A 55718-nucleotide genomic window follows, 5' to 3' on the forward strand; every position below is an offset into this window, starting at 1 on the left:
ACGGGTCCCGAGGCGGTCGAGAAGGTTGGCGAGATCGTCAGTCGGTGCTTCATAGCCCGGCAGTGCCGCTTGCTGCGCCGGTAGGGCCTCCACGGCGGTAGCGGCCAGAACCAACGTTTCGATGCCGACGCCGGGGTCGAGCTCGTCCGCCCGGGCGGTAAGCAGCGGGGCCAGGTGATCCCGGTCCCGGCTGGCTCTGTGGGTGCCGATCTCCAGCCGTGTCCAGGTGCCGTCCATGCGATACCCAGCCAATTCGATCCGACGCACCCCGCGCTGTTCCGCTTCCAGGCGCTGGACCAGCTTGGCCAGCAGACTTGCGCTGGCCCGTGCGAGATCGTCGGGGATGGTAAGCGGCTCGGCGAAGTTTCGTCGGACCCTCAGCGCCGGGACGGGAAGGCACGGATTGATCGGTTCAGCGATCCGGCCCAGGGCCTGGTCCAGACGCCGGGCGACCCCGCGGCCAACGCGAGGGCTGAGGGCGGCGGGCGCGATCGCCAGCAGATCGCCAACGCACCGCAAACCCAGACGGTGCAGCAGCTCGCGTTCGGCGGCGCTCAACCGGAGTGCGGCCGGCGGCAAAGGCGCGAGGGCGTCGTTTTCGGCTCCCGGGGATACGATCCGGGTCGGCGTACTGGCTTGGGTCCCGAAGCGCGCGAGGGCCCACGCGGCTCCGGGCGTCCCGGCCATTGCGGCCCGCGCGGAAAGGCCCAGAGCGGTGATCCGACGGTAAATGTCGGCCAGCATCGCCGCTTCGCCGCCGAAGAGATGCGCGCAGCCTGTAGCATCGATCAGGATCCCTGCGCCGCCGCCGGCATCATGACCGCCATCGGGCGCGGTCCAGGGACTGTACTTTCCACACCAGGCAGCCAGACGCGTCAGTGCCTGGGTGTCCGCCACCGGATCGGCCCGGTCCACAACAAGATCCGGCACCTGCGCCCGGGCCGCGGTCAGCGCCTGTCCCGGCGCGAGCCCGGCTGAGGCCGCAGTTGCATCCACCGCTGTTAAGGCCTGACAGCCATGGCGCTCGTCGACAAGGGCATGCGGTCTAACCGACGTCCTGGAATCGCTCGTCCGATCCGTCCAACGCCGCCGCTCCGTCGTAAAGCGGGGTAACCAAAGCGAAATCAGCCGTCGCATCGTTCCACTCCACGAGAAAGTCGGCGGGACGCCCGCCGCGGCAACGCCGCAGTTCGACCCGCCAGCGCGGATGGCCCGGCGTTTCCGGTGGCGTGCCCCCCGAACCCGGCATGGCGCCGATGTGCCAGCGCGTGGTCGCCGCCGAGGGCTCAACCCGGCCGGACTGCGCGCGGTCCCGCCGCAGCAGGAGCAGCCCGGTGGTCCGGCCAGTTTCGGCAGCGAGATGTAGACGGCGGCTGGCGGTACGGTCGATCTGCCGGATCTCGCTCACCACGGCCGCCACGGCTGGCGAGCGCAGTGCCGTTTCCATGGCCCAGAGGGTGTCGCTGGCATGATGGGCCCGAGCCAACAGGAGACGTGCGGGATCCACGCCGAACGCCGGCAGCCCCGGCGGATGAAGGTCTGGCTGGCTGGCGATCCAGAGAGCCGGCCGTGCGTCCTGAGCTAACACCCGACCCAGCAATACCAGCATGAATCCGGTGGCCGGGCCGTCGTCCCAGGAGAGACGTACCGGTGCGATTTCGTGCACGGCCGCCCGGGCCAGGCCACCGCCAGGCAGCGCGTCGTCCAGAACGGGGGCGCCGAGCGGGGTTGCCGACATCTCAACGCCGCCTCGCTCGAGCGCGCGGATACGCTGGCGCAGCGCAGCCAGGTCGGTTTCAGAGGTCGAATCAGGCGGCATCGTCGATTCCCACTGCCACAAACGTTCTCTTTATGTTCTGACCTCCGGGCCGAGAGAGTCAACGACGCAAGAGCAGCGTGCGCATGATATTTCGGTGTCGAAAGCCCGGTAGGCATCGACGATCGCGTCCATGATCCGGTCCCGAGCCGCCGACCGCAGCGTCCAGAAGATGGCGTTCAGGATGCGGTGATCGTCGATCCGTGGTGCGCCACGTGTGGATCGGTGCGGGGTCACGGCGCCGATCGGCCGGACAAGGACCTGCATAAGAACAATAGCTATCAACTGACCCCTGTGCCGATATGCAAAATCGGCAAATACAGCGGGTACCTCATTTTGTATGCTGACCCGCTTTGTATGCTGACCCGCTATGACATACGCCACCCTGGCGGCGTAGCGACCGGTGCATCGGTATCTGCGGGGACGCTCCAACCGAACGCATCGTTCAGGTTTCGAATACCGGCTCCGACGAGATTACGGATCCTGCGACCCCTGTGTTCCAAATTCTCTTCTTCGAGTAAGGTGTCCAATTCGGGTAGGACGCCCTCAACCAACGGCTTTATCGTACGATTCAAAACACGCTTTTGAGCGCCGTTGGTTCGGATACCGCTCTCATTAAGAAACGCGCCCCATTCATTGCCACCGATCTCATCATAGTCCTGCTTTCCGCCAATGGAGAGCGCGAACGATTTTGATGTGTCAGGGTAAACGCCGGTGCTGACGATGTCGTAGAAAGGTGCCAAGTGCGGGCGCCGGCCCTGGTAGAGCAAGGCGAAGTTCTTCGCATGTGCGTCGAAGTTAGCGATGAGGTAGTTGAAGACCGTGATCGAGATCATGGCCTGACGTGCTTCGATGGGGCTCACAGTCTCGCCAAGCAGGTCGAAAATACCATCGAGAGTCGCGCGACGGTCACCATGGCCGTGTTCTTCGTACTTCAGGGTTCCTGGCAACCCGAGCGCTTGACAGGTGTCCTCCTGGTGGCGTCGATGTATATATCCATTTGAATCCCGGTAGCGATCAAAACGCTCGACCAGGAGATAAGGAACGTCGTCTGCGTAACCGATCGTGGCGTGGGCCGCGTCCAATCCAAGACGCCGCGCCAGTTTCAGACAAATGTATTCGTTCTCGACCAGTGCGTGGTAATCGGGGTCACCAACCTTGAGTACGTGCGTTGTCGGCGCGCCGACCCCCTCGGCAGTCTCGTAAAGACGTCCGTCTTCCCCAACCGTGACCGCCAATTTGCCTTGGACGCCGGCCAACGAAATGCGTCGGTTCCGCCGGGGCGGTTTACCTTCATGCATCGCGCGCACCTCGGCAGCAAGCTCGTTTGCTTCGATCTCACGGTAGTCGTCCGGGATTATCCCCGGCTGTTTCCCCGGCGGATTGCCCTCGGGAACGATTGAGATAGCACCGGGGCATTCCTGACCAAGATGGCTCAAGAGGCCGGCGACGTTGTCGCGATCAAGGCCTTCCCTATCAGCAACCTGGTCGAGACGGCGCCCTTCCAGAAGCAGGTTCTGAAAGAAAGCCCGGCAAGCGAGATCCGTGTATTCGGATTGAGAAAGCGGCATTCTCAGAGAAAGCGGCAAAGCGTCTTCAAGCTCGCCATAGGCGCGCTCGTAGCTGAAATGTAGGGTGTAGTCCTCATACCCAACGAGCGTACCAACCGGCCGTTGAAACTGCTCAAGATAAACAGTCAGCCTGTATTCGCTCATCGCCGGTGGCCGTATAAATCGTATCCACAGACCTGCAAAACTGAAAGAACACGATCGATTTGCAAGGTAGGCTTGCCCTTTTCGAGTTCGATCAGAAAACGGCGTCCCACGTTAGCGAGGCCGGCGAATTCATCTTGCGTCATACCGAGTTCGCAACGACGCGCCCTGACGAGCTTTCCGATGTCTCCGGCTGTCTTCAGGTAAACTGGCGAAGCCGTTGGCATAGCAGGCATCCCGTGTTCCCGATCGGGAATATACATCACGGTTCCGGCTTAAACAAATCGAAATGTTCCCGACCGGGTACATTTCATGTCGACAACGCGCCCAAGGTCACCGCTGTTCCCGAGCGGGCACATCAACCGGACCAAGGAAGAGTGGCTCAGAGCCTTTCTGACTGACCTCGCAGCGCGGCTGGCGCAACCTTCCTCGCCGCCGTCCAGATCGCGGCCATCGTCAGCTACTGGTTATGAGTCCCGGCCCTAAATCGGTAAGGTACAGCCGATCCCGCACCGCACGAATGAAGGCGATATGTCCGAGACCGAGCAACCGCCAGCCATCACCCGCGAACTCTTGGAACAGGACGGCCTGCGCGCCTATTTCGCCCGACATCACCCAGACGTCGAGGTACTGGATGACGCCACCCTAAGGGCGTCACGAGACCGGATGCTGGCCGACGCCCCTGATGGTGTGAACCCGGATGGCGGCGTGTTTGTGTTCGCCTACGGCTCACTAATCTGGAACCGCTCCCCAGGACCTATGCAAACCTGATCATGCCGTTGCATGAGCCGGTTTGCCGCCTGGTTCCCGCTTCGTCGAGGCGAGGTTCACCGGGGCGCGTGCGCCCCGGCCATGGCTCTCCTCTCCACGGGCTGTCACGGCCGAGCTGGCCGCGATATGCTGCAAATTCGCCGCGGCGTTGGCATCCCGCTCGTGCGACGTGCCGCACGAGCAGCACGTCCATGCCCGGTCACCGAGCCGTAGCATCTCGTTCTTCGACCCACACGCCGAGCAGGTCTTGGACGAGGCGTAGAACCGGTCGGCCACGACGATCCGCGTGCCGTACAGCTCGGCCTTGTATTCCAACTGCCTCCGGAACTCGTGGAGTCCAACGTCCGCGATGTGACGTGCCAAACGTTTGTTCTGGCTCATGCCCGACACGTTCAGATCCTCGATCCCGATCACGTCGTAGCGCCCGACAAGCTCAGATGTGAGCTTATGCAACGCATCGGCCCGGATGTTGGCGATGCGCCGGTGCAGCCGGGCCAGCTTCGCCGCGGATTTACGCTTGTTCTTCGACCCATTCTTCTTCCGGCTGTGGGCTTTGCTCAAGCGTCGGAGCTTCTTCAGATTCCGCTCCAGCGCCTTCGGGCTCTCGAACGTCGTCCCGTCCGGCAGGGTGGCCAGCGCCTTGACGCCCAGATCGACACCGCCGATCGCTTGGTTCTCACGATCGGGCGTTTCGGTGTCCATCTCGACGAGCACGCTGGCGTACCACCGGTCGGCGGTTCGAGAGACGACGACCCGCTTCAGCCTGCCGCTGAATCGCAAGGGTTCACGGGTTTTGATCCACCCGATCCTGGGCAGGCGGATCCGCTTGCCCTGAACGTCGAACGTGCCAGGGCCGTTGTCAGCCCGAAAGCTGTCGTCGACGAACTTCTTCTTGAACCGTGGATAGGCGTTCTTCCCCTGGAAGAAACGCTTGAACGCCTCCCCGAGGTCCTTTACCGCCTGTTGTGGAACAGACTTCGAGACCTCGAACATCCACGGATAATCCGTGCCTTTGACCGCGTTCAGCTGGCGGCGGAGCGCAGCTTCGGTCGGCTTTTCGCCGTTCCGATACTGCCTTTTCCATTCATCCAGCACCCAGTTGTAGGCGAACCGCGCCGTCCCGGCCGACCTGGCCAGCAACGTGTGCTGCTTGTTGGTCGGATCCAGCGCGATTTTATGGGTCAACTGGAAGGTTGGCATGTCTACATTTTATCATGCCAATTGACTCTTCCTCAACATCTTGCCGCGTTTCGGTTCTGGTGAGACCGGCGTCCGTAAAGCCGGGCAGAGAATACCGTGCCAGGATAAGCGTGCCTTTTGCCGTAACTTTCCAGTCGCTCGGCCTGTCGCTGCAGATCATCTTTCTGGTCATGGGACGAAACACGCGCATAGCCAACTGTTCTGCGTTCTGTCGCTGCGCGGCCCGTAAAGTTGCTCAGATCATCGATGGTGTAGCGCCGGTGACCACCCGGTGTTCGCCAGGCCGGCACAAGCCGGCCGGCTCTCTCCCACCGGCGTAGTATCACAACAGCCACACCCAGAAAAGCGGCGCTCTGACGCTTCAAATGGATTTCGAGATATCGCCGATCGGGGCTGCGAGCAGGTAGATCATGGCGATGAAGGTGGCCGGGCTGCTGTAGCCGCGGGCCCGGTGTCGGGCGGCCTGGAAGATCGAGTTCAGGCCTCCAGGCGGGCGTTTGAGTGGGTCGAGTACCAGCGCTGGATGATCCGGTCGATCTGCTGCCGAACGGGCTCCAGCGCGTCGTCGCTGGCGGCCATCTCGTCGGCATGGTTTAGGAAGCGCGTTAGGCGCCAGCGGGCGGCCTGTGGGGTCGCGGCCTTGCGCACCCAACGCAGCTTCTCCTTGATCTTGTACGCCGCCCCGGTGGCCATGCCGAGGCGCTCAAGTTCGTCCAGCGCATCGCGATCACGATCCTTCAGCGGGCCGTCGCCGCCGTGGGCATGCAGGAAGCGCCGGAACTGGCGAATGCAATCCTTGCCCTTGCCGACCATGGTGCGCAGCCCGGTTCTGCTTGTGTCTAGGGCGTCGGCGCGCCTTCGGTTCCGGGAAACTCGTCAAGAGCCTCCCCGATGGACTCCAATCCCTCTCGGAGCGTCTCGACGCTCGCCTCCCGTGCCTTTTCCGGCATCAGGTCGAGGCCCTTCCTGATCGCGCTCCTCCAGGACAGGCCTCTGTTCCACGCCTCGGTCAGGACTTCGGCGAGCTCGTCCTGACAACGAGTGGTCGCCAGCGCCTCAATCAGCAGGCTGGCCTGGAGGAGGTCCTTTTCACGTTTCGCCTGGCCATCCGAATTGGATTGCCGTTGCGAGGCCACGATCAGTTTGTGAACGGCATATCGCTCCGGCGCGGGGACCGTGACCGGAACGCCCGCCCGATGCAGCATGACTGTCCGAATGGGTTCGTGGATCAGGAAGTCCAGGTAACGCAAGGGTTGCGCGGAGGCCCCGCCCAGCGCCGGCATTTGGCTGGCCCGATCGCTGTATTCGTCAGATCCCCGGTTCGGCGTCAGGAACTCGACCTTGTAACGGGAGGCGTTCTGAAACTGCGTCACGCGCATCGGATCCGATTTATGCGGGATAGCCCGGAAAGTCGGATCAACGTCGTGCAGGACGTCGACGACGTTTGGAATGCTGTCCTCAACGGCGGAGGAGATCGAATAATGTTGCGCGAAATCCGTGTCGCCCGTCTGTAGTGACGACCCCGGCAATTTGACGCCAAGGTGCCCCGAGTATGTCTGGAACGCCACCGTGCCGATCAGGATACCGCGAAGACGAAAGATGCCGGCTTTCCCCATGGCATCCACGACGTCGCCCGTGAAGCGGTCCGGCGCAGTCAATCTGCCTTCGCGGGTGAGCGTCGACACGAGCTTGCGCCGGCTCCGGATATCGTCCTTGATTTCCCTGAATTTTTCGACCCGCTCGGCGATATCGGGGTCGTCGGCGGGGCCGACGTATTTGCGCGTCTTCTCAGGCATGGTCCTTTCGAAGTACCAGTAGTCTCTTCCCTTTACGGGAACCCGGACAAAGTTCCCTTCTGGCGTGAATTCGCTTTCGAATGATGCGTCCAGGCATCGTTGCGCCAATTCGGCGAACATCGTTCGGTATGCGAGGTCGATGGTCTTCATGTGAGGCACTCCGTTATAAGCGTTTCTCAACGTTCTTATAACGGCTCCGCGGGCATACGGCAAGTCGAAGTTATAAGCAAAATGCGAGAGTCATATAACTGCGCTGATGGTCCGGGGTTGGCCGCGAGGCCATAGCGCCTGATACACGGCAGGTTCTGCGTAATGCCGCAATTTCTCAACGAGCTCTGAAGCGGGGTGACCCCGACACCTGTCCATGCGCGCGACCGCCCGGTGGACGTAGAACAGCACCACCCGCCAAAGACGCTTGTCGGTGACGGTCATCTGCCGCGCGGCCGCTGCGACCGGCATCTCGCGCACGATCGCAAGGGCGGCTTGCTCGAACAGCAGCGTGAAGCTGCTGCCCTCCCGCGCCCAGGGGACCTGGATCCGTTTGACGCCGTGCTCGGGGCAATCCACCCGCGGCACCGGGGCGGTGAGATAGCAGTGATGCTGGAAAAAGTTCAGATGCCGCCAGGTCATCTCCTTGAAGTCGTGCGCCTTGCACGACCGCCCGCAGGTCGGACACGGGAGCTGCGCCCCGCGGCGCGTGCCCACGCGCAGGTGCAGCTCGTGCGGCTGCTTGCTGGTGTCGAGGTGCTGATCGAGGAGCGTCCAGGGCTCATCCAGACCAAGACCGAGCGCGAAGATGTCCTGACTGCTGCTCACTGGAACCCCCAGACCGCTGCCGCCGTTGGCCGCCGCGGCTGGCGGGCTCCGCCTTATGGAGGGGCTCCGCCCGCCAGCCGCGGCTCCACCCGTTCAACTCGGAAACCAACCTGCCGTGCAGCCGGGGCGAAGCGCCACCCGAAATCCATTCGCAGCGTCGGGGAGCCAGAAAAGCCGCAGCTTGACCGATACGCATTCCCATCCCGACCATCCTCCATCACCGGATGATCAGGTTTTATCATCTATCTCGCCTGCTGCTGCGTGCCCATGCGTGCCCGTGGCCGAGCACCGACCGGCCCGGCTACACGGCTATCACCGCGACTTCCGCCTGCGCATGACCCACGGCCGCGGCTCGCCCGAGGCGCCCGGGCTGATGCTCGCTCTCACGGGTGGTGGGAGTTGCCGGGGTGTGGCGCTGCGTTTGCCGCCCCAGAACTTGCGCGCGGAACTCCTACTGATTTGGCGGCGCGAGATGCTCACGGGCGTGTACGTCCCGCGTTGGGTCGCCCTCGCCACGCCCGGCGAGCGCGTGTGGGCGCTCGCGTTCGTCGCCAACAAGCGCAGCGAGCGCTACATTCCGCGCCCAGACGAGGCGACCGCGGCCGAGTACCTGCGTACAGGCCGGGGCGCGCTGGGTACCTGCGCGGTCTATCTGGACAAAACGGTTCAGGACCTGCGCGCCTGGGGCCTGCATGACCGTCGGCTCGAACGCCTCCACCGACGTGTTTTCGCGCAAGCTGAACCGGGCGAATGACCGTCCAGCTGTCGATCGGCAGCAAGATAGACGATGGCCGATGTCACAGGCTCTTGGATACGAAAGATTTTGAGGGGGCAGGTGCTGACGCCCAGCGGCCACCTTCGACGGTAGACGAGCGAAGCCCTGCGTAACCGGGACCCAACGACGTAATCGTCGGTATCAGCCTCTGGCCCAAACCAGAACATTATGCGAACCTGCGCTCGGTCTCCAGGGGAAGCAGCAGGTCATGTCCAAGCCGGCCGAACGCGATCAAGAGCTCTTCACCGACCTCAACGATCAGCAGCGCGCGGCGGTCTTTCACGGCCTCGATGCCGTCGCTGTCGGAGAGGTCCCCTCCCCGCTCCTGATCGTCGCCGGTGCTGGAACCGGCAAGACGAAGACGCTGACCGCCCGGGTGGCCAACCTGATCCTCAACGGCGCCGATCCGGGACGGATCCTGTTGTGCACCTTCACGCGCCGGGCCGCCGCCGACATGACCCGTCGGGCCCAGGCGATTTGTGCGGAGGCGCTCGGCCCGCGTGCCGTGCTGGCCGACGGGCTGGACTGGGCCGGCACCTTCCATGCCACGGCCAACCGCTTGCTGCGGGCCTACGCCCACGTCATCGGGCTGGCGCCGAATTTCACGGTCCTCGACCGGGGCGACGCCGAGGATCTGATGAACCTCGTGCGGGAGGACCTGGGTTTCTCCGGTCAGCACAAGCGCTTCCCCAAAAAGGGTGCCTGCCTCGCCATCTATTCCAGAACCGTCAACAAAGACGAAGACCTGGAGACGGTCCTGCACCACGCCTTCCCGCAGTATGCGGATTGGGTGGACGAGCTCCGCGGCCTATTCCGGGCCTACGCGGACACGAAGGAACGCCGCGATCTGCTCGACTATGACGACCTCCTTCAGCTGTGGGCGGCGATGATGGCCGAGCCCGACATCGCCGAGGAGCTTCGGGGCGCCTTCGATCACGTCCTTGTTGACGAGTATCAGGACACCAACCCGCTTCAAGCGCGGATCCTCCAGGGCCTTTGCCCGAATGGTCGCGGTCTTACCGTGGTGGGCGACGACGCACAAAGCATCTTCGCCTTTCGCGGCGCCGAGGTTCGCAACATCCTGGACTTCGCCCATCAGTTCGATCCGCCGGCACAGGTCGTGACGCTTGAGGAGAACTACCGCTCAAGCCAGCCGATCCTGACGGCCACCAACGCGATCATCGCTCAGGCCGCCGAGGGACATCGCAAGGAGCTACGGTCCACGAAGTGCGGCGGCGACCGACCCAAGCTGGTCACCGCTCGGGACGAGCGGGCGCAAGTGGACTACGTCTGCGGCCAGATCCTGGCCGCCTTCGAAGCCGGCACGCGGCTGCAGGACCAAGCCGTCCTGGTTCGCACCGGCTGGCATAGCGGCCCCCTCGAGATCGAGCTCGCCCGGCGCAACATCCCATTCGTGAAGTATGGCGGTCTCAAGTTCCTGGAAGCGGCGCACGTGAAGGACCTCGTCGCCCTGCTTCGGTGGGCTGAGAACCCGCGGGACGAAGTCGCGGGTTTCCGGACGCTCCAGCTGCTGCCAGGGATCGGTCCGACAACCGCCCGCAAGGCGCTTGCCGGCATCCAGCAACACGCGACGGCACCGATCGCAGACACGCTCGATGCCTTCACGCCCCCGCCCGCGGCCCGCGATGCCTGGCCGGATCTTCTGGCGACCATCCACACTCTCGAGAGCGGCGCCACGCCGTGGCCGTCGCAACCCGGGATCGCCCGCGACTGGTACGCCACGCATCTGGAGCGCCTTCACGAGAATCCCGCCGCCCGCATGCGGGACCTCGAACAGCTCGAACAGATTGCCGCCGGCTACCCGTCACGCGGTCAGTTCCTGAGCGAGGTCGCGCTCGACCCGCCGGAGGCGACCGGTGACGACGCGGGCGCGCCCAACATCGACGACGACTACCTGATCCTCTCCACGATCCACTCGGCGAAGGGCCAGGAATGGTCGTGCGTTTATGTCCTCAACTGCACGGACGGCTGTATCCCCTCGGACATGAGCACGGGCACCGTCGCGGACATCGAGGAAGAACGCCGGCTCCTCTACGTCGCGGCGACGCGGGCGAAGAACGATCTCCACCTGATTCACCCGCAGCGCTTTTACCGCACGCAGCAGGCCAAGCATGGTGACGGCTACGTCACCGCGCCCGTGAGCCGCTTTTTGCCGGCCAGCGTTCAGGACCATTTCAGCCGGAAGGCCGTCGGCACGCCATCGGCCACAGCAAAGGCGTCGGAAGTAAGTTCGGCCCGATCCCGTAACCTGCGTGCCGTCGTGAAGAGCCGGTGGTCGTGAACCTTTTCTCGGCGGGTTCAGACGTAAACCAGTCTTTCAATACGGGACCTTTCCAACGTTGCAGGGCGGGTGTGAAATTGCGCAGGATCATGGTGTCGATCAGCCGGGGAAAACGATGGTACGTCTTGAACGCGCTGGCGTCGCCACGGCTGCATAGCAGCCACCGCAGTTCGCGCTCCTGGCGTAGCTGGCTGAGTTTGCTACAAAGCTTTAGGCGATCGCCTAAGGGGATGAAGAACGGAGGCGACGATCGACGAGGTTCTTCCGAACGCAAGATTCGTGGAGCTTCTGGGGCGACGCATCGAGTCCAAGTACCGCAAACGCGGCGACGCGCGGAAATGGGCGTTGCTGTATAGCCCGGCGTACACTCTCGATGGATCCCCCGTGGCCTTCATCAGCCTCAATCCGGGCGGTGACAAGGCGCCGGAGGGCCCGTCCGACGTGGCGCGCGAAAAGGGCAGCGCCTACTGCGATACGAACTGGCGCGAGGACGGAAAGCTAGCCCCGCTTCAAATACAGGTGTGTCTACTCTTCGAGCAGCTGGGCATCAAACCGGAGAATGTGCTGGCCGGTAATCTCGTGCCCTTCCGATCCGCGAACTGGAAAACACTCCAGAAACGGCGAGATGCTCTGGAGTTTGGCAAGGCCTTATGGCTAGAGCTCCTAGATCGCGCAGAGCCTAGGCACGTCATCGTCAACGGCGTCATCGAACCGGCATCCACCCTCGCCCGTGCCCTCGAGGTTAAGGAGCGGGTCGATGTGCCGATCAACTGGGGTCGCGTCCATGGCTGGCGGGGCCGTTGCCGCTACGGAACTTTCACCGCTCTTCCGCACCTATCCCACTACAAGATCATGGCGCGCCCGAAAAGCAGGGACGCTCTTAATCAGCTCCTCGTGCCCTGAAAGCGGCCCTTCCAAGGCTAACGGGAATCACGCCCCTCCTGCCCCTGCGCTGGTCCCAGCGAGGACCGTATCAACGCATCCCGAGCGCGTTGGAAAGTCGTTGGAAATCTTGGTCCCGTTGTCCCTGGTTCTGGTAGCCGATCGTCTTCACCGGGGTGGTGCCGGACGTCAGGGAGACACGGATTTTTGCTAAGTTTCGCGCGTTCTCGGTGTGCATCGACGATACCTCGTCGAAGCCACAGATGGTGCCGCTGACAAAGAGCATGCGGCGATCCGCGTCGACTATGCCGATGCCGTTGCCGGTGAAATCGCCCAACACGAGCGACGGCGTGAAACCCTTCTCCACAGTCTCGACGGCGGGACGGTACTGGGAGCGCGCGTTCACCATGGAGGCGATCAGCAGGCCGCCGTAAAAGGCAGCCAGGAAGAAGCCGATCAGAGTTGCGATCATGAAAGCGATCATGAGCACCATCCACTGGGTCGCCACCGCTGCGGCGCCCAGCGCGACGTAGATCACCAACAGGACCATCCCGGAACCGAAGACCACCAGAACCGGGTGTCCGCCGATCCCGGCTGACTTGCCACGCGCATGCAGGCGCGTCGACCGGCTGGCGAAGCGAACCGCGATGGCGATGGCGGTAAGGGTAATCGCGGTCGCGAGTTGAGAGGGCCAACCGGCCATGAAGATGTTGCCATTTAGAAGCGCATACGGAATGTAGATCGGATTCTAACCCGCGATCGCGAAATGCAGCCCCACGGCCGGGCCGACCAGCACGATGCTGGCGATCAGCAAGAAGGTCCCGAATGCGAGGCTGCGATTGGCGAGGGTCATGAAAACTCCGAGAAGCTTTGTGTTTCCATCAAAAGTGGTATCTTCTGCTTCGCCCGTAGCAGATCGGGCGTCAAGCGCGGAATCCTGAAACCGACTGTGCATCGGCGTGGGGTCTCGACGCCGATCGACGCGACAAATCATTGATTGAGAAATGGTTTGTTAGCATGACCCCGGCGCCGATCTACACGCTCCAGCTCTTTCAGCCGCCGCGCTTGGTCGACCTTGAGGCCGCCATACTCGTTGCGCCAACGGTAGTAGGTTTGCTCCGTGACGCCGATGGATCGGCAGACCTCGCCGACTTTCTTGCCCTGCGCCAGCAGCACCTCGGCCTCGCGCAGCTTGCCGATGATCTCCTCCCGGGAACGCTTCCGTCGTGCCATCTCCGATCTCCTCGAAAACCAGACGCCCTATGATAGCGCCTGGAGCGGTCTGAGGGGATCAGGCCACGGCTGGCAGAACGGCAATATGTTCACCTGGCCGACGATCTCATCCAGATCGCCCGAAAACGCCACCTCCATAAGCGCTTTGTCCGACATTCAGGCCCCCATGGTTCGGAGCCGAGATAGGGATATCGGATGACTTCAAAAGCACTGGCCGCCTTTCCCGCTTCTTGGGCTGCGGATCATGCACGGACGGGCCGGCGCCCCCTCCGCCCCGGCGATCCGCTCCGGGCGATCGCCGGGGCGGAGGATCGCGGCGACGTCATTCCGGTCGGGATCTGCCGGTGTCGGGTTTTCTTACAGATGATGGGGATCGCAGCGCGGAGATGTAAAAAACGGTGAAAACGCTGAACCACGCCTGAACGCCAAGATTGAGCTTCGCGCTTGGAATCAACCCACTACCAAGGTTGGCACATAACTTGCGCTTGGTGGTCACCTGCTTCATGGCTGCACAACGGAGACGTCGATGCACCGCACCTTTTCCGCTTTGGCGATGGCGACAGTGATGCTTGCGCCCTTCGGGGCGGCGCATGCCGCGGCAATCACCCTCTACGACCAGGACTTCGAGAACCCGGCGAGCTACAATAACGACGGCGGCGACGTAAACATCTTCGACACAGTCAACGACAACTACGGCAACCAGCCCGCCGGCTTTGCCTTCGCGCAGACCAACACGGTGGAGACCCTCAACGTCTCGGGGTCGCACAGGGGCGCCGGGTCGGCAGCGTTCGGGACCGGCTGGTCCGATCCCGCCGGTGTGGCCGGAGACTTCGCGATCGGCATGCTGTCGGATGCCGAGGACGACCGTCTCGGGCTGTCGTTCGATGTCGGCGCCTTTCCGTTCTTCAACGTCTTCATCGACATCTCGAGCATTGACCTCACGACCTTCGGCGGGCCGTTTGTCCCGAGCGGCGTGGAACCGATCTTCCGCTTCACCCTGTTCGACAACCCGACGGGGACCGTTGGCATCGGCGGCGGCATGATCCTCGACAGCTTCGATCTCGCCGGGACGCCGTCAGCCCCCGATACATTCGACTTCACGTCCGGCGCCTTCGGCTTGTCGACGACCGGCAACAGCAACGGCAACGTGACCCTGCAGATCGATCTGCTGCAGGGCGGTTATGCGGCGTTCGACAATCTCACGCTGCAGGCGTCCAGTGCGCCGCCGCCGCAGAACATTCCCCTGCCTCCCAGTCTCTTGCTGCTTCTCAGCGGCCTGGCCGCGGTCGGGATCGCCCGCGTGCGCACCCGCAGGCCCGATGCGCAACGGGTGAGCGCGCACTAGCAGGCTACTGAAGAAATCTCGCGTTGGGCGGTAAGGGTGGGCTCGTCGCCGTCGACGAAGTGGATTTCGATCTCCAACGTGCCGTCGTCCGCGATCTCGGCGCTCCTGTCGCCGCGGCCGGCATCGTCGAGGGTCCAGTGCGCCGGATCGCTCATGCCGCGCCTCCGATCAGTTTGGGCAAGCGGATCAGGTTGTAGGTTGTCGCGGCGAGCGTGACCTGCGCTCCGACGCGGTTCAACCCGCGATGGTGAACCTGATGCAGACCGCCGGCGCTCTTGGCCCAGCCGAAGACCTCCTCGATGCGTTTGCGCACGCGCTGGCTGACCGTATAGCCGGGATGGCGGGTGGTTCGTCGATCGATCGCGGAGCGTCGTCGGGCCTTGTCGGTGACGTAGCTGTTCTGGGCGACGTGCGGGGTGATGCCCATCTCCCGCAGTTCCATGACGAAGTCGCCCGTGTCGAAGCCCTTGTCGGCGGCCAGCGTCTGGCCGGCGCGTGTCGGTAAGTCGGCGACCATCTCCAGGGCCGCCATCCGCTCGGCCGATCCGTGAGCCCGGGTCGTCCGCGTGCTGACGACCAGGCCATTGCAGTTCTCCATGAGCACGTGCCCCATGTAGGCGAGCCGCGCCTCCTTGCCCGGTCCCTTGCGGAACAACCGGGCGTCCGGGTCCGTGGTCGATGCGTGGGTCTGGTTGGACCGCCGTTCGCCCCGGAAGTTGCGCGACGGGTTCCGGCCCTGGTCCCGGTTGGAACCTCCAGAGCTTTGGTCGTCGTCATCGCCGCTGCCGCCACCCTGACCCTCGCGCGGGTGGAAGCTTTTCATTGAGGCCCAGGCGTCGATTAGGCTGCCGTCCACCGAGAAGTGCTCCCCGCTCAACAGCGGCTTGACCTTGGGATGGTCGAGCACGGCGTTAAGCAGGCGCTCGGCAACGTCACTCTCGAACAGGCGGTCCCGGTTCTTGGCGTAAACCGTCGAATGCCAGACCGGATCGTCGATCCCGAGCCCGACGAACCAGCGGAACAGCAGGTCAAACTCCAGCCGCTCCATCATCTGCCGCTCAGAGCGCAGACCGTGCAGGATCTGCAGCAGCAGCGCGCGCAAGAGCCGCTCCGGTGGAATGCTCGGGCGGCCGCGCTTGCTGTAGATCTCGGAAAAGGTCGGCGACAGCTCTTGGAGCGCGTCGTCGACGACCGTCCGGATCACCCGCAGCGGATGATCCGACGGGACGCGCTGCTCCAGGTCGACGTAGCTGAACAAGCTTCCGGAACGTCGGTCGTCCCCGCGCAACTCGGCACCTCCGTGATCGTGCTGAAAGCAGGGAATCACGGCCGGAGGGGCCGCGTCAGCCGGGATTTTTCGGCAGCCTGTTGAAACGAGGCTCACGAAATCCCCTTGGTGTGAACAGACCCAGTTCAGCGGCGCTGCCGACGACTCCCCCCGTTACTACGTGACTGTGGAATCGCCAACGACAGGTGCCGGAATCGGCAACGCGTGCCAGTTTTCATAATTCATATTCTTATAATGATAAGTTTTGGTTGGCGATTCCACACTTGTTCGTACTTGATTCCATGAACCGTGGTTGCCGATTCCACCGGTTCCGTCGGCGATTCCACGAGCACCCGTTCGCGATTCCAGCTTCCCAATTGTCCGGCCATTTCCGGAAGTTAAATTGTACGGTGCGGCGCCGTCATTCCGACCGCTTCTGACGGTCGGGCGACCGTTCAATCTTTAAGCTGGCAGCTGAGTGTAAACCTGGAGAGCTCCGTCACTCCAGCGCTCAAGAGCCCGGTCAGTTTCGCGAACCGGTGCCGAGCACGCTGCAGTCTGACAAGACCCCCGAATGTCCTGGAAATAACGGGTACCAAGACGACTACGACGACCCCGATGAACCGGACATCAACGGCCCGAAAATGTAAACAAAATATCAGACCCGACTTGCGCTTGTGCTCCGTTTCTTGAACCCAGCCAAGCTTTCGTTCACCATGGTTCAGACAACGAAAGAGCCCGCACCGCGCCAACGGTACGGGCTCTTCAAGTAAGTTAGACATAGCCGCCGGGCGGTTGGGGCCACCACGGCAGCGAATCGCAATATTTGCATGGCTACATTAGGAGTCTGCGGACTCTAGATCAAGGCCAAATCTCTAGATTCCTGCCGGTTCACTCATCCGCTCGGCTCTGAAGGAGGAGTCGAGTCATGGGTGCCGTAACAGAATATGAGATTAATTTGAAAATTCAGGCCGCGTGCTTTGAACACGAAGACGCGGTGGGTCCGTTACAAACTCCGATCAGTCTGTCGTGGCGTCACAAGAATGCATGGCCTGCGATCAGACAGGAGTGGGGTCTAAGCGAGACTGGTGCTGCGATCGCGATCTACTCACAGATTGCTTACCGACATGGTTTGTCGATTTCTTACAGTCGCCGGAAACAGCACTACGCGAACATTCCAGATCGCTATAAAAACCCATTGTATACCTACCGCAGCGTAACCCGCGCGGTTGATCACTTGGCCGAACTCGGCTTGATAATCCACGACAAACGTAATCCTGGCGACCTTGGTTGGCGCTCCGCGTTCCAGCCAACTCACGAGTTCGTTCAGCGAACTGAGGAGCTCTGCGCAGGTGAGAAGCCACATCCCGTAGCACCATCTGACCCCATCATTCTGCGCGACGGTGACGGCAACGCTGTCGACTACCGCGATAATCGCGACTTGGACCGCGCCCGCTCCCAGATCGATGGCCTGAATCAAGAGCTAAAGCGGCACGACGTCTGCGATGAAAACGGCAGCGTCGTGGCAGCGCCGATAGCCCGCATTTTCAACCAATCGTTTGCACGCGGCGGCCGTGCATACGCACTCGGGGCGAGCTGGCAATCGATGCCAGGCGAAGATCGGCGTGAGATGCGCATTGATGGCGAACCGGTAATCGAGGTCGATTACAAAGCTCTACATCCGACGCTTCTTTATGCGAAAGCCGGCCTCGAGCCGCCGGCGGATCCGTACGATATTCCCGGATGGACCGATGAAGATCGTGACTTGATCCCGCGAAGTTATCGCGGTCTGGTTAAGCTCGGTATGTTGATTGTGATCAACGCTAAGAACAAACAATCTGCACTCTCAGCGATCGCGAAAAACGAAGAAATGGCTTCATTGACCAGTCGGCAGCTCATGAAGAAGATCGGTGCTTTGATAGCGTCGTCTGGTGTGGACGCCGATACGTTGATAGCGAAAACAGCACACGAGCTTAACTGCCGCGAAGAACCGGTTTGGGCCGTATTGAATGGTGGCAACCACTGCCCACCGAACGAATTGCTGCACGAGATTGCGCGGCAACTCGGTGTCGCAGCAGCGGATCTAATCGAGTGCTCGAAGGCTGATGTTCGAGAAGCTTTCTCGATCGCGAACGAGCTCATTGAAGCGATCAAAAAGACTCACGACCGCATCCGCGGCTATTTTCACAGCGACGCCGGGTCGTGGTTGATGAATGTAGATTCCAGGATGGCCATGCACGTGATGCGCCGGTTCGCGAAATCGAATGACCTCGCGCTGCCCGTACACGATTCATTTATTGTCCGCGCGAGCAAGGTGGGTCAGCTCGAAGAGGCGATGTTCGAAGCCGCTCACAAAGCCGGCATCGAACGCGTCGGTTTAGAAGAGAAGCGCGGCCGCGCGGCGACGCGCGTCGACCCGGACACCCGGCCGCCACACTCATATAAATCCGCGATTAACTGATTGGTTTCTCAGGAAGTTAACCCGGTTCGCGACCCACATATGAGAGACATGGGTCTGGGGTGGGTTGGTTTCCCCGGTGCTTGGTGGATTGAATGGGTGTGTCGGGGGAGCATCCGGGGGTGCGGGGGCTTTGGCCCCCGCTTCGTTCCTCTTGATAAATAATCCTCTTGGATGTGTCGGGTGATTAAAGGGCGTGTTGGGCGTGATTGGTGCAACTGGGAGAGGGGGGTTATAAAGGGGGGAGAGGACCACTCAAAATCGGTCTATTGAGCTGTTTTTTTGGGTCACTGGCGACTGCTCCGGTTCTTTATCCGGCCCCCTCACGCACGTGCACGTGCGCGCGTACGAGAACCCTTAATCTGAACGTTTTACTGTGTCCGTCACAACGGGGCGATTTTAAGGGTTTTTTTGGTCTTTCCGTGGGGGCGGCCTTCTTCGTAGATTTTTTTTCGGCATATACGGCGACGCATTGGTGTCTCAGATCGATTGTTAATCTGTGGTCGCGTTGGTCGTGTTCCGCGAGCCGGAAAGCTGTCTCGACAGCTCGACGTCCGTTGAAAAAATCGGTATCAGAGTTATCGTTTGATAAACCTCCTACTGTGTGCTTCAGAATCGGCCGCTTTGAGCGTTTGGATCTTCAGATGATCCGCGGGACGTCAGGCCTTCGAAAACGCTACTGTGTAGATCTGCAGGAAGGTCTCAGACCGAACGACACATGAGATGCGGTGATTGAATTTTTTAACGGTCTCTACCCCGACGGGCCGGATGGCCTCGCCGGACCTTTCGGCGCCCCGCCGCCGACGACCAGCGAAATCTGAGCGGTCGAAATTCAGATTTACCCCATATCCGGCGTGAACCGTAACGAACCGATCGTGACGAACGGAGAACGCCGATGTGTAACACCCAGACATACTCGGACCCCCGCCCGCCTTTTCTCGACGTCGACGGCGCAACCGAAAAGCTCGGTGAACTCGGGTTGGCTATGTCACCACGCCAGGTGCGGAGATATTTCGACGAGCGCTCGATTCCGTGGTTCCGGGGACCTGACGGAAAACGCTACGTCGCCGCGAACACGCTGGAAGAATGGTTGGTCAATCGTCAGCGGGAAGCGATCCATGGGGGCCGGAAATACAAGTGAATGGCCCGGCTGGGTCTAACCACGGCGCGCACCTGCAGAGTATGCTCTAGCTCTCCAGGCTATTGAGACCCATCGAAGAGATTCCACGTAGTCGACTGTGAAGGCTCTAGTTTCGCAATTAATTTATGCCCTTCCAAAGCCCCGAAAGAATAACCATTTGGGTGTACCCTTTTGGGTGTTGCGAGGAGACGCATCACAAGGGTCCCAAAACGCTATTCTGGTGCACCTGCACCACCGGGTCATGACCCTGGCGAGGCAGTTACAAGGTTTGCGCGCATGAAAGTCGGCTATGCACGCACAAGCACAATCGACCAAAAAGGCTCGCTCGAGAGCCAGAAAGAGCGTCTGAAGAGCGAAGCTGGTTGCGAGAAGGTTTTCGCCGAGCAGATTTCCGGCGCGGCTGAAGACCGCCCCCAGCTGAACGCGGCTTTAGATTACATCCGTGACGGCGACGAACTCATCGTCACCAAGCTCGACCGCGCCGCCCGGTCGACCGGGCACCTCCACCGGATCATCGAGTACGTCCATCAGAAGGGCGCGACGTTGCGGGTCCTGGACATGGGTCTGGATACGTCGACGAGCCACGGCCGACTCGTTGTTGGGATCCTGGGCGAGATCGCACAGTTCGAACGCGACCTTCTTCGCGAACGTCAGCAGGAAGGCATTGAGCGCACGAAGCGCGAGGAGCCCCACAAGTACCCCGGCCGGAAGGCGACGGCGCGTCAGAAGGCGCCGGACGTGATCCGGCTCCACGAAGCGCGCTGGAAGAACACGGACATCGCCCGGCATCTGGGGATCTCGCGGAACTCCGTGCAGCGGATCCTGGTGGATTACCGGGTCGGTCGACAGCCACAAGACGTCTAGGAGGCCTCGACTATGGCAAACACCGAAGACCTCCCCGTGAAAGTCCCCGTCGACGCCGCATTCGAAGACGTTGTTCAGGCTTACGAACGGCTCTGGGCGATCGCGAACCCAGGGTCGACCGATAACGTGACCCTTGCCGTGGCAAATATGCGGCCCGACGTGGCGCTGCGCTTGATCGATCGGTTCGGCGACAACGGCTCGGACGTGCTTTTCACGTCCTCGCTCAGCGGCCGCCGTGTGAAGCAAGAGCCGCGTGACACCGCCGAGCGCCAGGCGCGGCATTTGGTCCAGATGCTCGAGTATATGGGTTGGCGTGAGCCCGGGTCGGTTCCAACGCCGCCGCTCGAACCCGGGCGTTTGGAAGCCGCCCGGCGCATCGCCGACACGGCGCGGCATACAGACCCAGCCGAGTGGCCGGGCTGGTCGACAAGCGAGCAAATTGTCGCCGCCCTGGCGGCTAACAGGTCGGACCGACTGCCGGCGTCCTATCAGGATGCCGGCGAGGCTTGGGCCCGGCTCGATAACAATCAACGCGCGGCCGTGCGCGAAGCCGATCCGTGGATGGCGCGCTTCTGCAAAGAAAAAGTGGATGAGGCGACCTGAAGCTCCGGGGATGGAGTCATCGACCGATGAGTGATGGCAACTTCGACGATGGTCCGGGTTCGATCGGGCTCGAAAATCTCTTCGACGACCCGGGAAACCCGGATTACGTGCTGCCGGGTTTGATGGCCGGAACGAACGGCCTCGTGACCGTCGACACCGAAGTTCACGGCCGTTGGTTCGGCGGACAAGCCGGGATCAGCCTTGCGATGGGCCACGATTACACCGGGATCCTAGGCAGCGATCCGGTGAAGCGGGGCTCAACACTCGTTGTAACCGCCAGCGACGACCTGACCACCTTCCTGGACTATGACGTCCTGTCCTCTCTGACCCTGGATTGGGACCACGACACCGAGAGCCGGGACCGCCTGGCGGCCGGATTCTTCGTCGTGCGTCTTCACGATCAGCTGTCTGTGCAGAACCGCCACGACGTCAGGTCCGTCGCCGCGTTCATTGCCGATGAGCTTCTGCCGGTCGTCCAGCGGCGCGGCGACCGTCTTGTCTGGTTCGAGGGTCTCGAGCGGATGATGCCCGATCTGAGCCAGCGGAATCACCTGCCCTGGTTCCTGGACGCCCTGGACAAGCTCGGCAGGGCAACCGGCGCCGCGACCATGTCGACGACGACCGATCCGCTTCTCATGGACGCCGGGCACTGGGCCTATCGGGCTCATATCCACGATCGGCCCGATCCCTCCGATGCCGAGAAGGTGGGCGTGATGGAAGGACCCGATAGTACCGTCACCGGTCCGGTGGCCCACGAACGCGTTCTGCATCGGACCGACCACGGGTCGCTGTATGTAACCGGGTAGGCAAGCCCCTACCATACAGCCCACATGAGCGCCGATATGCCGGTTATGGCAGTCCACACATTGCCCGGAAGCTGCTGATCTGGTGCCATTTTCTGGCAGCCGTCTATGGGGGGGGATCGCTGATGAAGGGCGCGATGCCCGCAAAACTTGTTCTCACCGTCTCTCTTTTGGCGTTCGGGCTCACCAGTTGCGCAGGCGTCGGTCAGGTCGATCAGCGGATCCCGCGCGAGGTCGCCGGCCAGACCTACGGCGACGCCCCGGACGCCCTGCCCGTTCGCACCTGGGGCTTCCCGGATCAACCGGCCGATGGCGCTGGCGAGAAGCGACCCGCGGCGATCCTGCTCCACGGCTGCAGCGGCTGGTACGGCGACCGGATCCCGGACTGGGGCGAGCGGCTCTCCGAGGCCGGCTGGGTCGCCGTTGCGGTCGACAGTCATGCCGTTCGCGGCGCACCGGACTGCGACTTCGATCATCCGGCCTATCCGAGCAACCTCGAGCGGCGCATCGACGCCTACGCGGCCCTGAGTTGGTTGAGCCAGAAACCCTTCGTCGATGCAAGCCGTGTCGCCGCGATCGGGTTTTCCGACGGCGGCCGCACGGCGCTGGACGTGGTCTCCGGCGATACCCGGCAGTATTTCTTCGGCGACCGGCCGGATGCGCCGCGGTTCGCCGCGAGCGTGGCCTACTACCCGGGTTGCGACAGCTGGACCCGGCCGCAGCTGGCCGCGCCGACGCAGATCATCGTGGGCGCCGAAGACGACTGGACGCCAGCGCCGCCTTGCCGTCACTGGCGAGATATTCCGGCTGGCGACACGACGGTCGAGGTGCACATCATCGAGAACGCCACGCACGGCTTCAACCTGCATACCTGGGAGGGTCACCGGCTGGGCCCGCGGACGTACGACGGCCATCGCCTGATCCCGAACGGCCAGGCGGAGGCCAAGGCGGAAACCTACGCGACGGATTTCCTGACCGAGCATGTGGCGCCGGTTGAGCCGTGACGGTCAGATGTGATCGGGCACCTCCTGGTCGCTGTCTAAGCCTTACCGCGCTTTCGAACGTCGTCGGCCGCTTCGCTCTTTCCCTTCAACAGGAGTCTTTTTCACCGTGATGATGCGCCTGAGGCGTAGCATCTCGGTAGACGGCACTCCCTGCGTGCGTATTCTGCCCGCATAGCCGTTCCGATTCTGTCATCAAGGAGGATCAGCATCATGGCGGCGCAAGACACGCTTGAAGCCTTCGAGAGCGATGAAACCGACCCTATCAAATTGGCCCTATTAACTCGGTTTCGCGAAATGTTGAAGGACTCTGATATACCGACTGACACGTATTCGCAGCGCCTTCGCGAAACACTTGAACAATACATTGAAGAGAATTCACATGCGCCTGATACGCCTGAAAGCCCGTAATTTCCGGGGTATCGGAGATACCGGCTTCGATATAAACGTGGCTGACGAACTCGTCCTATTTTACGGCCCGAACGGCTACGGTAAGACAAGCATTACTGAGGCAATTGAATGGTTGTTCTACGGGGAAACCAAGCGACGTAAGCACGGCGAGCAGTATTGGGCGACTGAATATCAAAACACATACCGCAATGCTCACGACGGCTTCCCGGTACACGTCGAGGCCGATGTACGTTTCGAAAATGGGGAGACGTTCCGTCTCGCCCGAACGATGGATGGCAACGCCAGCAGTGAGGCCGGTCAGACCTTCGTTAACGATCAAGAAGCCCTTTTCAGCAGCATCGGATTAACGCCGAACGAAGCATCGTATCCGGTCGTAGCCCAACACGGCTTACAAACGTTCATCCATACACGCCCCAAGGACCGCCGCGATGCGATCGCAGCCGCTCTAGGCCTGGATGATCTGATCGCTTTTCGGACGGCCCTGGAAGGTGCACGTCGCTCCTACGCGAATTCGCCGCCGCGCGAACTCGTTCAAGCGCGTCAAAAGGTTACCGAACTCGGCAACGAGCTGGAGCAAACTGATATTGCCATCGACGTCGCGAAAAAATGGCAAAAAGGGAAGGCGGACGAACGTGATATCGATGCAATCAGGGCCGTTGCGCAGCGACTTACGGGCTGCGGTGCTGAGGATCTGAACACACTCCTTGATGCCCTTCGCGAACGTAGACGTGATGTTGGCAAGTCGGTTTTTGACCCGACGCGGCTCTCGCTTCGGGAACACCCAGGGCGCGGAATCGAGGAAATAGAGAAGGCCCAGCAAAAGGTCACCGAACAGCTGGACGCCCTTGCTCGGACGCTCGATGGCCTCATCACGAAAGCGGCGTCGGCCTACTCAACCGCGTACCTCAAGTTCTGGACAGAAGGTTTACGGCTGGCCGATGGGTCGACGACGTGCCCGATGTGCGAACACGATACCCTTCAGCCAGATCGTCAGGATGAACTGCGGCGCCGAATTGCGGAAAGCCAGAAAGCGCTCGAGCTTGACGCAGGCCTCCGTCAGGCAGTGCAAGAACTGAGCGAAGCCCTCCAGACACTGGAGCAAGCTGCGACGGAGATCGGTCCCGCGCCTCCGGACCCCGAGGAAAAACCGCTTCTTCGTTCGCTTTTCGATCCGGGCTCGCAGGAGGTCGAGGCGTTCTTGCATGCCTACGATCAACTCCATGACGCCAGGCGTGAGATGAACCAAGCTGGCCGAGCCGTCCAAGAGATGGTGGATAGCCTCCCTGCCAGACTTGGGACCACGGGCGCGGACTTTGCCGCAATAAAAGAGGCATACCGGGGCGCCCACGCGGCCCTGAAGCAGCATCTGACAACCTACCTCGGTGCGCTAAAGTCATACTACGAGGTGTGGGCCGACTTCTCACAAGCTCTCGATAAGCGGATCGCAACTGGTCTGGAGATCCGACGCGTCGACGCTGTCGGGAGAGCGTTAAGGTCTTCAGATGAAGTGCGGCGTATACGCGTCTCCGACCAAGCCCTGAACTCGGCCGGCGAGTTGCTGCAACGTGTCGAGAAAACGTTGCAAACCAGCCAACGCGAAAGGTTGGATTCAAGAGGAGCTGAGGTCCGGAATCTCTACGATATGCTGAACCCCGGCGCCGATGTTGGATTTGAGACAATGGAGCCGGGCACCAATAAGCTCAACCTCCACGCCCGGTCCTTCGGAAAACGAATGCCAGCGGCGCCCAATCTAAGCCAGTGTCAATTGAACTGCTTGGGCTTGGCCGTCTGGTTAATGCGGGCAACGACGCCGACATCACCATTCGGGTTTATCGTTCTCGACGATCCCGTCCAATCCATGGACGACGAGCACTACGAGGCATTGTTATCTGAACTTATCCCATGCCTTTTGGATCAGTATGGGAAGCAGGTTATTATCTTGTCTCACTTTCAGAACCTCGTTGAACGGACACGAAGTCTTAACCCCGCTCGTGAAAGCCGAGTCTATAATATCGAGCAATATGGCATCCACGGACCCGAAATCGTGGAACAGGCAGCCATCAAGCAAAGGCTTTCAAGCATTAAACACCTGGTCAAAGGTAACCAACATAACCGTGACATGGCGGTGGATCGTCTTCGCGTTCTCGTCGAGACGTTCATTCGCGAGCTTTACGTACAGAAATGTGGCGGCCCCACCCCGGCAGAATACGACCGGGCAACAGCACGTCAGCTTCTTCAACTTTTTCAGAACATACCTGGCACCACACCGAAAGAACATAACCTTCTGAGTGACACGGTCGGTTTTGCCGACCCGGCGCATCACACGGACCAAAAATACACGACCCCGAGCAAAGAACGCATTCAGCCGCACATCAGCCGGCTAGAACAACTCATGCGAACCCACGGCTTGCTGTAAAAGGTAATGTCCAACGATGTTTGTCGTGCCCTCACCATGCTGACCGATTAAGCCGCCATCTGGAGCTATTCGAGGCATGGCGAACACAGGAGCTCCGTCCCCCGTGATTTATCGATAAATCAAATTCGCCCTGATCTATACGTAACGCCAAGCCTGATAGGCACCCCGATGCTTTTTGTGATAGTGCGCCATGGGATAAGCTGGAAGCTATCACACGTAATATCTTTGACGATTTGTTGGTGAATATCGAGGACATCCTGAGCCATCAGAACTAGACGCGACGAGTCACCACTTGTCGCCACCCCCATGCCCGGCGGCACAAAGGCATCACCATTGATGATAACGTAACTTGAAATACCTTTCTTTCATAGCTTTAGCTAATCAGCGTCCGACTTCGGCATTCCGGGTTGAGCGCCCTTCATTCTATTTGGCTGTAGTTCGGCCGGCTTTTCCCGGTATAGGATCGAGAGGAGGTTTTGATTTGCCCATGGGGACCGGCCATGCCCGTGAGGCAACACATCTAGCAGGCTGCTGAAGAAATCTCGCGTTGGGCGGTAAGGGTGGGCTCGTCGCCGTCGACGAAGTGGATTTCGATCTCCAACGTGCCATCGTCGGTGATCTCTGCGTTCCCGTCGCCCCAGACCTCGTCACCCTCGTCGAAGCCTGCGAACCGGAAGAACACGATCTGGCGGCCGTACTCGACGTCCAGGTCGAGGTGCACGGCCCCGAATTCCATCTCGCCGTGGCCGGCATCGTCGAGGGTGAAGTGCGCCGGGTTGGCGAGGTCCAGGAAGTCCCGGTTCCACATGTCGGAGCCGGTGATCCGCCAGCGGCCGACCACCTCGCAATGCACCGGATCGGTCATGCCGCGCCCCCGATCAGCTTGGGCAAGCGCACCAGGTTGTAGGCGGTCGCAGCGAGCGTGACCTGCGCCCCGACACGGTTCAGGCCGCGATGGCGGACCTGATGCAGACCGCCGGCGCTCTTGGCCCAGCCGAAGACCTCCTCGATGCGTTTGCGCACGCGCTGGCTGACCGTATAGCCGGGATGGCGGGTGGTTCGTCGATCGATCGCGGAGCGTCGTCGGGCCTTGTCGGTGACGTAGCTGTTCTGGGCGACGTGCGGGGTGATGCCCATCTCCCGCAGTTCCATGACGAAGTCGCCCGTGTCGAAGCCCTTGTCGGCGGCCAGCGTCTGGCCGGCGCGTGTCGGTAAGTCGGCGACCATCTCCAGGGCCGCCATCCGCTCGGCCGATCCGTGAGCCCGGGTCGTCCGCGTGCTGACGACCAGGCCATTGCAGTTCTCCATGAGCACGTGCCCCATGTAGGCGAGCCGCGCCTCCTTGCCCGGTCCCTTGCGGAACAACCGGGCGTCCGGGTCCGTGGTCGATGCGTGGGTCTGGTTGGACCGCCGTTCGCCCCGGAAGTTGCGCGACGGGTTCCGGCCCTGGTCCCGGTTGGAACCTCCAGAGCTTTGGTCGTCGTCATCGCCGCTGCCGCCACCCTGACCCTCGCGCGGGTGGAAGCTTTTCATTGAGGCCCAGGCGTCGATTAGGCTGCCGTCCACCGAGAAGTGCTCCCCGCTCAACAGCGGCTTGACCTTGGGATGGTCGAGCACGGCGTTAAGCAGGCGCTCGGCAACGTCACTCTCGAACAGGCGGTCCCGGTTCTTGGCGTAAACCGTCGAATGCCAGACCGGATCGTCGATCCCGAGCCCGACGAACCAGCGGAACAGCAGGTCAAACTCCAGCCGCTCCATCATCTGCCGCTCAGAGCGCAGACCGTGCAGGATCTGCAGCAGCAGCGCGCGCAAGAGCCGCTCCGGTGGAATGCTCGGGCGGCCGCGCTTGCTGTAGATCTCGGAAAAGGTCGGCGACAGCTCTTGGAGCGCGTCATCGACGACCGTTCGGATCACCCGCAGCGGATGATCCGGCGGGACACGCTGCTCCAGGTCCACGTAGCTGAACAGGCTTCCGGAACGGCGGTCATCCCCGCGCAACTCGCTACCTCCATGACCGTGATGCCAGCACAGAATCATGGCCGGAGGAGCCGCGTCAGCCCGGATTTTTCAGCAGCCTGCTAGAGCGTTTCAGTGATTGATTGAATCGAGAGGGATTGAACGAACCCGCTATCGCTGGGGTTAGCGGATAACATGTGCGAGCGGGTCTCCTGCCTGAGACGATGGGGTTGCCTACCACCACCTCTCAGGACAGGAGTCCCCAGATGGCTGAACTCAGCCCTCTGCGCCGGCGCATGATCGAGGACATGACGGTCCGCAATCTCGCGCCAACCACGCAGCGATCCTACATCTCCGCGGTCGCTCGGTTCAGCCGATTTTTTGGCCGATCGCCGGATCGTCTGGATCTCGACGATGTCCGGAGCTTCCAGGTTCATCTGGTCAGCCAGGGTGTGTCTTGGGGCAATCTCAATCAGACCGTTGCGGCGCTGCGCTTTTTCTACGGCGTCACGCTCGGACACGCTGAGGTTCCTGAGCGCATCCCTTACGCGCGGGCGCCGCGGAGTTTGCCCGAGATCCTCAGCCCGGAGGAGGTCATCCGGTTCCTCGAGGCCGTAGCCGGTTTCAAGTGCCGGATTGCGCTGGCCACAGCCTACGGTGCCGGCCTGCGCGCCTCGGAGGTCGCCACGCTCCAGATCAGCGACATCGACAGCACGCGCAAGCTGATCCGTGTCCGTCAAGGTAAAGGCGGCCGCGATCGGCACGCCATGCTGTCCGACCAGTTACTCGGTATTCTGCGGGCATACTGGCGGCTGACCCGGCCGGACCCCTGGCTGTTTCCAGGACGCGACCGCGCGACGCCGATCCATCCGACGGCATTGAACGCGGCCTGCCGCTCTGCGCGCGCCGCGGCCGGCTTGAGCAAGCGCGTCACCGTGCACACGCTGCGCCACAGCTTCGCGACGCATCTGCTGGAGGCCGGCACCGACATCCGGATCATCCAGGTGCTGCTCGGCCACAGTCATCTCAGCACGACCGCCCCTATACCCAGGTCGCCCGCACCACGATCCAGCAGACGCAGAGCCCGCTGGACCGGCTTGAGCTGATGATCGCGCCGTCGGGCTGATGCCCGTGACGACCTCGGTCGAGGTCGCTGACGTCTTTCGAGCGGCGGCGGACTGGCGCGTGGCCAACGACCAGCACCTCAGCCGCGATCAGCGCCGGGTCTACGGTGCCGTACGCGCTTGCCGGACCGCGGCCCTCGGCGGCCACAGCGAGCGCTGCGGCAGCTGCGGCTACAGCCGGATCGCCTACAACTCCTGCCGCAACCGGCACTGCCCCAAGTGTCAGGGCGCCGCGCGTCGGCAATGGCTGGCCGACCGCCAGGCCGAACTCCTGCCGGTCGCGTACTTCCACGTCGTATTCACCCTGCCGCCCGCGCTCGCCGCGATCGCCCTGCAGAACAAGGCGGCCGTCTACGGCGCCCTGTTCCAGGCCGCGACCGAGACGTTGCGCACCATCGCCGCCGACCCCCGTCACCTCGGCGCCGAGATCGGCGGCGTCGCGGTCCTGCACACCTGGGGCCAGAACCTGCAGCATCATCCGCATCTGCATTGTATTGTGCCCGGCGGCGGGCCGAGCCCGTGCGGGACCCGCTGGATCGCCTGCCGTCCCGGCTTCTTCCTGCCGGTGCGCGTCCTGGGCGCGGTCTTCCGGCGCCTGTTCCTGGCGCGGCTTCGGGCTCTGCATGCCGCCGATGAACTCGCGTTCTTCGGCAACCTCGCGCCGCTCGCCGCTGCCGCCGCCTTCCGCGACCATCTGGCCCCGCTCCGCCAGCAGGCCTGGGTGGTCTACGCCAAGCCCCCATTCGGCGGGCCCGAGCAGGTGCTGGCCTACCTCGGCCGCTACACCCACCGCGTCGCGATCACCAACCATCGCCTGGTCGCCCTACAGGACGGACGGGTGAGCTTCCGTTGGAAAGACTACCGCCACCACGACAAGATCAAAGTCATGCATCTCGACGCCGGGGAGTTCACCCGGCGCTTCCTGATGCACACCCTACCGAGCGGTTTTCATCGGATCCGGCACTTCGGTCTGCTCGCCAACGGTCACCGCGCCGCCAAGCTGCGCCAGTGCCGCGATCTCCTCGCCGTGGCGGCGACATCCATCACAGACACGCGCACCACCGGGACCACGGACATAGAGGTTCCAGCGCACACCGTCTGTCCGCACTGCAACGGGCCGATGGCCTTCGATGCCCTGGTCCCCGCGACACCAGAGCCGGCCGAGATCGTCGGGCTGGACAGTTCGTGACCGCACGACCCGACGCCACCTCTCATCACCAACGAGATCAGCAGCCGTCGACGACGGGTGTCTCAGCGTGGGCAATCCTCAGAGGGGCGCACCGAGCTCCGCTCACTCGGACCGGACGACTCGCTGCCATACGCCCTCGCTGCCCACTCGGCTCGGCCGCTGACCGTGTCAGCTACCCGACCGACCACGCTCGGCACCGCCATGCCGACCGCCCTTCTCTGCGCCCCGAGCCGGCGTCGACACAATCCCCATAGACCCGCCTCGCTGCCCGCGGGCCCGTTCAATCCACGTTCACGAGCGGTCCGGCGAAAGCCGTCCCGCCCCGGCAAACTGCCGTTCCCGGACCCTCGAGAACGCTCCAGATTCCCTTTGAGGTGGCGGTATGATTCCTGGCCTCCGAAAGGAGACCGATTATGGACCAGGGCTGTTTTTGGCTGAGTGACGAGCAGTTTGCGCGGCTTGAACCTCACTTGCCGCGGGATACGCGGGGTAAGCCGCGGGTGGACGACCGGCGGGTGATCAGCGGGATCATCCATGTGCTGATCTCCGGCTGCCGCTGGAAGGACGCGCCCGCCGTCTACGGGCCGCGCAAGACCTTGTACAACCGGTTCCAGCGGTGGTCGACCTGGAATTCGACCGGCCGGTGCCGTTCGACCCGTACGCGGAGAACCCGGCGACCGGGTCGTTCATCGTGATCGACCGGATGACCAACGCCACCGTGGGCGCGGGGATGATCGACTACGCGCTCAGGCGGGCGACCAACGTGCACTGGCACGACACCAAGGTGGACAAGGCGGTGCGCGCGCAGGCGAAGGCGCAGCGGCCGTGCGTGCTCTGGTTCACCGGGCTGTCGGGGGCGGGCAAGTCGGTGGTCTCCGACCTGGTGGAGCAGCGCCTGGCGGGGATGGGCAAGCACACGATGATGCTGGACGGCGACAACGTCCGGCACGGGCTGAACCGGGACCTGGGCTTTACCGACGAGGACCGGGTGGAGAACATCCGCCGGGTGGCGGAGGTGTCCCGGCTGCTGACCGACGCCGGTCTGATCACGCTGGTGTCGTTCATCTCGCCGTTCCGCAGCGAACGGCGGATGGCGCGCGACATGCTGCCCGAGGGCGAGTTCCTGGAGGTGTTCGTCGACGCGCCGCTGGAGGTGTGCGAGCAGCGCGATCCCAAGGGGCTGTACAAGAAGGCGCGGGCCGGGGAGCTCCCGAACTTCACCGGCATCGGCTCCAGCTACGAGCCGCCCGAGGCCCCGGAGCTGCACCTGCGCTCCGACCAGGCCAGCCCCGACGCCCTCGCCCAGCAGGTCATCGCCCTGCTCGAAGCGCGGGGGATGTTGTAGGTCGAGGCAAGAGGATCGTTTGCGTTGGTTGGGTGAGCCACAACGGGCCGTGAGCCGACCGGCGACTACCGATTGCGGGTGACAGGACCGTGACCGCTGGTCCATGCGGTGTCTGATGGCGCTTGCGGGTCGGGCGCGTCGGCGAGGATCCCGGTGCGATGGAGTAACGTGCCGAGATTGCTGGAAGAAATCTCACCGATCCGAGCGTCCCGGCCCAGGTGTAAGGCAAGGTCGGCCCGTCGCTCCCCGGCCTGGAGGCGTTGCTGGATTTCCAGGCGGCGCGCGTCCAGGGCTCGTCGCCGACCTGATCTGCGGTCGTGCTGCCTAGGCTCGGGTAAGTTTCGGGCCAGGATCTGAATAGCGGTATAGAGGCTCATATGGGGGCGCTGAGGCATGGCGCCAGGCTCCGTCTGTCCTGCTCGGCCGCGGAAGTGTCGCTGTTACACGATCCGACAATGTGCGGAGGAAACCGAATTTTTAGGGCGCGTTTGCCCACTGCAGGCGTTACCGCCCATCTTAAGGAACGGGATACGTTCAAAGGACGTGATCATGGCAAACATGGGTCCGCACAATACTGCTAAGACGGTTTCGCTTGCTCTCGACCGCGTCCAGATACCGATCGACGATACCACCTATCGGGTCTACTACCATATCGTTCGTCGTCTCGCCGAAGGCGGGGCTGACGGACCGCCGAGCGGACTCGCTCAGAAAACCTACGATCAATACGTCAGCGCGCTGACTTATGTCGCCGGACATCTCGTCGAGCGCCTTTGGGAGCGGGTTGAAAGTTGCGACCGACAATTCACGGCCAGCGAACTGGAGCTGATTGCGGCGTCCGAGCGGATCCTCCAGGCCTACGAGCCCTCTGGCGAGTTGCGCGCTGTTGCCGAGCCTCATCATGGGCGTGTTGGCCCGAACCCGGATCGGCCGAAAAGGAATGCAGCGCCGACCGAGGGGGCCTATCGCGCCGCCGCCGCGCGGATGCGGCGGTCGCCGCGTTATCGGGACAACGGCTTCTTTCGGGTCAGCCGAGATCATACCGTAGCCCCCGACGCAATCGCGCTTTGTCTGATCACAGGCGTGCGCAATCGCGAGTTGGCGAATGGCGTTACGGTTCGCGAGCCACCTTACTGGCGAGGAACGATCGAGATCGGCATCAGCGGCGCCAAAGTATCGCCAGCCCATGGGCGGGGGATCCCACACCGCACTCTGATATTCGATCCACCTTGCGATCCCGATACCCCGCTGGGCTATCTGGCCAGCCGGCTCGCCGTTGAAGGTCCACATACCGTGTGCATTGGCGAGGGCAGCCTGCGCTCGGCGGTCACCCAGGCTGCGTTTGCAACGTTCCGAACGCCGCTCGCGAACCGAATCACGCCCTATGTGCTGCGCCATCTGGCAGCGGGCCGGCTGCGGAAGCGCACGGACAAACGCACTGTCATGCGCGCGCTCGGTCACCAAGGTCAACGCTCCCTCTACGCGTATTACAATGGTGATGACGCTGGGCCTCTCCCGCTAGCTGTCTACGCGCAAGAGCTCGAGCCAGGGCTAGACTTTGATCCCGTGGGCCCCGCGCTCTGAGATCGGCCTGCTGATGCTTAGAGATATTGCCAAGTATACGGAACGCAACTGGCTCATGTGTCCGCTATTTCTCAGGTCATTGGGCGGCGCCAAGCCATTTCTTCAGTCAAGTCTGATAGAGCGAAATGGAGGTCTGCCACGGCTGCGGAGCGGGATTCCGACGTCCGGCGGGTCACCGCACCGTGCCTTGCTGCGGCATGGGGCTCCCAGCCGTCCGCGGTCTGACACCGATCCATGGCAGTCGGCTTCATTCTTGGAGTCATACCAACGCGCGTTGATCACGACCGATGGGCCCAATCGCGCAGGCCGATGGACATGATGGTCCAGGGCTGATCGGCGAGGCGCTTCCACGCGTCGGCGCAGTGGTCGAGGATGTTCTTGTAGGAGGTGAACACGCGGTTGGAGAGCCAGTTGTCGCGCATGTACTGCCAGACGTTCTCCACCGGGTTCAGCTCCGGGCTGCGCGGCGGCAGCGGCAATAGGCTGATGTTGGCCGGGATGTTGAGGTCCTTGGCCTTGTGCCAGCCGGCTTGATCCAGCAGCACGATGGCATGGGCACCGGGATCGACGACTTCGGCGATCTCCGCCAAGTGGAGGTTCATCGCCGCGGTGTCGCAGCGGGGTAGGACCAGGCCGGCGGCCTTACCGAGAGCCGGACAGATCGCACCGAAAATGTAGGCCGAGCGGGTGCGCTGGTCATGCGGAGCGCGGGGTCGGGTGCCTTTGCGCGCCCAGCGGCGGGTGATCTTGTTCTTCTGGCCGACTCTGGCCTCATCCTGGAACCAGACCTCGATCATCTTGCCGCGCGCGAACCTCTTGGCGATCGCATCCATCTCGGCGAAGAATTTTTTTTGAAGGTCTCGGCGGCTTGCGGGTCCTGAGCGTAGTGGCGCGGACGCGCCGACAGCTTGCGCATGCCCATCTCGTTGAGGATCCGACCGAGCGCCTGGCGACTGATCGAGATCCGGTACTCGTCCCAGACCCACTGGACGAGGTCGACCAAGCGCCACCGGACCACGCCGTGGATCGCCGGTGTCGGGCCTTCCTCGACGATCTCCTTGAGCGCCTCGCGCTGCTCGGTCGTCAGCTTGGGCGTCTGGCCTGGCGCCTTTCCGTCGATCAGGCCCGATGGACCGTTGGCGTTGAAGGCCAGCACCCAGTCGCGCACCGTCTGCACCCCGACCCCGCCAATCCGCGCGGCCTCGCCGCGCGATGCGCCGTCGTAGATTGCCGCCAAGGCGAGCAACCGCCGCGTTTGGGCGGCATCCTTCGCCTGTTTGGCGGCCTTTCTCACATCATCCGCTGTGTAGTCGTCCCGAAGCCGAACCGGCGCTGCCATGGCAAACCTCCCCAGTTTGCCATCTTATGGGATGGCCCGCCCCCTCCCGCCCGTAAGCGGTAAGATACGGGTGCGTGAAACCGTCTTTCAGGGAGCGGACCGATGGAGATTGTCATCCTGGGCGTGGATCTGGGCAAGACCGATTGCAGCGTGGCCGGGCTAGACGCGTGCGGGCGGGTGGTGACGCGCCGGCGGATCAAACGCGCCAAGCTGGCCCAGTTCCTGGTCAACCTGCCGCGCTGTGTCGTGGCGATGGAGGCGTGCTGTGGCGCCCATCAGATGGGCCGGATCGCAGAAGATCATGGCCACGAAGTGCGCCTGATGCCGCCGGAATACGTCCGGCCCTACGTCAAGGCGCAGAAAAACGACGACCGGGACGCCGAGGGGATCGCCGAGGCGGCGACGCGCCCGACGATGCGGTTCGTCACCTTGAAGACCGCCGAGCAGCTCGACCTGCAGAGCCTGCACAGGCTACGCGAGCGCCTGGTCAACTCGCGTACGCGCACCATCAACCAGCTCCGGGCCTTCTTGCTGGAGCGCGGCATCGCTGTCGCCAAGAGCCCGGCCAAACTGCGTGCGGCCGTGCCAGGCATTCTCGCCAACGAGAGTAACGGCCTGCGCCCGCGCATGCGCACCATGGTCGATGAGATGATGCGCGAGGTCCGGGACCTCGACGAACGGATCGGCCGGCTCGACCGCGAGATCCTGGAGATCGGCTACGCCGACCCGGACGCACAGCGCTTGATGGCGATCCCCGGTATCGGAGCGCTTTCCGCCACGGCGATCGTGGCAGCTGTAGGCGATGCCAGTGCGTTCAAGAGCGGTCGCGATCTCGCGGCCTGGCTCGGGCTCGTCCCCAGGCAAGTCACGACCGGCGGCAAGCCGCGGCTGCTGGGCATTACCAAGCGCGGCAACAAGTACATCCGGCGCCTGCTGGTGCACGGCGCGCGCACGGCGAAGAGCGGCCTGCTGAAAAGTGAGACGCCGCGCGGGCGCTGGCTCACCGGCGTCGTTGAGCGGCGACACGGTAACGTCGCCACGGTCGCGCTGGCGCAGAAGATGGCCCGCACCGTCTGGGCGCTGCTGGCCCACGGCCGCCGCTACGACCCGGCGTACGTGCCCGCACCGCCTGTCGCGTGAGCAAGCAGCGCGGCTTAACAGAATAGGAGGCCGAAGAGCCCCTACCGATGTCTGCGAACGGAGACCACCAAGACGGACCAACAGTCGATCGGCGAACCGGTAGCCTGGTGATTCATCTGGCTTAAAAGCCGTCCATCTTATCAGGACCGGATCGCGCGAACCCCGTCTCGGCCAGGGCCGCAAGCGCCCATCACAAAGGCCGGATAGATTGCAGCAGACTGCCCTGGACCGTCAGTGAATTTTCGCCTTGCAGACCGGGGGCGGGCCATAGATTGAATCACGAAACGATTCCAGCCGGAAGACCCTTTCGAGAGTCGCGCTCAGCGGGCGCTGGTATTACGGGGCACGATCTGAGAAAATAGGTCGATCACGATCAATCGATGATAGCCTTTACTTCGAGGAATGCTTCCAGTCCGAAAATCCCCCATTCACGTCCGTTTCCGGACTGTTTGTATCCTCCGAAAGGGGCAAGAGGGGTCTGCGGTGCGCCATTAATGAAGACGCGGCCGGCCTTCATCTGATTTGCGACGCATACCGCCCTGTTACGATCCGCAGACGACACGTATCCGGCAAGGCCGTAAGTCGTATCGTTGGCGATCCTGACGGCATCGGCGTCGTCGCTATAAGCAAGGATCGAAAGTACTGGCCCGAAGATTTCCTCTCGCGCGATGGCCATGTCCGACATCACACGGCTGAATACGGTCGGCTTGATGTAATAACCGCTATCAACGCCTTCGGGGTGCCCCGGCCCGCCCGCGACAAGCTTTGCTCCGGCGTCAATGCCCGACTGGATGAACCCCTGAACACGTTCGAACTGCGCTGCGTTGGCGACTGGGCCGAGCGTTCCGGGGACATTCTCGTCTCTGCCGACAACGATTGCACTGGCGGTCTCGCCGGCCACCCGCTCGGCATCTACCAGCTGATCCTCGTGCACCAGCATTCGAGTCGGCGCGATACAGCTTTGGCCAGAATTGATGAAGGCACGGCGCACGCCGTCGGCGACCGCCGTTGCTAAGTCGGTATCGGGCAGAATGATGTTCGCCGACTTTCCGCCAAGCTCCAGGTGTACCATCTTGACCGTCTCGGCAGCCGCCTGGGTAATCGCGACGCCTGCGCGTTTCGAGCCAGTGAACGACACAAGATCGATATCAGGGTGGCTGGAAATTGCCGCCCCCACGCCAGGGCCATCGCCGAGGACCAGATTGAAGACGCCGGGGGAGATTCCCGCTGCATCGAGGATTTCTGTAAGAACCCTCGCCGATTGCGGCGAAAATTCGCTGGGCTTGAGGATGACCGTGCATCCCGCTGCAAGCGCGGGCGCAACCTTAGCGGTAACCAGCATGACCGGCCAATTCCAAGCCGTAATCAGGCCGCAGACGCCGAATGCCTCGCGCCGCACGAGACTGTCGCCAAGCCTATATTCGAAGGGATAGTCCACAAGCAGCCTGCGCGCTTCGATAAAATGATCGAGCGCCATTTGGGTCTGGTAGCCGTTAGCGAACCAGGCAGGGGTGCCGAGGTCGGCCGAAATGGCGCGCCCGATATCGGCTCGGCGGTTCTCGAATGAGTCGATAATACGATCGAAAAGAGCGATGCGGTCCTTTCTTGATGAATACTGGTAGGTTTCGAATGCGACCTTGGCCGCACGCACCGCTCGATCCACGTCGGCTGCTGAGCCAAGGGCGACCTGGCCCGTCGTCTCCTCGGTCGCGGGGTTGACGCGATCCATGGTGCGGGTCTCGACCGGATCGACCCAGCGTCCGTCAATATAGAATTTCACGCAGTCCTGCATAGCACTCACTTTCTTGTATGAAGGGCGAAACCGATCCTATTCCTCAGCTTCGCCTACTGTTCGCGTTGTAGCTGGCGGATACTTCGGCCAGGCGGTCCTCCTGTTCGACGAACCGTTCCGCGACGGCGCGGCCAATACCGGTGTTGCCGCCTGTGACGATGGTCTTGTTTCCAGATAAACGCATCACCTACTCCTAGCTTGGTTGCCGCGCCGCTGATGAGCCGTTGCAACGGGCCATTCTTCAATTTCGCTACATATTGTAGCGCAATGGAATTTTGCAAGATGTGTGATGATTGATGCGCACAAGGAGATCTGTGGGATGACGCGAGGTGTGAAGCGAACGGGACGCCGACAGGCCGGACGACCGCGCAACGAGACGTCACGCAAGGCAATCCTCGACGCGTCCTTCGAAATCCTTTTAGGCAATGGTCTGAAAGGGTTTTCGATCGATGCGGTGTCGACCCGAGCCGGCGTCCCGCGGTCGACGATCTATCGCTGGTGGCCAAGCAAGGGCCTTCTCGCCTTCGAAAGCTTTCGCGAGGCCTTTGGTGCCGAGCTACGGTTCGCCCAAAGCGAAGACTCCAAGCGTGACATGATCGAACTCGTCCGGTCGCTCGCCAGTGCATTGAGCGGAGACGCGGGTCGACTGGCGGCGTCGATCATCGCCGAAGCGCAACAGGACCCCGCCTTGCAGGCCCAGTTCCTGGAAGAGTTTTCCAATCCGCTTCGCGAACGATCGGCGTCCGTTCTGCGCAGAGGCATCGTCACCGGCAGGTTCCGGCACGATCTGGACGTCGACCGGGTAATTGACGCGTTCGTCGGCGCCACCTACCTCCGCCTGCTCTTCGGACTCGAACTGGACTTCACCTGGGCCGATGCCTTGGCCGACACCCTGCTCAGGGGATGCGTTCAGGATGACGAGACACCTTAGTTCGCATCATCACCCGATCTCTTAGAAATGGGCACCCCACCCTCACGCCATAGGTGCGTGGCGGTTCGAACGTGCCGATGTAGGGGAAACCGACCGGCCCGGTTCCAATCAGGGCCGACGCCAGAACGCGCTTATTCGTGATGTTGCGAATGAACGCGCTCGCCGTCAGCCTACTGTCACCGTGCCAACTGGGGAATGCATCGAACAGCGCATAGGCCGATTGTGAGGTCGTATCGAGTTTGTAGAAGCTGAACCCGCCTCATACAGCCGGTAAAGCTCATAGCGCTCGTCGATATCAAACTGATCATGCTTCCGTCTCATCGCAACTCCGGACCATACCGGTGTCGCACTTCAAATGAGAATGTAGCGGCGGCGGAACGACCGGGGCATGCCAGCAGGAGGGACCAGTCACCAGGGAAGGTCACCCTGCGCATCGGCAAAGCGCCCCTGCAGGGCGGTTTCGGCAAGTGTGGCATGTGCCGGCGCCGTGGCGGCTTCGGCGGGCAGGCGGTCGCCGGTATGGCCGGTCAGGTCTGTCGCCGTGAGCCCGGGGCAGATGGACTGAACGATGATAGGGCTGTCACGCAGTTCCGCCGCGAGTTGCACCGTCAGCATGTTCAGCGCGGTCTTCGACGCGTTGTAGCCGATCAGTTTCACGTCATAGGCTTCCCAGGACGGATCCCCGTTTAGCTTGAGCGAGCCGAGGCTGCTCGACAAATTGACGATCCGGCCAGCCCCGGAGCGGTGCAGCAGCGGAAGCATCGCCTGCGTAACGGCGAGAGCGCCGAAGAAGTTCGTCTCGAACACTTGCCGCACAGCGTCGAGCGAAGCCTTGCTGGGCGCGCCGTCTCCAGCGGCCCCGATGCCCGCATTGTTCACGAGGATGTCGAGCCGGCCGCGCTCCTCCGCGATGCGGGTCACCGCGCTTTCGATGCTTTGCGCCTCCGTGACATCCAGCGGCAACCAGGAGGCTGCGATGCCCTCCTCGGCGAGAGCGTGGGCGGCGGCCTGACCGCGATCGGGGTTCCGCGCGCCGACCAGCACGATGGCGCCGGTCTGGCCGATCTGCCGTGCGATCTCATATCCGATGCCCTTGTTGGCACCGGTCACGAGGGCGATCTTGGTTTCCTCTTGAGTGCTCATGGTTTTCATCCTGTCGTTGTGAATTCCTGATGGCACCCAATATAAAGTTTGCAAAAATGGATAGAATGCAGCCGTTTTGCACGGACTATGCATCTTTATATGGATAATCTCATGCGATCGGATCTGATCCGGGACTATGAAGCCTTTCTCTGCGTGGCAGAGGCCGGCAGTTTTGTCGGTGGAGCGCGCGCCCTGGGGGTTAGCGCTTCGGCGATGAGCGCGATGATCCGGCGACTGGAGGCGCGCGTCGGCGTGCAGCTGTTGCACCGCACCACGCGCAGCGTGTCGCTGACGAATCAAGGCAGCGCGCTGAAGTCGCGGCTTCAGGGTGCTTTCGACGAGATCGACGCCGCCACCCAGCATCTCCTGGAACATCGGGAGGCGCCTTCGGGCACCGTGCGTATTGTGATATCGCGCGACGCTTACGACGACGTCATCGCGCCCTGCCTGGCAGATTTGCACGCGACCTTCCCGCAGATCCTGCTCGACATCCATCTTGAGGAGGTCTGCGTCGACATCGTGAGCGAACGCTATGATCTGGGGTTCCGGCTGGGCGAATACCTCCATCCCGATACGGTCGCCGTGCCGGTCGGACCAGATTTGCGCCATCTGGCCGTGGCCTCGCCCGGCTATGCCGCAGCGCACGGGCTCCCTTCTCATCCGAGGGAATTGACACATCATTCCTGTCTCAACTGGCGCAAGCAGGTGGATGGCGAACCCTATGCCTGGGAATTCGAGAAGGACGGCACCCCCCTGTCGATTGCCGTGCAGGGACCGATGATCTTCAACGACCGCAGCGCGGCCGTGCGGGCGGCAATGGACGGAATCGGGATTGCCATGTGGCTCGAGCACCGCCTGCGGCCGATGATCGACGACGGCTCGCTTGTGCCAGTCCTGGAGGAGTGGGCCCCCTCCAATCGCGGGGTCTTCGCCTACTACTACCGTAATCGGCACATGAGCCCCGCCACCCGTGCGGTGGTTCAATTCCTGCGGCGGAGGGCTGCGGGCGAGCGATGGGCAAAGCCTGCAAGAACCGCGGCGGAATAGGCCCTGGCCCCTCTGGCGCGGCCAGGTCATCGGTCCGCCACGCGAGCATGATTGCTCGCGGATATTCCTGTGGGACCGCGATGTAGGTTCGGAAGAGAAAACCGCCTTGCGCCGCGAAGGCAGGCTCCCCTTCAAGTATCCTGCCGCCCGGAGCCTTGGCCGAAGCGGATGCGCCACCACCACGCCCGGGTAGACAGGGCGCGGCGTCAATGGACCCACCCCTCGCTTGGTCTCTGCTTAGCCCTGAAGCGGCTCTGTGGTCCTGCTTGGGCATGGTGGCTGCAAGTAGGGCACTACCATCAAACAAGTGCCGGCGCGTGGTCACGGTGGTCGCGTGCCAGAGACAAGCCTCATTAACGAAGCGTCACTGCGCGAAACTCGGATCCGGCAAATCCTTGCTTAGTACTACAGTTGCAGCTATAGAGTGACGGTGATTCCCTCGCCTCAACGACGATCCAAGTTGAGGCGAGGCACGATGAGCGTAGCGGACTGGAGCGGGACGCAGCTCGCCTGGGCCGAAGAGTTGGAGACGGTGAAGGCTCGGCTCGGTCGGCTGTTCAGGCGTAGCGAGTCACGGCAGGCAGCGTTCGCCTACCTTGATGGCCTGCTTGCCGGCGTCGAACGCAAGAATGGGTGGATCCTGGCGGAACATGCTGGTTATGCCGGTCCCTGGAACATACAGGCCGTGCTTGGACGGTCGCGGTGGGATGCGGCGGCCGCCCAGGATCTCGTTCGGGATTACGTGGTCGAGCAGTTGGGCGACCAGGACGGTGTCCTCGTCGTGGACGAGGCCGGTTTCCTGAAAAAGGGCGACAAGTCGGCGGGCGTGGCGCGGCAGTATTCTGGAACCGCGGGTCGCATCGAGAACTGCCAGATCGGCGTGTTCCTGAGCTATGCCAGCCGCTACGGCCGCGCTCTGATCGATCGGCGTCTCTACCTGCCGCAATCTTGGACAGAGGCGCTGGATCGCCGGCGTGAAGCGGGCATTCCGGATGACGTGAGCTTTGCCAGCAAGCCCCAGCTGGCCCGTGAGATGATCGCGGATGCGTTGGACGCCGGGGTGCCTTGCAGCTGGGTTCTCGGCGACGCGGTGTACGGCGCGGACAAGCGCCTGCGCGTGATGCTGGAAGAACGGGAACAGCCCTACGTTCTTGCCGTGCGCAGCAACGAGAAGCTGATGACGCCGCGCGGCACGATCACCGCAGAGGCGATGGCCGACGCCGTGCCGGAAGATGCCTGGGAACGGTTGTCGGCCGGGACTGGCGCCAAAGGGCTGCGCCTCTACGATTGGACGCGCGTTCGCCTGATGCGGTTCCAGCGTTCGCCGTGGGACCACTGGCTCTTGGTTCGCCGCAACCGGTACGATCCGACGGACTTGGCTTACTTCGTGGTGTTTGGCCCGGAGACAGCCACATTGGCCGATCTCGCAGGGGTGGCTGGGCAGCGTTGGACGATCGAGGAATGCTTCCTGCAGGCCAAGAGCGAGGTCGGGCTCGACGACTACGAGGTGCGGAACTGGCACGGCTGGTACCGGCACGTCACCTTGGCGATGCTTGCCCTGGCATACCTCGCGGCGCTGCGGGCCAAGCATCTCGCCATGGCCCACGGCAAAGCGAACATAACGAGTCCTCAGGCAGCCATGGCATGAACATCGTCGCGCTGACCGTGGCGGAAATCAGGCGCCTGGTCGCTGCCATCGTCAGGCAAACGCCGCACTCGCTAACCTTCATCCTCTACTGGAGCTACTGGCGCCGGCGCCATCAGGCGGAGGCGAAACGGGCCCACTACCGGGCACGAGGTGTGCAGCTGCAACTGTAGTACTAGAAAGCGTTCCTCGCGGATCAGGCCGAAGCAGCGGTCCAGGAGATCCCGGAAGACGCGGAATTTCTCGTGCGCCGGTATTTGCCCGCGCATGACCTCGTCGTCCCGGCGTTCGGCGGGCTGTCTGGGCGTTTGCCGGCCGCCGGCGATCGCAACGGGGTCTCCGAATTCGCCGTCGAAGAAGGCCCGCAAAGCGGTCCGTTGCGTCTGCTCGCGCGGGTCGAGCCAGTCGAGCGCGTGGATCAGAGACAGGAAGCCGTCAAGCGGGGCCGTCATCTCTTGGACTTCAGCGAAGACATCGGCTGATCGATGGGCCTCGGCGATCTCCGCGTCCGTCAGCCCTTCGATGATCTGCATCTTCGACGCCGCCCGCAGAGCGCGGTCGATCGGGTCGTGCAGATGCAGAGGCGTGCCGTAGCGTTCAGCCTTGTCGAGGGCTTCCCGGACCCAGCAGCCGAAAAGACTGTTGCCGCACCGCAAATGGTGGTCGAGGAAGCTCAGCGGCGCACCCACCGTAAACGTGTGTAGCCAAAGCGATACCTTCGCCAGTTCCACGGCCATCGGGTTCTTGTCGACGCCGTAAACGCAGCGCTTGAGGATCATGCGACGGATCACGTGTCGGTCGTCGAGCTGGGCCGGATCGATCGTCCAGCCGGCCTCTTCCGCGTGATCCAGGATCGTGTTGCGGATTCGCTCGATGCGGTCCCCCAGCGGCGAGACGTAGTTTTCCACCGTCGCCTCGGCCTCGGCGACCGCGTTGATGAGCTGATCTGCGAGGTAGTCTACGAGGCTCACCAGGAAGTGCCCCGACCCCATCGCAGGGTCGCAAACCTTCAGCTCCAGGATCTTCTCCGCGGGGTCGATCGCTTTGAGCCGACCAAGCCGCCGATCCTCGGCGATATCCTGACCGGCTAATTCCTCAGCCTTGCGGTTGAACGCCGCGCGCCGCTCTTCGACCAAAGGCGCGATGGTCTCCTCGATGATCAACTTCACAAGATCGTCAGGCGTGTAGTAGCTACCGGAACCCCGTCGGGCGAACGGGTTCGGGCGGACGACGATGTCGTCGTCTTCACGGACAACCTCTTGTTCCAGGAGACGCTCGTAGATCGAGCCGAGCTGCTGGACGCTCAGGTCGCGATAGTTGATGTATTTCCGGCCATCGGGTGTTGGCTCGAAAGACAACGCGTCGATGACGTCGGCCAGCGTCTGGTCGTCGATGCGAACGTCCTCGAGCAAGGGCGTTCGATCGGGGTTGAAAAGCCCGCCGTTGTAAGGCGGCAAACCGATCGATGGGTCCCCCGCGTTGATGGCCTGGCAGAGATCCTTGATCGCGGACCAGTAGCGGGTTGCCCGAGTGGAGAAGACGTCGCGGTTATCCTTCCGGCGACCGACATCGAGACGGACGTGCTGGCGTAGCGCGTAGTCGTCGTAGCGGTGATCGTTGACGGGGAGAAGGTCGCGGTCTTCGGCGTAGAAGATAAACAGCAACCGGTACAGAAAGATGAGCGCAGCCTCGCGCGCGTCTTCCAGCTCCGCCGATGGCACCGATGCACTGATCGTTCGCACCAGTGCCGGAAAGACGTCCTGGAAGACGACGTTTGCTAGATTCCCGGCGACGCGCTGCTCGTAATATCGCGCCTCGGCCAGCGCCCGCTGGTGGAAGGTTCGCTCGTCGGTCGACGAGGCCAGGAAAGCCTCACGCCGGAACACGAGCAGGAAGACCCGGAGCCAGTGACGACGCTGGTCGTCGGAGAGCGCGAACAGGCCGTCGCCGTGCCCCGGTAAGCCGAGAACGGCGGCCAGGTCGATCTCAAAGAATTGCTCCGAGACCGAGCGCGCACCCTGGTAGTACAGGCGCCACCGCGTTCCGTTCGTCAGGATGCCCCAGCGCAGGTTTCCCGTCGTGAGATCCTCGATGCGCCGGAGGTAGCGGAGCATCTGCGTTGACGGTGCGGTTTCTTCGCCGCGGCGGCCGGACCGCTGGTCGAGGGGGCGGTTCCACCGCTTCGACTCCACGGCGGCGAGGCCGAACTGATACCGACGTCATTCTTCCGGGAATGCGTTGGCCCGCGCCTTCTCATCCGCGTCTGCGAACAGCACACCGTCCGGTACGTCCTCGCGTCCGCGGGGGCTCAAATTCTGCTGCCTGAGGTACTGGGTCCAGCCGAGCCGTTGCAGGACCGGCCAGATCAGGTCTTCCTCGGTCTGCGCCTCGTTGGGCGATCCAGACGCAGGAAAGGCATCAAAGATCGTCCTCAGACTGGCTTCGAGCGTATCGACGTCCGCATCCGAGATCGTCGCCCAATCCGGGAACTCCGCGATGGACGGGGTGAGAAAGTCGCCGGAGAAAAGGCTGCCGTTGAAGACGAAGTCGGACATGGCGGGCTTTACTGATCGGTGATCCGGAAGGTGCGGCTGAAGCTACATTGCCGCACCCTTGATGCACGCTCGCCGCGTGGTTCACAAGCCACTCTACGCGCATGAACGACGGTTCGTGCGGTGCTCAGGTCGCGCGTCCAGCGTAACGGCGACGCTTGAAAGGCTGTAGCGATGACCGGCAACTCAAGCTTTTACGGGCGTGTCGACGGCCTGAAGACCAAGGTTCCGGATGCCTTTTCGCAAACCGTGCTCGAAGGTGCTCAGCACGCGTTGCAGGACACAAAGAATCCGCTGCGGATCACCTTCTTCGCGACGTCGATGCGGATGCTTTTTGAGCATCTCATGGATACCCTCGCCTCGCATGACGACGTGCAAACATGTGCTTGGTTCCAACCAGCATCTGACACCGCCAAGCCGACGCGGCGACAACGCATCACCTACGCTATCCAGGGCGGACTGACGGACACCTTCGTAACCCAGAAACTCGATGTCGACCCCGAGCCCCTCAAGGGGGCCCTAACGAGGGCCGTCGATGCCCTTAGCAAGCATGTTCACGGCCGGCAAAACACTGTCATCACAGATCCTGCCGAGCAGGACCGGTTCGTTGCCGCCACGCTTCGCGACATGGAAGCATTCCTGGATGCCATACGAGATTGCCGGGAGGCTGTCCTCGATCCGATCGCGGAAGAACTGGACGGGGCAGCCGTCCAGGCACTCTTGTGTGAGACGATCCTGGCAATCGACGAGCTTGCGACGCATCACGCAATCGAAGAAATCTACGTCGCTGAGATCAGAGTAAACGATATCGACGCGCATGCAGTGACTTACCGGGCCACCGGGTCGATTTCCGTTGTGCTGCAATGGGGGTCCAATTCCGACATGAGGCGTGGCGACGGTGCCGAGCTGCCTCAGGATTTTCCCTTTTGGTGCGATATCTCGACGCCGATCGCCGCCCCATGGGACCTCTGGTTTGCGGAGGTGAATTACGGCGTCGATACCCGGCAATGGCACAGTAACAGGTACGACGAATAACCCTGACGTCACCTGTCGGTCTTAGCTATGCCTGTTGGCTAGAAGCGACCCAGCCGAAGCGCTCTCGCTTGACGACATGTTGGTCGGGAAGCCGGGACTCGAACCCGGAACGACAGGCCTTATAAGGACCACGCTCTCACCGCTTGAGCTACTTCCCGCTGGACGAACGCGTTCCGGCACGGTCGCAGTCGACGCGACCGATACCCGGTATTCGTCCAGCGGTTGGCACGCGGTAGAGAACCATGCCCCGGATTCTAGCAAAACGCCGTTCGGGACGTCAAAGTACCTCCACGACCCCGACTTCGACCGGTGGATGATGGGTTTCCTCGCGGCAGGTCTGATACGCTGATCGGACCCATGATGAGAGGTGTCTCATGTTTGAGGAATGGCTGAAATTCTGGCGTTACTGGATGTTCTGGTGGCTGCCGGGCGGCGATGAGCCAGCGGATACCGCAAGAACCCAGGAAAAGACCGATCAACAAACAACGGCAGCCAAAACCGCCGCTGAAACGACCGACGTCGACGTCGCTGCAACACGGCAGCCGGGTCAAGACGCGGAACCGAGACGCCAGACATCGGTGGAAGCGGATGATCTGACAGCGATCAAGGGCATCGGCCCCGCGATCGCGGGCAAACTCAATACGCACGGCGTCAGATCATTCGATGACCTAGCGCGGGCGGACCCGGTGGATCTCGCCGAGAAGATCGCGAGCCGGCCCGTCACGGTCACCCGGGTACGCGAATGGATCGCGGACGCGAAGAAGCGGGCGTCGTGACAGCGTACTGAGTGTAGACGAGACGGAAGAAGGCGCATGGATCACGAGCTATGCAGGTGATCGACGAAGTACGAGAGGACTTCACCCATCTCATAAAGGCAGACCTCGGCTCCACGCCGTCAGCGAACCAGTGTCTGCACGGTCCGCTAGTTAGCTGGCTGCACCTGAAAGCCCGCCAAGTACCGCAACGACCCAGACAAGTGCATACCTCGCCAGAGGTCGAGGCTAAGAAACGCCAGTTTCCAGCGATCACCCAGGTGATTTCGTCCCTTGAACGTGGGGACGATATGACCCCGTATCTGGGAAGTAGCGTTCGTGGTTCAAAAGCCACGGAAAGTACAGCGGATCAGCTCTTCAACGATTGGAAGATAAATCACTTCCACCTTGGAAGGTTTTTCGAGAAACCCGACAAGGTCGACCGGACCCAGCATCTATTGTTTGTGCTCGTTCGCGCGGACCATGCGATCGCCCTAGCAGGCTGCTGAAAAATCCGGGCTGACGCGGCTCCTCCGGCCATGATTCTGTGCTGGCATCACGGTCATGGAGGTAGCGAGTTGCGCGGGGATGACCGCCGTTCCGGAAGCCTGTTCAGCTACGTGGACCTGGAGCAGCGTGTCCCGCCGGATCATCCGCTGCGGGTGATCCGAACGGTCGTCGATGACGCGCTCCAAGAGCTGTCGCCGACCTTTTCCGAGATCTACAGCAAGCGCGGCCGCCCGAGCATTCCACCGGAGCGGCTCTTGCGCGCGCTGCTGCTGCAGATCCTGCACGGTCTGCGCTCTGAGCGGCAGATGATGGAGCGGCTGGAGTTTGACCTGCTGTTCCGCTGGTTCGTCGGGCTCGGGATCGACGATCCGGTCTGGCATTCGACGGTTTACGCCAAGAACCGGGACCGCCTGTTCGAGAGTGACGTTGCCGAGCGCCTGCTTAACGCCGTGCTCGACCATCCCAAGGTCAAGCCGCTGTTGAGCGGGGAGCACTTCTCGGTGGACGGCAGCCTAATCGACGCCTGGGCCTCAATGAAAAGCTTCCACCCGCGCGAGGGTCAGGGTGGCGGCAGCGGCGATGACGACGACCAAAGCTCTGGAGGTTCCAACCGGGACCAGGGCCGGAACCCGTCGCGCAACTTCCGGGGCGAACGGCGGTCCAACCAGACCCACGCATCGACCACGGACCCGGACGCCCGGTTGTTCCGCAAGGGACCGGGCAAGGAGGCGCGGCTCGCCTACATGGGGCACGTGCTCATGGAGAACTGCAATGGCCTGGTCGTCAGCACGCGGACGACCCGGGCTCACGGATCGGCCGAGCGGATGGCGGCCCTGGAGATGGTCGCCGACTTACCGACACGCGCCGGCCAGACGCTGGCCGCCGACAAGGGCTTCGACACGGGCGACTTCGTCATGGAACTGCGGGAGATGGGCATCACCCCGCACGTCGCCCAGAACAGCTACGTCACCGACAAGGCCCGACGACGCTCCGCGATCGATCGACGAACCACCCGCCATCCCGGCTATACGGTCAGCCAGCGCGTGCGCAAACGCATCGAGGAGGTCTTCGGCTGGGCCAAGAGCGCCGGCGGTCTGCATCAGGTCCGCCATCGCGGCCTGAACCGTGTCGGGGCGCAGGTCACGCTCGCTGCGACCGCCTACAACCTGGTGCGCTTGCCCAAGCTGATCGGGGGCGCGGCATGACCGATCCGGTGCATTGCGAGGTGGTCGGCCGCTGGCGGATCACCGGCTCCGACATGTGGAACCGGGACTTCCTGGACCTCGCCAACCCGGCGCACTTCACCCTCGACGATGCCGGCCACGGCGAGATGGAATTCGGGGCCGTGCACCTCGACCTGGACGTCGAGTACGGCCGCCAGATCGTGTTCTTCCGGTTCGCAGGCTTCGACGAGGGTGACGAGGTCTGGGGCGACGGGAACGCAGAGATCACCGACGATGGCACGTTGGAGATCGAAATCCACTTCGTCGACGGCGACGAGCCCACCCTTACCGCCCAACGCGAGATTTCTTCAGCAGCCTGCTAGGAGCGACCGCAACAGAACGTATCTGCAAATAGGCGCAGGGGCCAAAACATGGTGCGAGAGTAGCTGGTTGGTGGACAGATATGTTTCTTGAACTTCCGCCGATCCACGCCCTACATCGGGTGATGATATGCCAACTCAGGCTCTCATCGTCTGAACATTTTATGGTAGCGATACAGCCACCTCTTCCAAATAATAACATGAAGATGAGGGTCTCAAAACGGGATGAATTGGGTGCAGCATTTGTAGGATAGCCACTTGTGTCCTGAAGGCATAGCGGCAACCGGGCGAACGCAAGAAATGATAGTAGCGTGATGAAATTACAGGCTGATCACAATAATGCACCGAATGAACCAAGATCGCCAAAATTGAGCGATCGAATCTACGCAGGCATATTCGAGCGAATAGTTAATGGTGAATTCGTACAAGGAGAACGCCTTCCCTCGGAGACCGCATTGGCCAGCGAATATCGCGTCTCACGGCCAATCGTACGGGAGGCGCTACGTCGGCTGCGAGAAGACGGACTCATCTTTTCGCAAAAGGGGGCTGGTTCCTTCGTCGAGAGGCCTCCGGATGCAGCGATGCTCAGATACGCTCCATTAGAGAGCATTGCTGACATCCAACGTTGCTTTGAGTTCAGAATAGCGCTTGAAGGGGAGGCTGCCAGGCTTGCAGCAGAACGCGCATCCTCCCAGGAACTCGCTGCGATCGAGCGGGCGGTGAATCTTCTGAAAGAGCGCATTACGGCACGTGAGCTTGGCGTAGACGCGGACTTCGCTTTCCACCTCGCGATCAGCAAAGCGACAGGAAATAACTTCTTTTCGGACAGCCTGCTGTCGCTGGAAGGGCAAATCACGTTCGGGCAAAACCTCGCCCGGAACCTTGGCCTGAAGCACCCGAACACGCGCCTACCCGAAGTTCAAGCTGAGCACGAGAAAATCTTCGAGGCCATCAGGCGTCATGAGGGCGACCGTGCTCATGAGGCGATGCGTCAGCACATCTCCAATTCCCGTCGCCGCGTTTTCGAGGGGTAGTGTAGATAACAGATTTTACAAGTCTACGCCGCGCGGCAGGTTGCATCTAGGGCTCACCCGGTTAGTGGGTGGGGGCGCCCTGGGTATTATTTTACATCTTTTACAGGTTGAGCTCGGTATGGTACGGGATAACGCCCCAGCGATGCATTTCACCAGCCGACGGTGCAGGCGTCGCGCCCGGAAATAAAAAGAAAAGCCTGTTCAGTACGATAGTGGGAGGGCCTCATGAAGGCACAATTGCTGATCGCGTCCGTAGCTATCGCGGCGGCCTCCGTGAGTATCAGCGCGGGGAGCGCAAAAGCCGATTTTCCTGAAGGACCGATCACCTACACGATCCCGTTTGACCCAGGCGGTGAGTCCGACGTCACGGCTCGTTTCCAGGAACAGCACCTCGAAGAAATCCTTGGGGTCAACGTCAACATCCGGCATCGCCCTGGCGGTGGCGGCGCTGTGGGCTGGAGTGAGTTTCAGAACAACGCCGAGCCGACCGGCCACGAGATTATCGGAATCAACATTCCGCACATCATCGCTCAGCCGATCCTCCGCGAGGATGCCGGCTACACGACCGATGGGTGGGAGATCGTCACGTTCTTTCACCAGACGCCGAACGCCCTGATCGTTCCGCAGGAGAGCCAATTTGAGTCACTAGAAGAGGTGGTATCGTACGCCGACGAAAACCCGCAGGCCGTGACGCTTGGCGGCAGCGGCACCTTCAGCGCGAACCATCTCGAGACACTTCGTCTGGAGCGCGAGGCCGACATCGATGTCACCTACATCCCGTTCACCGGCACCGGACCGCTGCCGGCAGCACTCCAGGGCGGTCACGTCTCCGGTATCATGAACTACACCATGCTGGGCGTTCAGCTTGAGGATAAGGGCCGGGTTCTGGCCGTCTCTTCGGAAGATCGCGTGTCCGCCCTGCCCGATGCGCCGACTTTCCGAGAGCTTGGTTACGACATCGTTGGCGGCGCCTACCGTGGCGTGGCCGTACCGGAAGACACACCACAGGAGGCCATCGACACGCTGCGCGAGGCGTTTGCCAAGACCAACAAGCGCATCGCCGAGAAGCAGCGGCCGCTCGGTTTCGTGATGACCGATATCACCGGCGATGACGCCGACGAGCTGGTCAATCAGCTGCGCGAAGCCTACGGGCCGATCCTCGAGGCCCAGCAGTCCAACTAGCCTACAACTTGGAGCCGGCCGGGACGCTGCGCTGATACAGCGCCCGGCCGGCGCCCGTAACAGCGTCGCCGCGCGCGCGTAGACGTGCGCCGGCTGCGCTCGCACGAGTTCGTTAGGTCGCCGACGATGGAATCGTCTCTCTACGAAGCCTTCGTGGCCATCCTAGATCCGGTTATGTTGCTGACCTCCCTCGTGGGGGTTACGGCTGGCCTATTCATTGGCGCGTTACCGGGCCTGACGGCCACAATGGCGCTGGCTGTGCTGCTTCCGTTTACGTTTTCTATGCCGCCGCTGCAGGGCCTGATCGCGCTGGGCGCGGTCTATATGGGTTCGATCTATGGCGGCGCGTTCACGGCCATCTTGATCAACACCCCGGGAACGCCGTCATCAATTGCGACGACATTCGACGGCTATCCGATGGCGCGACAGGGGCGCGCCTACGAAGGGATCGCCTCGGCGACGATCGCTTCGGTGGTTGGCGGCCTGGTCGGTGTGACTGCGCTGCTCCTACTGGCGCCCCCGCTGGCCAGGCTCGCCGTGGCTTTCGGGCCTGCCGAGATGTTCTGGGTGGCCCTTCTGGGCCTGACTTTGGTGGCAAGCTTGTCCGCGGGATCCCTGCTGAAAGGGCTAACGGGCGGCTGTATCGGAATCATGCTCGGGACAATCGGCGTGGCGCCGGTCGGGGGCGAAACCCGTTTCACCTTCGGTCTACCAGCCATGCAGGGCGGTGTAGAGCTGATCGTCGCCTTGATCGGGCTTTTCGTGATCCCAGAAATCCTGTCGATGGCTGCAACTGTGCGCGGGGCCGTTCCAGAGGAGGTCGCCAAGCTGCGCCAGAACGTGTCGATCGTGAGCGTGGCCAAGCGAATTTTCACGCGCCCGGTCAACCTCATCCGTTCCTGCATCATCGGCCAGCTTGTGGCCCTTGTTCCAGGTGCGGGCGGCAACGTGACCAGCCTCGTTGCCTATAACGAGGCTCGGCGTTTCTCGGACGATCCGGACAGTTTCGGCAAGGGCAACGTCGACGGCATCGTTGCATCAGAATCCAGCAACAACGTCATGGTTGCCGGTAGCATGGTGCCACTCTTGACGCTCGGCATTCCGGGCGCACCACCCGACGCCATCATTCTCGGCGTTCTACTGCTCCATGGTTTGCGTCCAGGGCTCGATCTCTTCACCGAAACCGGGACGCTCACGAACGGATTCATACTCTCGATGGGGTTGGGCGCGCTGCTACTCCTGCCCGTAGGCCTGCTCGGCGGTCGCCTCATTCAGCGCGCGGTCGTACGCACGCCGGTCTACTTCCTGGTGCCAAGCATCGTCATGGTCACGATCTTGGGCACCTTCGCGCTCCGCAACAGCATGCTGGACGTGCTCATCATGCTGGTGCTTGGGACAGCCGGCTATTTCCTACGGTTGCTGGGCATAACGGCGCCGCCGATCGTTCTGGGACTAATTCTGGGCGGAATCGCTGAACAGGGCTATGTCCAGGCCGTACTTACGGGCGCGGCCTATGAAGTGCCCCAGCTCGCCCTTGTGAAGAACCCACTGTCGATCGTGCTTGCCGTGCTTGTGGTGCTCAGTGCCCTCACGGCCCTGCTTCCGCAATGGCTGGAAAGGCGCGGGGCAACTAAATCCCCTAGCCCGAGGGAATAAGCGGCCATGCGTATCCCAATCAATACCGACCTGGCCACGGCCGTCATCGGCTTCACGTTCGCTGGCGTCTTGTGGTTCGGGACAAGCTTACCCGGACGCTTGAGTCTGATTTTTCCGCAGGCCGTGTTGATCATCATGTGCGTTCTATGCACCGGGCTCGTGATCAAGGGGGTCGCCAAGCCAGCGGAGCGCGAGGTGGTCATCGAAGGCAACCCCAAGCGACTTTTCGCCATGATCGCGGTGCTGCTGATCTGGTGGTTTGGCATTCGCATCCTCGGATTCATCGTCGCGACCAGCATCGTCTTTGTCTCGGTGACGAGCTACCTCGCTTACGCACACGGAAGCCTGACCCGGAAGATGTTCGCAACATCCCTGCCGATCATCGCCGCACTGATTACGATCTTCTACCTGGCATTCACCTACATCCTGAACGTCGACTTGCCGGAAGGCATGTTCATCTAGCCGAAGAGACGGATCGGCTGCAGCAAGAGGGAGGACTTGGATGAGCTATAAGGTCGCGGTGATTCCCGGTGATGGGATCGGCAGCGAAGTTACACAGGAAGCCGTCCGGGCCCTGCAGCAGCTGTCCAGCCGTCCCGGCCTCTCGATCGACTTCGAGGAGTATCCCTACTCCTGCGGCTACTACCTGGAACACGGCGTCATGATGCCGGATGGCGCGCTCGAGGCGCTCGACGAGAGTGATGCGATCCTTCTGGGTGCGGTGGGCTATCCAGGCGTACCCGATCATGTCTCGCTGTGGGGCCTGTTGATCCCCATCCGACGCACCTTCCGGCAGTACGTGAACCTGCGTCCGGTGCGGCTGCTGCGCGGCCTGTCATCTCCCCTCCGCGATCGTGGACCAGAGGATATCGACTTCCTCATTGTCCGGGAGAACAACGAAGGCGAGTACTCAGAGATTGGCGGCCGGTTATACGACGGTACGGACGAGGCGATTGCTATGCAGTCCACGGTCTTCACCCAGAAGGGCGTGGAGCGGGTTCTGCAGTTCGCCTTCGACCAAGCTCGCAGGCGACCGAAGCAGCACGTTACCTCAGCAACTAAGTCAAATGGCATCAAGCATACGATGCCGTTCTGGGACGAGGCCGTCGCTAAATTCGCTGAACACTACCCGGACGTGACAACCGACCAGTATCACATCGACATCCTTGCGGCACACTTTGTAGCGCACCCGGATTGGTTCGACGTGGTGGTGGGCAGCAACCTGTTCGGCGACATCCTCTCTGACCTCGGACCCGCGGTGGCCGGGGGTATCGGCGTTGCCCCCTCGGCTAACCTGAACCCTACTCGTGAGAAGCCGTCGATGTTCGAGCCAGTGCATGGATCGGCGCCCGACATCGCCGGCAAGGGTATCGCCAACCCGATCGCCGCGCTCTGGTCAGCGTCCATGCTGCTGGACCACCTAGGAGAGACAACGCCGGCGGCGGACCTCCTCAATGCGATCGAGGCCGTGAGTGGCGAAGGCAAGGTGGTGACGCCGGACCTTGGCGGTACGGCGACGACGCGCTCCTTAACCAACCGCGTTCTGGCTGAACTCAAGAGCTAGGCTCCGACACCCCCATTCGGAATCTTCCGGAAAGGCTCGACGATGAAACTCACAGACGCGCGCGAGCAGCGTGTCTCGATCGCCTCCGAGATCGAGAACGCCTTCATCAGTTTCGCCTCTATGGACGTCTCCGTCCTGGCGCTTGAAACGGACGTCACGATCGGTGGCCGCAAGGTGATCGGCTACGGCTTCAACTCGAACGGTCGCTACGCGCAGAGTGGACTGCTCCGGGAGCGGTTTCTCCCCCGGCTCATGGAAGCCGATCCGACGAGTCTGTGCGATGAAACCGGACGCAACCTGGACCCGTTCCGGGTCTGGGACACCGTCATGAAAAACGAGAAGCCGGGTGGTCATGGCGAGCGCTCGGTCGCAGTCGGCATTATCGACATGGCCGTCTGGGACATCGTCGCCAAGATCGAAGGCAAACCGTTGGCCGTTCTCTTGGCTGAGCGCTATGGCGATGGAACGCCGGATCCAACGGTCTCGGTTTATGCTGCCGGCGGATATTACTACCCGCAGGAGGATCACCGCAGCCTGCAAGAAGAGATGCGCAACTATCTCGATGCGGGCTACACTGCGACCAAAATGAAGATCGGCGCCGCGCCGTTGGAAGGGGACCTGCGCCGGATCGACGCAGCTCTCGAAGTGGTCGGCAACAATGCCTGCTTGGCTGTTGATGCGAATGGCCGGTTCGATACCGAGACGGCGCTCGCCTACGCTCGTGGCCTCAACCCCTATCAGCTCAAATGGTACGAGGAGGCAGGCGACCCACTCGATTACGAGGTCCAACGACGGGTTTGCGAGACTTACGCCGGCTCGACGGCGACCGGCGAGAACCTGTTCTCGCATCAGGACGTACGCAATCTGCTCCGCTATGGCGGCATGCGTGCCGATCGCGATGTTTTGCAGATGGACCCTGTCCTGTCCTATGGGCTGGTCGAGTATATGCGGATGCTCGAGGAGCTGAAGATCCGGGGTTTCTCGCCGCGCAACTGCGTTCCGCATGGCGGGCACCAATTCGCTCTAAACATCTGCGCGGGCTTGAAGCTCGGGGGTAATGAGTCCTACCCGAAAGTCTTTGCACCCTTTGGTGGCTTCGCGGACTCTACGCCGATTGAACAGGGGCGCGTCGCAATCCCTGACGCTATCGGTATCGGGTTTGAGGACAAGCGAAACCTGATGCAGGTGTTTGATCAATCTCTAGGAAAATAGAACGGACGTTTTAGCACAGTGGCTTATACCAGCGCCCGCTGAGCGGGACTCTCGCAAGGGTCTTTCCGCTGGAAGCGTTTCGTGATTCAATCTATGGCCCGCCCCGGCCTGCAAGACGGAAATTCACTGACAGTCCAGGGCAGTCTGCTGCAATCTATTCGGCCTTTCAGATGGGCGCTTTCGGCCCTGGCCGAGACGGGATCCGCGCGAACTGGTCCTGATAAGATGGGCGGCTTTCAAGCCAGATGAATCATCAGGCTACCGGTTCGCCAGTCGACTGTTGGTCCGTCTTAGTGCTCTCCGTTCGCAGACATCGGTGGGTCTCGTCGGTCTCGTGTTTTGTTCAACCGGACTGCTTGCTCACGCGACAGGCGGAGCGGGTACGAACGCCGGGTTGTAGCGTCGGCCGTGGGCCAGCAACGCCGTACCCATCCGGTGAGGACCGCGGTTTGAGCGCGTGACGGTGGGCCGGCGTCGGTTTGAACTGTCTCTATGCCTAGTGATAGCTACAGTATCGGGCCCCGCCGAATGGAGGTCGTCGACACCGGCCGGCGGCATCGTTGGAGCGACGCGGAGAAGCTCCGGATCGTTGAGGAGAGCTACCGCGGCCACCGCCAAGCATCCGCAACGGCTCGCCGGCACGGGATCTCGGGAGCCCTGCTGCACCGCTGGCGGCGCGATGCCCGCGAAGGCGTGCTGACGGATGGCGAGCAGACACCCTCCTTCATCCAGGCGACCGTGGTCGAGACACCGCAGCAGGACCGCCGAGAAGGCGGCGCCCATCCAATGGGGCAGATGAAGATCGCGCTGACGAACGGCCGGCGGGTCACGGTC

51 protein-coding genes, 1 tRNA gene and 3 pseudogenes (2 of these 55 running past the window's edge) are annotated in these 55718 nt (G+C 62.2%); 34 read left to right on the plus strand and 21 right to left on the minus strand.

The annotated features are described in order from the left end of the window. The 4 genes from RHOSA_RS0118445 to RHOSA_RS24905 all read right to left on the minus strand — a co-directional run. On the minus strand, positions 1 to 996 hold the 5' portion of the coding sequence (locus RHOSA_RS0118445; protein ID WP_027289832.1) for a Y-family DNA polymerase. It extends 381 nt beyond the left edge of the window; only the first 996 of its 1377 coding nucleotides appear in the window; it begins with the start codon at positions 994 to 996; the stop codon falls past the left edge of the window. Between the two features lie 49 nt (positions 997 to 1045). After that, a complete protein-coding gene (locus tag RHOSA_RS23575; RefSeq protein ID WP_051432326.1) occupies positions 1046 to 1819 on the minus strand; it encodes an ImuA family protein in 774 nt (257 codons plus the stop codon). Positions 1820 to 2184: 365 nt separating this feature from the next. Further along, a complete protein-coding gene (locus RHOSA_RS23585; RefSeq protein WP_051432327.1) occupies positions 2185 to 3531 on the minus strand; it encodes a type II toxin-antitoxin system HipA family toxin in 1347 nt (448 codons plus the stop codon). Beyond that, positions 3528 to 3791 (minus strand): helix-turn-helix transcriptional regulator, encoded by a 264-nt coding sequence (locus RHOSA_RS24905; RefSeq protein ID WP_200371952.1) that lies wholly within the window; start codon positions 3789 to 3791, stop codon positions 3528 to 3530. Before RHOSA_RS24905 ends, RHOSA_RS23585 begins: the two co-directional genes overlap by 4 nt. Positions 3792 to 4059: 268 nt before the next feature. On the opposite strand from RHOSA_RS24905, the gene RHOSA_RS0118460 reads away from it, so the two are divergent. Beyond that, complete coding sequence (locus RHOSA_RS0118460) at positions 4060 to 4299, plus strand: hypothetical protein (RefSeq protein WP_027289833.1); 240 nt, start codon at positions 4060 to 4062, stop codon at positions 4297 to 4299. Here the strand turns inward: RHOSA_RS0118460 and RHOSA_RS0118465 are convergent, their stop codons facing one another. From RHOSA_RS0118465 to RHOSA_RS23600, 5 genes and pseudogenes are all read right to left on the minus strand, one after another. Continuing rightward, complete coding sequence (locus tag RHOSA_RS0118465; RefSeq protein ID WP_037256638.1) at positions 4300 to 5499, minus strand: RNA-guided endonuclease InsQ/TnpB family protein; 1200 nt, start codon at positions 5497 to 5499, stop codon at positions 4300 to 4302. Between the two features lie 32 nt (positions 5500 to 5531). Further along, on the minus strand, positions 5532 to 6089 hold the full coding sequence (locus tag RHOSA_RS26010) for a MerR family DNA-binding transcriptional regulator (protein ID WP_081728837.1): 558 nt from the start codon (positions 6087 to 6089) through the stop codon (positions 5532 to 5534). Beyond that, positions 5977 to 6312 (minus strand): transposase, encoded by a 336-nt coding sequence (locus tag RHOSA_RS0118475; RefSeq protein ID WP_027289835.1) that lies wholly within the window; start codon positions 6310 to 6312, stop codon positions 5977 to 5979. Before RHOSA_RS0118475 ends, RHOSA_RS26010 begins: the two co-directional genes overlap by 113 nt. Positions 6313 to 6338: 26 nt before the next feature. After that, a complete protein-coding gene (locus RHOSA_RS23595; protein WP_051432328.1) occupies positions 6339 to 7445 on the minus strand; it encodes a nucleotidyltransferase family protein in 1107 nt (368 codons plus the stop codon). A gap of 233 nt (positions 7446 to 7678) precedes the next feature. After that, positions 7679 to 8093 (minus strand): annotated as a pseudogene (locus RHOSA_RS23600) (helix-turn-helix domain-containing protein); the annotation flags it as partial. A gap of 295 nt (positions 8094 to 8388) precedes the next feature. Here RHOSA_RS23600 and RHOSA_RS24915 point away from each other — a divergent pair. From RHOSA_RS24915 to RHOSA_RS0118500, 3 genes are all read left to right on the plus strand, one after another. Further along, positions 8389 to 8865 carry a gamma-glutamylcyclotransferase gene (locus RHOSA_RS24915; RefSeq protein WP_169816656.1) on the plus strand — a complete coding sequence of 159 codons (477 nt, stop codon included), beginning with the start codon at positions 8389 to 8391 and terminating at the stop codon, positions 8863 to 8865. A 229-nt stretch (positions 8866 to 9094) separates the two neighbouring features. Further along, positions 9095 to 11188, plus strand: coding sequence for an ATP-dependent helicase (locus tag RHOSA_RS23610; RefSeq protein ID WP_051432331.1), 2094 nt, complete (start codon positions 9095 to 9097; stop codon positions 11186 to 11188). Positions 11189 to 11572: 384 nt separating this feature from the next. After that, positions 11573 to 12091, plus strand: coding sequence for a hypothetical protein (locus tag RHOSA_RS0118500; RefSeq protein WP_156092824.1), 519 nt, complete (start codon positions 11573 to 11575; stop codon positions 12089 to 12091). Positions 12092 to 12161: 70 nt separating this feature from the next. Here RHOSA_RS0118500 and RHOSA_RS0118505 read toward each other — a convergent pair whose 3' ends face one another. Further along, positions 12162 to 12773, minus strand: a complete 612-nt coding sequence (locus RHOSA_RS0118505) for a hypothetical protein (protein WP_027289837.1) — start codon at positions 12771 to 12773, stop codon at positions 12162 to 12164. Positions 12774 to 13096: 323 nt separating this feature from the next. Next, positions 13097 to 13303 (minus strand): annotated as a pseudogene (locus RHOSA_RS0118515) (transposase); the annotation flags it as partial. Between the two features lie 526 nt (positions 13304 to 13829). On the opposite strand from RHOSA_RS0118515, the gene RHOSA_RS0118525 reads away from it, so the two are divergent. Further along, on the plus strand, positions 13830 to 14648 hold the full coding sequence (locus tag RHOSA_RS0118525) for a hypothetical protein (RefSeq protein ID WP_027289839.1): 819 nt from the start codon (positions 13830 to 13832) through the stop codon (positions 14646 to 14648). Here the strand turns inward: RHOSA_RS0118525 and RHOSA_RS25300 are convergent. Together RHOSA_RS25300 and RHOSA_RS0118535 are read right to left on the minus strand one after the other, a co-directional pair. Then, entirely contained in the window at positions 14645 to 14803 is a 159-nt protein-coding gene (locus RHOSA_RS25300) for a hypothetical protein (RefSeq protein WP_156092826.1), read from the minus strand. The genes RHOSA_RS0118525 and RHOSA_RS25300 overlap by 4 nt on opposite strands. Beyond that, complete coding sequence (locus RHOSA_RS0118535) at positions 14800 to 15936, minus strand: IS5 family transposase (RefSeq protein ID WP_027289840.1); 1137 nt, start codon at positions 15934 to 15936, stop codon at positions 14800 to 14802. Before RHOSA_RS0118535 ends, RHOSA_RS25300 begins: the two co-directional genes overlap by 4 nt. 907 nt (positions 15937 to 16843) lie before the next feature. Here RHOSA_RS0118535 and RHOSA_RS0118540 point away from each other — a divergent pair. The 8 genes from RHOSA_RS0118540 to RHOSA_RS0118570 all read left to right on the plus strand — a co-directional run bounded on the left by RHOSA_RS0118540 (position 16844) and on the right by RHOSA_RS0118570 (position 25612). Continuing rightward, entirely contained in the window at positions 16844 to 18376 is a 1533-nt protein-coding gene (locus tag RHOSA_RS0118540) for a hypothetical protein (protein ID WP_027289841.1), read from the plus strand. 892 nt (positions 18377 to 19268) lie between these two features. Next, positions 19269 to 19514 carry a hypothetical protein gene (locus RHOSA_RS0118545; RefSeq protein ID WP_027289842.1) on the plus strand — a complete coding sequence of 82 codons (246 nt, stop codon included), beginning with the start codon at positions 19269 to 19271 and terminating at the stop codon, positions 19512 to 19514. Positions 19515 to 19790: 276 nt separating this feature from the next. After that, the gene (locus RHOSA_RS0118550) at positions 19791 to 20378 is read left to right on the plus strand and encodes a recombinase family protein (protein WP_027289843.1); all 588 of its coding nucleotides are present in this window, start codon (positions 19791 to 19793) and stop codon (positions 20376 to 20378) included. A 12-nt stretch (positions 20379 to 20390) separates the two neighbouring features. Continuing rightward, positions 20391 to 20981 carry a hypothetical protein gene (locus RHOSA_RS0118555; RefSeq protein WP_027289844.1) on the plus strand — a complete coding sequence of 197 codons (591 nt, stop codon included), beginning with the start codon at positions 20391 to 20393 and terminating at the stop codon, positions 20979 to 20981. A 26-nt stretch (positions 20982 to 21007) separates the two neighbouring features. After that, positions 21008 to 21787 carry a hypothetical protein gene (locus RHOSA_RS0118560; RefSeq protein WP_027289845.1) on the plus strand — a complete coding sequence of 260 codons (780 nt, stop codon included), beginning with the start codon at positions 21008 to 21010 and terminating at the stop codon, positions 21785 to 21787. Positions 21788 to 21921: 134 nt separating this feature from the next. Then, positions 21922 to 22788, plus strand: a complete 867-nt coding sequence (locus RHOSA_RS24490; RefSeq protein ID WP_169816657.1) for a dienelactone hydrolase family protein — start codon at positions 21922 to 21924, stop codon at positions 22786 to 22788. A 210-nt stretch (positions 22789 to 22998) separates the two neighbouring features. Beyond that, entirely contained in the window at positions 22999 to 23196 is a 198-nt protein-coding gene (locus RHOSA_RS25305; protein ID WP_156092828.1) for a hypothetical protein, read from the plus strand. Next, a complete protein-coding gene (locus RHOSA_RS0118570; protein WP_027289846.1) occupies positions 23168 to 25612 on the plus strand; it encodes an AAA family ATPase in 2445 nt (814 codons plus the stop codon). Before RHOSA_RS25305 ends, RHOSA_RS0118570 begins: the two co-directional genes overlap by 29 nt. A 520-nt stretch (positions 25613 to 26132) precedes the next feature. On the opposite strand, the gene RHOSA_RS0118575 is transcribed toward RHOSA_RS0118570, so the two are convergent. Both RHOSA_RS0118575 and RHOSA_RS0118580 read right to left on the minus strand, forming a co-directional pair. Further along, positions 26133 to 26477, minus strand: a complete 345-nt coding sequence (locus RHOSA_RS0118575) for a hypothetical protein (protein WP_027289847.1) — start codon at positions 26475 to 26477, stop codon at positions 26133 to 26135. After that, positions 26474 to 27610: an IS5 family transposase gene (locus tag RHOSA_RS0118580; protein WP_027289848.1), complete on the minus strand. Its 1137-nt coding sequence runs from the start codon at positions 27608 to 27610 to the stop codon at positions 26474 to 26476. The genes RHOSA_RS0118575 and RHOSA_RS0118580 overlap by 4 nt, the downstream gene beginning before the upstream one ends. A 224-nt stretch (positions 27611 to 27834) precedes the next feature. Between RHOSA_RS0118580 and RHOSA_RS23620 the strand changes: the two genes are divergently transcribed. The 5 genes and pseudogenes from RHOSA_RS23620 to RHOSA_RS0118600 all read left to right on the plus strand — a co-directional run bounded on the left by RHOSA_RS23620 (position 27835) and on the right by RHOSA_RS0118600 (position 32807). After that, positions 27835 to 28674 (plus strand): tyrosine-type recombinase/integrase, encoded by an 840-nt coding sequence (locus RHOSA_RS23620; protein ID WP_437123678.1) that lies wholly within the window; start codon positions 27835 to 27837, stop codon positions 28672 to 28674. A gap of 19 nt (positions 28675 to 28693) precedes the next feature. After that, entirely contained in the window at positions 28694 to 29881 is a 1188-nt protein-coding gene (locus RHOSA_RS23625; RefSeq protein WP_051432333.1) for an IS91 family transposase, read from the plus strand. 413 nt (positions 29882 to 30294) lie between these two features. After that, positions 30295 to 30504: pseudogene (locus RHOSA_RS24920) on the plus strand (transposase); the annotation flags it as partial. A gap of 2 nt (positions 30505 to 30506) precedes the next feature. Beyond that, positions 30507 to 31226, plus strand: a complete 720-nt coding sequence (gene cysC / locus RHOSA_RS23630) for an adenylyl-sulfate kinase (protein WP_437123689.1) — start codon at positions 30507 to 30509, stop codon at positions 31224 to 31226. A 549-nt stretch (positions 31227 to 31775) separates the two neighbouring features. After that, positions 31776 to 32807, plus strand: a complete 1032-nt coding sequence (locus RHOSA_RS0118600) for a site-specific integrase (RefSeq protein WP_027289849.1) — start codon at positions 31776 to 31778, stop codon at positions 32805 to 32807. A 278-nt stretch (positions 32808 to 33085) separates the two neighbouring features. Here RHOSA_RS0118600 and RHOSA_RS24925 read toward each other — a convergent pair. Next, positions 33086 to 34146 (minus strand): IS630 family transposase gene (locus RHOSA_RS24925; protein WP_437123679.1). Its coding sequence is split into 2 segments (ribosomal slippage): positions 33086 to 33649 and positions 33652 to 34146, totalling 1059 coding nucleotides; the frame shifts between segments, so codons are not numbered across the junction. Positions 34147 to 34248: 102 nt separating this feature from the next. On the opposite strand from RHOSA_RS24925, the gene RHOSA_RS0118615 reads away from it, so the two are divergent. Next, positions 34249 to 35286, plus strand: a complete 1038-nt coding sequence (locus RHOSA_RS0118615; protein WP_027289852.1) for an IS110 family RNA-guided transposase — start codon at positions 34249 to 34251, stop codon at positions 35284 to 35286. A gap of 373 nt (positions 35287 to 35659) precedes the next feature. Here RHOSA_RS0118615 and RHOSA_RS0118620 read toward each other — a convergent pair whose 3' ends face one another. Further along, on the minus strand, positions 35660 to 37078 hold the full coding sequence (locus RHOSA_RS0118620) for an aldehyde dehydrogenase family protein (RefSeq protein WP_027289853.1): 1419 nt from the start codon (positions 37076 to 37078) through the stop codon (positions 35660 to 35662). Between the two features lie 289 nt (positions 37079 to 37367). Between RHOSA_RS0118620 and RHOSA_RS23635 the strand changes: the two genes are divergently transcribed. Next, positions 37368 to 38009: a TetR/AcrR family transcriptional regulator gene (locus RHOSA_RS23635; protein WP_051432334.1), complete on the plus strand. Its 642-nt coding sequence runs from the start codon at positions 37368 to 37370 to the stop codon at positions 38007 to 38009. A 408-nt stretch (positions 38010 to 38417) separates the two neighbouring features. Here RHOSA_RS23635 and RHOSA_RS0118635 read toward each other — a convergent pair whose 3' ends face one another. Further along, positions 38418 to 39152 (minus strand): SDR family NAD(P)-dependent oxidoreductase, encoded by a 735-nt coding sequence (locus RHOSA_RS0118635; RefSeq protein WP_027289854.1) that lies wholly within the window; start codon positions 39150 to 39152, stop codon positions 38418 to 38420. Between the two features lie 111 nt (positions 39153 to 39263). Between RHOSA_RS0118635 and RHOSA_RS23640 the strand changes: the two genes are divergently transcribed. Together RHOSA_RS23640 and RHOSA_RS0118645 are read left to right on the plus strand one after the other, a co-directional pair. Continuing rightward, positions 39264 to 40199, plus strand: coding sequence for a LysR family transcriptional regulator (locus RHOSA_RS23640; RefSeq protein ID WP_037256644.1), 936 nt, complete (start codon positions 39264 to 39266; stop codon positions 40197 to 40199). 475 nt (positions 40200 to 40674) lie between these two features. Continuing rightward, positions 40675 to 41847, plus strand: coding sequence for an IS701 family transposase (locus tag RHOSA_RS0118645; RefSeq protein WP_027289855.1), 1173 nt, complete (start codon positions 40675 to 40677; stop codon positions 41845 to 41847). Between the two features lie 71 nt (positions 41848 to 41918). Here RHOSA_RS0118645 and RHOSA_RS23645 read toward each other — a convergent pair whose 3' ends face one another. Both RHOSA_RS23645 and RHOSA_RS25570 read right to left on the minus strand, forming a co-directional pair. Beyond that, positions 41919 to 43958, minus strand: a complete 2040-nt coding sequence (locus tag RHOSA_RS23645; RefSeq protein ID WP_200371926.1) for a DNA methyltransferase family protein — start codon at positions 43956 to 43958, stop codon at positions 41919 to 41921. 105 nt (positions 43959 to 44063) lie between these two features. Further along, positions 44064 to 44399, minus strand: coding sequence for a hypothetical protein (locus tag RHOSA_RS25570; protein WP_051432336.1), 336 nt, complete (start codon positions 44397 to 44399; stop codon positions 44064 to 44066). A gap of 171 nt (positions 44400 to 44570) precedes the next feature. On the opposite strand from RHOSA_RS25570, the gene RHOSA_RS0118655 reads away from it, so the two are divergent. Further along, complete coding sequence (locus tag RHOSA_RS0118655) at positions 44571 to 45431, plus strand: pPIWI-associating nuclease domain-containing protein (protein WP_027289856.1); 861 nt, start codon at positions 44571 to 44573, stop codon at positions 45429 to 45431. 80 nt (positions 45432 to 45511) lie between these two features. On the opposite strand, the gene RHOSA_RS0118660 is transcribed toward RHOSA_RS0118655, so the two are convergent. Continuing rightward, positions 45512 to 45589 (minus strand) — tRNA-Ile (locus RHOSA_RS0118660). Positions 45590 to 45805: 216 nt separating this feature from the next. Here RHOSA_RS0118660 and RHOSA_RS24500 point away from each other — a divergent pair. From RHOSA_RS24500 to tnpA, 11 genes are all read left to right on the plus strand, one after another. Continuing rightward, the gene (locus tag RHOSA_RS24500; protein WP_027289857.1) at positions 45806 to 46207 is read left to right on the plus strand and encodes a DUF4332 domain-containing protein; all 402 of its coding nucleotides are present in this window, start codon (positions 45806 to 45808) and stop codon (positions 46205 to 46207) included. Between the two features lie 50 nt (positions 46208 to 46257). Then, complete coding sequence (locus RHOSA_RS0118670) at positions 46258 to 46692, plus strand: hypothetical protein (RefSeq protein ID WP_027289858.1); 435 nt, start codon at positions 46258 to 46260, stop codon at positions 46690 to 46692. Positions 46693 to 46761: 69 nt separating this feature from the next. Then, positions 46762 to 47898: an IS5 family transposase gene (locus RHOSA_RS0118675; protein WP_027289848.1), complete on the plus strand. Its 1137-nt coding sequence runs from the start codon at positions 46762 to 46764 to the stop codon at positions 47896 to 47898. Then, a complete protein-coding gene (locus tag RHOSA_RS0118680; protein WP_027289847.1) occupies positions 47895 to 48239 on the plus strand; it encodes a hypothetical protein in 345 nt (114 codons plus the stop codon). The genes RHOSA_RS0118675 and RHOSA_RS0118680 overlap by 4 nt, the downstream gene beginning before the upstream one ends. A gap of 311 nt (positions 48240 to 48550) precedes the next feature. Continuing rightward, positions 48551 to 49270: a FadR/GntR family transcriptional regulator gene (locus RHOSA_RS0118685; protein WP_027289859.1), complete on the plus strand. Its 720-nt coding sequence runs from the start codon at positions 48551 to 48553 to the stop codon at positions 49268 to 49270. Between the two features lie 225 nt (positions 49271 to 49495). Further along, positions 49496 to 50452 (plus strand): tripartite tricarboxylate transporter substrate binding protein, encoded by a 957-nt coding sequence (locus RHOSA_RS0118690; protein ID WP_027289860.1) that lies wholly within the window; start codon positions 49496 to 49498, stop codon positions 50450 to 50452. A gap of 126 nt (positions 50453 to 50578) precedes the next feature. After that, entirely contained in the window at positions 50579 to 52108 is a 1530-nt protein-coding gene (locus RHOSA_RS0118695) for a tripartite tricarboxylate transporter permease (RefSeq protein ID WP_027289861.1), read from the plus strand. Between the two features lie 6 nt (positions 52109 to 52114). Continuing rightward, positions 52115 to 52570, plus strand: a complete 456-nt coding sequence (locus RHOSA_RS0118700) for a tripartite tricarboxylate transporter TctB family protein (protein ID WP_027289862.1) — start codon at positions 52115 to 52117, stop codon at positions 52568 to 52570. Between the two features lie 40 nt (positions 52571 to 52610). After that, positions 52611 to 53672 (plus strand): tartrate dehydrogenase, encoded by a 1062-nt coding sequence (locus RHOSA_RS0118705; RefSeq protein WP_027289863.1) that lies wholly within the window; start codon positions 52611 to 52613, stop codon positions 53670 to 53672. Between the two features lie 42 nt (positions 53673 to 53714). Next, positions 53715 to 54884: a mandelate racemase/muconate lactonizing enzyme family protein gene (locus RHOSA_RS0118710; RefSeq protein ID WP_027289864.1), complete on the plus strand. Its 1170-nt coding sequence runs from the start codon at positions 53715 to 53717 to the stop codon at positions 54882 to 54884. 528 nt (positions 54885 to 55412) lie between these two features. Continuing rightward, positions 55413 to 55718: the 5' portion of an IS66-like element accessory protein TnpA gene (gene tnpA / locus RHOSA_RS0118715; RefSeq protein ID WP_200371924.1), read on the plus strand. 60 nt of this gene lie beyond the right edge of the window; only the first 306 of its 366 coding nucleotides appear in the window; the start codon lies at positions 55413 to 55415; the stop codon falls past the right edge of the window.

The sequence above is a fragment of the Rhodovibrio salinarum DSM 9154 genome, from assembly GCF_000515255.1.
GTDB classification, from domain to species: domain Bacteria; phylum Pseudomonadota; class Alphaproteobacteria; order Kiloniellales; family Rhodovibrionaceae; genus Rhodovibrio; species Rhodovibrio salinarum.

What these genes read in the sequence shown, in the direction of transcription:
- RHOSA_RS23575 (WP_051432326.1), bottom strand. Translation starts at nt 1,819, where the DNA reads ATGCCGCCTGATTCGACCTCTGAAACCGACCTGGCTGCGCTGCGCCAG.
- RHOSA_RS23585 (WP_051432327.1), bottom strand. Translation starts at nt 3,531, where the DNA reads ATGAGCGAATACAGGCTGACTGTTTATCTTGAGCAGTTTCAACGGCCG.
- RHOSA_RS24905 (WP_200371952.1), bottom strand. Translation starts at nt 3,791, where the DNA reads ATGTATATTCCCGATCGGGAACACGGGATGCCTGCTATGCCAACGGCT.
- RHOSA_RS0118460 (WP_027289833.1), top strand. Translation starts at nt 4,060, where the DNA reads ATGTCCGAGACCGAGCAACCGCCAGCCATCACCCGCGAACTCTTGGAA.
- RHOSA_RS0118465 (WP_037256638.1), bottom strand. Translation starts at nt 5,499, where the DNA reads ATGCCAACCTTCCAGTTGACCCATAAAATCGCGCTGGATCCGACCAAC.
- RHOSA_RS26010 (WP_081728837.1), bottom strand. Translation starts at nt 6,089, where the DNA reads ATGCCGACGAGATGGCCGCCAGCGACGACGCGCTGGAGCCCGTTCGGC.
- RHOSA_RS0118475 (WP_027289835.1), bottom strand. Translation starts at nt 6,312, where the DNA reads ATGGTCGGCAAGGGCAAGGATTGCATTCGCCAGTTCCGGCGCTTCCTG.
- RHOSA_RS23595 (WP_051432328.1), bottom strand. Translation starts at nt 7,445, where the DNA reads ATGAAGACCATCGACCTCGCATACCGAACGATGTTCGCCGAATTGGCG.
- RHOSA_RS23610 (WP_051432331.1), top strand. Translation starts at nt 9,095, where the DNA reads ATGTCCAAGCCGGCCGAACGCGATCAAGAGCTCTTCACCGACCTCAAC.
- RHOSA_RS0118505 (WP_027289837.1), bottom strand. Translation starts at nt 12,773, where the DNA reads ATGGCCGGTTGGCCCTCTCAACTCGCGACCGCGATTACCCTTACCGCC.
- RHOSA_RS0118525 (WP_027289839.1), top strand. Translation starts at nt 13,830, where the DNA reads ATGCACCGCACCTTTTCCGCTTTGGCGATGGCGACAGTGATGCTTGCG.
- RHOSA_RS25300 (WP_156092826.1), bottom strand. Translation starts at nt 14,803, where the DNA reads ATGAGCGATCCGGCGCACTGGACCCTCGACGATGCCGGCCGCGGCGAC.
- RHOSA_RS0118540 (WP_027289841.1), top strand. Translation starts at nt 16,844, where the DNA reads ATGGGTGCCGTAACAGAATATGAGATTAATTTGAAAATTCAGGCCGCG.
- RHOSA_RS0118545 (WP_027289842.1), top strand. Translation starts at nt 19,269, where the DNA reads ATGTGTAACACCCAGACATACTCGGACCCCCGCCCGCCTTTTCTCGAC.
- RHOSA_RS0118550 (WP_027289843.1), top strand. Translation starts at nt 19,791, where the DNA reads ATGAAAGTCGGCTATGCACGCACAAGCACAATCGACCAAAAAGGCTCG.
- RHOSA_RS0118555 (WP_027289844.1), top strand. Translation starts at nt 20,391, where the DNA reads ATGGCAAACACCGAAGACCTCCCCGTGAAAGTCCCCGTCGACGCCGCA.
- RHOSA_RS0118560 (WP_027289845.1), top strand. Translation starts at nt 21,008, where the DNA reads ATGAGTGATGGCAACTTCGACGATGGTCCGGGTTCGATCGGGCTCGAA.
- RHOSA_RS24490 (WP_169816657.1), top strand. Translation starts at nt 21,922, where the DNA reads ATGCCCGCAAAACTTGTTCTCACCGTCTCTCTTTTGGCGTTCGGGCTC.
- RHOSA_RS25305 (WP_156092828.1), top strand. Translation starts at nt 22,999, where the DNA reads ATGGCGGCGCAAGACACGCTTGAAGCCTTCGAGAGCGATGAAACCGAC.
- RHOSA_RS0118570 (WP_027289846.1), top strand. Translation starts at nt 23,168, where the DNA reads ATGCGCCTGATACGCCTGAAAGCCCGTAATTTCCGGGGTATCGGAGAT.
- RHOSA_RS0118575 (WP_027289847.1), bottom strand. Translation starts at nt 26,477, where the DNA reads ATGACCGATCCGGTGCATTGCGAGGTGGTCGGCCGCTGGCGGATCACC.
- RHOSA_RS23620 (WP_437123678.1), top strand. Translation starts at nt 27,835, where the DNA reads ATGGCTGAACTCAGCCCTCTGCGCCGGCGCATGATCGAGGACATGACG.
- RHOSA_RS23625 (WP_051432333.1), top strand. Translation starts at nt 28,694, where the DNA reads ATGCCCGTGACGACCTCGGTCGAGGTCGCTGACGTCTTTCGAGCGGCG.
- RHOSA_RS0118600 (WP_027289849.1), top strand. Translation starts at nt 31,776, where the DNA reads ATGGCAAACATGGGTCCGCACAATACTGCTAAGACGGTTTCGCTTGCT.
- RHOSA_RS0118615 (WP_027289852.1), top strand. Translation starts at nt 34,249, where the DNA reads ATGGAGATTGTCATCCTGGGCGTGGATCTGGGCAAGACCGATTGCAGC.
- RHOSA_RS0118620 (WP_027289853.1), bottom strand. Translation starts at nt 37,078, where the DNA reads ATGCAGGACTGCGTGAAATTCTATATTGACGGACGCTGGGTCGATCCG.
- RHOSA_RS23635 (WP_051432334.1), top strand. Translation starts at nt 37,368, where the DNA reads ATGATTGATGCGCACAAGGAGATCTGTGGGATGACGCGAGGTGTGAAG.
- RHOSA_RS0118635 (WP_027289854.1), bottom strand. Translation starts at nt 39,152, where the DNA reads ATGAGCACTCAAGAGGAAACCAAGATCGCCCTCGTGACCGGTGCCAAC.
- RHOSA_RS23640 (WP_037256644.1), top strand. Translation starts at nt 39,264, where the DNA reads ATGCGATCGGATCTGATCCGGGACTATGAAGCCTTTCTCTGCGTGGCA.
- RHOSA_RS0118645 (WP_027289855.1), top strand. Translation starts at nt 40,675, where the DNA reads ATGAGCGTAGCGGACTGGAGCGGGACGCAGCTCGCCTGGGCCGAAGAG.
- RHOSA_RS23645 (WP_200371926.1), bottom strand. Translation starts at nt 43,958, where the DNA reads ATGCTCCGCTACCTCCGGCGCATCGAGGATCTCACGACGGGAAACCTG.
- RHOSA_RS25570 (WP_051432336.1), bottom strand. Translation starts at nt 44,399, where the DNA reads ATGTCCGACTTCGTCTTCAACGGCAGCCTTTTCTCCGGCGACTTTCTC.
- RHOSA_RS0118655 (WP_027289856.1), top strand. Translation starts at nt 44,571, where the DNA reads ATGACCGGCAACTCAAGCTTTTACGGGCGTGTCGACGGCCTGAAGACC.
- RHOSA_RS24500 (WP_027289857.1), top strand. Translation starts at nt 45,806, where the DNA reads ATGTTTGAGGAATGGCTGAAATTCTGGCGTTACTGGATGTTCTGGTGG.
- RHOSA_RS0118670 (WP_027289858.1), top strand. Translation starts at nt 46,258, where the DNA reads ATGCAGGTGATCGACGAAGTACGAGAGGACTTCACCCATCTCATAAAG.
- RHOSA_RS0118680 (WP_027289847.1), top strand. Translation starts at nt 47,895, where the DNA reads ATGACCGATCCGGTGCATTGCGAGGTGGTCGGCCGCTGGCGGATCACC.
- RHOSA_RS0118685 (WP_027289859.1), top strand. Translation starts at nt 48,551, where the DNA reads ATGAAATTACAGGCTGATCACAATAATGCACCGAATGAACCAAGATCG.
- RHOSA_RS0118690 (WP_027289860.1), top strand. Translation starts at nt 49,496, where the DNA reads ATGAAGGCACAATTGCTGATCGCGTCCGTAGCTATCGCGGCGGCCTCC.
- RHOSA_RS0118695 (WP_027289861.1), top strand. Translation starts at nt 50,579, where the DNA reads ATGGAATCGTCTCTCTACGAAGCCTTCGTGGCCATCCTAGATCCGGTT.
- RHOSA_RS0118700 (WP_027289862.1), top strand. Translation starts at nt 52,115, where the DNA reads ATGCGTATCCCAATCAATACCGACCTGGCCACGGCCGTCATCGGCTTC.
- RHOSA_RS0118705 (WP_027289863.1), top strand. Translation starts at nt 52,611, where the DNA reads ATGAGCTATAAGGTCGCGGTGATTCCCGGTGATGGGATCGGCAGCGAA.
- RHOSA_RS0118710 (WP_027289864.1), top strand. Translation starts at nt 53,715, where the DNA reads ATGAAACTCACAGACGCGCGCGAGCAGCGTGTCTCGATCGCCTCCGAG.